We start from the raw sequence: 56,038 nt of genomic DNA on the forward strand, positions 1-56,038 counted from the left end.
AACAGCAGGCACAGGTTCGCTCCGACTGCTCGAGAATGACGGCCAGTAACGGCACTGGCTCTGGCACAATGACCGGCACGTCAGGTAGCTCGGCTTCGACCGGCAGTGATACAACGGCGAGTGTCGGCACCGGCTCTGGCACAGCCACCGGCACTTCAGGCAGCTCTGGTTCGACCGGCAGTAACACCACGGCCAGCAACAGCACTGGTTCGGGTACAACCACCGGCACGTCGGGATCCTCGAATACAGCTGGCGATACGACCGCCAGCACCAGCACGGGTTCGGGCGCGAACTCGGCTGCTCAAATGGCTTCGATGCAGCAGCTCTGCACTCAGGTGCAAGGGATGTGAGTGAATGCGGCGCTCCGGGCCGGCTTGGCCGGATTAAGAAGAGGCCTTGAAGGCCCGGGCATCGCTTTGGTTTGGTAGCCATTTCGGCGCTGAAGTCGGCCGGAGACCGGGGTCACAACTCGGCGCTTGTCGCGCTGTTTCTCGATCGCCGGCGATCGTCCCTCGACAATAGCGCGCTTCGCGTCGAGACACTTCTCTCGGGCAAGGGTAAGTGAGATTCCGCCCCGCCCATACCTGCCTAGATAGACCGTCTCCTGGCGTCCGTTGAGCCTGTAGTCCAGCCGAACCAGATCGCACCACTGGGCATCGCGCGGACATACATGCCGTCACGGTCTGCAATCTTATAGATTTTCTATTTTGGTTTCAGTGCCTTAAGGGCGGCATCCGTCTGAAAAGTACCGTCAGTACAATTTCGAGGCTCTTCGGCAGAAATTTTGTTTTATCTTCAATTCCTTAAGGCATAAAAAAGTACCGTCAGAGCCTCATTGGATCTGACGGCACTTCGAAAAATCTGAGCTAGCAATATGCGGAAGGTCCGTCAGCCGGTCCGTCAATCCAATCTCTGCGCACCGATTGTCGCCGAATGGGTTTATATGTGTTGTCAAATAGTTATGGCGTACAATGGCGTGTTTTCGGCGGCGTTTGAGTGGGCCTGAATCACTCCCACTCGATGGTGCCTGGCGGCTTTGACGTCACGTCGTAGACGACGCGGTTGATGCCGCGGACTTCGTTGATGATGCGGGTGGCCGCCGCGCCGAGGAAAGCCATGTCGTAGTGGTAGAAGTCGGCGGTCATGCCGTCGACGGACGTCACGGCGCGCAGGGCGCAGACGAATTCGTAGGTGCGGCCGTCGCCCATCACACCGACGGTCTGCACCGGAAGCAGCACGGCGAAAGCCTGCCAGATGGCGTCGTAGAGGCCGGCCTTTCGGATCTCGTCGAGATAGATGGCGTCGGCCTCGCGCAGGATTTCGAGCTTTTCGCGGGTGATACCGCCGGGGCAGCGGATGGCAAGGCCTGGTCCGGGGAACGGATGGCGGCCAATAAAACTTTCGGGCAGGCCGAGTTCCTTGCCCAGTGCCCTCACCTCGTCCTTGAACAGTTCGCGCAGCGGCTCGACCAGCTGCATGTTCATGCGCGCCGGCAGGCCGCCGACATTGTGGTGCGACTTGATGGTCACCGACGGGCCGCCGGTGAAGGAGACGCTCTCGATGACGTCGGGATAGAGCGTGCCTTGCGCCAGGAAATCGGCGCCGCCGAGTTTCTTGGCCTCTTCCTCGAACACCTCGATGAACAGCCGGCCGATGGTCTTGCGCTTCGTCTCGGGGTCGGACTCGCCTTCCAGCGCGGAGATGAATTTTTCCGACGCGTCGACAAGGATCAGCGGCAGATTATAGTGCTGGCGGAACATCGCCACCACGCCGGCGGCCTCGTCCTTGCGCATAAGGCCATGGTCGACAAGAATGCAGGTCAGCTGGTCGCCTACCGCTTCGTGGATCAGCAAGGCAGCGACCGATGAATCCACGCCGCCCGACAGCGCGCAGATCACCTTGCCCTTGCCGACCTGTTTGCGAATTGTCTCGACCGCATGCTCGCGATAGGCGCGCATCGTCCAGTCGCCTTCGATGCCGGCGATGTTGTGCACGAAGTTTCTCAGCAGCCTGGCGCCATCCGGCGTATGCACAACTTCCGGGTGGAACATGATGCCGTACATCTTGCGCGCGACATTGCCGAAGATGGCGAAGGGCGAGCCTTCCGACTTGCCGAAGACTTCGAACCCCTTGGGCAGCGAGATGACGCGGTCGCCATGGCTCATCCACACCTGGTGGCGCTGGCCTGGCGCCCACAGGCCCTCGAACAGCGGGCTGTCCTTTTCGATCTCGACGAAGGCGCGGCCGAATTCGCGATGGTTCGAGCTTTCGGCGACGCCGCCCATCTGCACGCACATGGCCATCTGGCCATAGCAGATACCGAGCACAGGTACGCCGGCATCGAAGACGATCTGCGGCGCGCGCGGGCTGCCGATGTCCGATGTCGAGGCGGGACCGCCCGACAGGATCACGGCTTTCGGATTGATGCGCTTGAAGGCAGCTTCGGCCGATTGGAACGGCACGATCTCGGAAAACACGCCAGCCTCGCGGATGCGGCGGGCGATGAGTTGCGTAAACTGGCTGCCGAAATCGACAATCAGGACTGTATCGGGATGATTGGCTGTCGTCATGGCGAGCCTTTAGAGAAAGAAACGAGTCGGCGCAATGGGGTGCGCAACCCGACTTTCAGAGCGGCGCCGACTCTTGCCCAGGCTGCTCCTTGTGTAGCGTGCCGGAGCCGATGGCCTGTTCGAGCCGAGCGACCGCATCCGCCAGCTTCTCGTCGATGACATGCAGATATTCGGTCCAGTCGCCAACGTGGCGCAGATCGGCTGCACCGTCTGAAATGCCGCGCAGGCCGATAAGCGGGACATCGAACAACTGGCAGGCGCGCAGGCAGGCGAAGGTTTCCATGTCGACCATATCGGCGGCGATGGCGTCGTAGGCGGCGCCGGTGATGATGGCGCCGCCGGTCGACAGGCTGGCTTCTTTAATGCCCGGTATCCTGAATGATAGCGGGACGGTCACCGGCAGGTCGAGGAACGGCGTCGCGCCTTTTTCGAAGCCTAGCGGCGAAGCGTCGATGTCGCGATAGCTGACCGAGACCGCCTGGTAGATTTCCGTCTGCTCCAGTGTGCGGCTGCCGGCGGAGCCGAGCGAGACGACGAGATCGGGCAACGCCTTCTCGGATTTCAGCCATGACAGTTCGGCGCCGAGCCGCACACCTGCCTCTACCGGGCCGACGCCCGTCATCAGCGGCGTGAACAGTTTTTGCAGATGCGGACCGTACTCGGCCTGCGCCGCCATGACGAAGAGGACGTCCTTGCCACCAATTCGCGTAATTTTGGCCATCAGCCTGCTATCCCGTCACGGCCAACCACCGTCATCATCGTGCCGGTCATGGTCGCGATCAGCTTGGCCTCGCCATCGGCGGCAAAGGCGTACGCTTGGCCATCGGCGACAATGATGGTGCGGCCGGGTTTGGTCACCGAGCCGCGGAACAGGAAGCGTTCGCCCCGGCCGGGCGCCAGGAGGTTGACCTTGAACTCAATGGTCAGCACACCGGAATTTTCCGGCATCAGCGAAAATGCGGCATAGCCGCAGGCCGAATCCAGCGCCGTCGAAATCACCCCGGCATGCAGGAAACCGTGCTGCTGGGTCAGTGCCTGGGAATAGGGCATTTCGATCTCGATGATGCCCGGCGTCACAAGCGTCAGCTCGGCGCCGATGGTCGCCATCGCCTGCTGGCGGGCGAACGACGCCCTGACGCGGTCCTCATAATCGGGTGCGGGTACGATCTTTGCTGCCATGGCCATCGCCCTGATTTACCTGCAAAGCTTATCGCAGACGCCTGAACGCCACGCAAATGCTTTTGCTGCACTGCAGCAAAGCACTCAGTTCAACAGGAGCAGCGACGCGTTGAGCAAGGTGGCGAAGGCTACCCACGCGGCATAGGGCGCAAACAGCCAGCCGGAAACCCGATGGCGGTTCCACACCGTGGCTATGAACAGCGCAATGCTGGCGAGAAGAGCCAGGATCACGACCAGTGCCGGCCCCATCTGTTTGGCGCCGAAGAAAGTCGGCGACCACGCGAAGTTCAGAACAAGCTGGAGGGCCCAGATCTTCATCGCGGCGCCTGCTCGTTCCCGCTCCCATGTCCGCCAGCCGGCTACGGCGATCAGCACATAGAGGAGCGTCCAGGCCGGCGCGAAGACCCAGTTGGGCGGGTTGAAGGGCGGCTTGGCGAGCGAGGCATACCATTCACCCGGCAACGTCGCATAGCCGATCAGCAGGCCTCCGCCGAGCACCAGAATGAGGAAAAGCAGAAGCGACACATATCTTTGCAAGAATTCTACCCCGTCTGGCGGCCGACGCCGCGCATCTGCAACTGGCGCTATGTCAGCTGTCAATCGCAGCGTCAATTCGCCCCACGCAGCGCACAGAAATAGAACCCGTCGGTGCCGCTCAGCGCCGGCGACAGCGAGATGTCGCTTGTCTTGCCGATCCGGGCGGCCGCTGCGTGACCGGGGAAGCTGATATCCCAGAGCGCGCGATGATCGACCGGGACAAAGCCCTTGTGGCGCTCGCGAAAGGCGGCGATCTGCTCGCCATTCTCCTCGTCGAACACCGAACAGGTGATGTAGACCAGCAGGCCGCCGGGTTTGACATAGGCCTTGGCCGCGTCGAGGATCGCCGACTGCTCGCCCTTGCGGGCATCGAGCTGTCTCTGCGTCAGCCGCCATTTGGCGTCGGGACGGCGCCGCCAGGTGCCGCTGCCGGTGCAGGGCGCATCCACCAGCACGATGTCCATGTGGCCTGCGAGGGGGCTGAGCTCGGCCGGCTTGGTGACGACCTGGACGTTGCGGTTTTCCGAACGGCGGATGCGGTCGAAGATCGGCGCCAGCCGCGCCTTTTCGGCATCATGGGCGAAGACCTGGCCTTTGTTGGCCATCGCCGCCGACAGCGCCAGCGTCTTGCCGCCGGCGCCGGCGCAGAAATCGAGCACCTGCATCCCGGCTTGCGCGCCGGCAAGGGCGGCAACGATCTGCGAGCCTTCGTCCTGGACCTCGAACCAGCCTTTCTGGAAGGCCGGCTCGGCCTGTACGTTCGGGTGCCTGCCGTCGCCGTCGATGGGCGGGATGCGAATGCCTTGTGGCGCGATAGCGGCTGCCTTGGCGCCGGTTTCGGCGAGTTCCGCCAGCACTTTGGCGCGGTCGGACTGCAGCGTATTGACCCTGATGTCGAGCGGCGGGCGGGTCGCCAGGGCAGCACCTTCCGCAACCCAGTCTGTGCCAAAGGCTCGTTCGAACAACGGCGCGCACCAGTCAGGTATGTCCGCCCGCACCGCCTCCGGCGCGTCTTCAGGCCGGCGCTCGGCCAGCGCCTGCAACTCGGCGGCGCTGAGCAGCGGCGGCGCGAACTTGTCACCCTGGAGCGCATCGTTAAGCGATTGCGGCGTCTGGCCCCATTCGATGAGCAGCGCGCCGAAGCCGATGGCGCGGGGCGTGTCTTCACCCAAAAGCCAGCCGGCGGAACGTTTGTGGCGCAGCGCGTCGTAGACGATGTTGCCGATCGCCGCGCGGTCGCCGCCGCCCGCAAAGCGATGCGACAGGCCCCAATCTCTCAGCGCATCGGCCACCGGCCGGTGGCGCCGGCCAATGTCGTCCAGCACTTCAATGGCTGCCGCCAGCCGTCCGCCCAGTCGCATTCGTCATTCCATCTATCGAGCACAGTATCTTTCGGCCTGCTCTTAGAGCGTTTCGCGTCGAGATTGAACCCCGCTTGAATTTCGCGGCGACGAGGCCTTCCGCTCGCGGCCGACAATTTCCCCGCCGGCAAATGTCCGCCCGCCGGCGATAACAAATCTCAAATATATGCAAGGTCTCTAATGTTGGTAACTGGCCGCCGTAAGCACGATCTGTGGCGCAATTGCTCTGCTTTCCAAGCTTTTGCGTTGGGAATACTCTTTGCGCCATGATTCGCGGCGCGGAAAAGCGGACCGACGGATCGATACGAGGAGAGGGCAATGAAAACGTATCTTGCGGAAGTTCTAGGGACATTTCTATTGGTGTTTATCGGCACGGCGTCGGTGGCGACGGGTGGCTTTCTCGCCGACTTGCCGCTGGGCCAGGAAGCCATCGGCCTGGCGTTCGGCATCGGCCTGATTGCGGCGGCTTACGCGGTGGGTCCCATCTCAGGCGCACATCTCAACCCGGCCGTCACGCTCGGCGTCTTCCTTGCCGGCCGGCTGCCGGCCAAGGATGTCATTCCTTACTGGATCGCGCAGATCATCGGCGCCATTCTGGCCTCGCTGGCGCTGTGGATCATCGTCTCCGGCCAGACCGGCGGGCACACCACCGGTTTCGGCGCCAATGGCTGGGACGTGGCGAAATGGGGGACGAGTTCGGCCTTCCTGTGGGAGCTGATCGGCACCTTCACCTTCGTCACCGTCATCCTCGGCGTCACAGCCGAGAAGCACTCGACGGCGTTCGCCGGCCTGGTCATCGGCCTGACGCTGGCCGGACTGCACTTCGCAATGATCCCAGTGACCGGCACCTCGCTCAATCCGGCGCGTTCGATCGGCCCGGCGCTGTTTACCGGCGGCGCAGCCCTCAGCCAGCTCTGGCTGTTCATCGTTGCGCCGCTGATCGGCGGCGCAATCGCTGGCGTCGTCGCCAAGGCACGCATCTTCGAAAAGGACTGATTTCGAAGCCTGCGAAAACGAAGGGCGCGGGCCTCGGCCCGCGCCCTTCGTTTGGGAGGTTGTATCAGGCAGCGATGTCGAAACGGTCGGCGTTCATCACCTTGGTCCACGCCTTGACGAAATCGCCAACGAATTTCTGCCCGGCATCCGCCGACCCGTAGACCTCGGCCAGCGCGCGCAGCTGCGCATGCGAGCCGAAGATCAGGTCGGCGCGTGTGGCGGTCCACCTGACTGCCCTGGTCTTGCGGTCGCGTGCTTCGTAGACCTCATGCGAGCCGGGCTCGGAGGCCGGATCCCAGATGGTGCTCATCGAGAGCAGGTTGACGAAGAAGTCGTTCGTCAGCGTGCCCGGCCTGTCGGTCAACACACCATGCTTCGAGCCGCCGGTGTTGGCGCCGAGCACGCGCAGGCCACCAACCAGCACCGTCATCTCCGGCGCCGTCAGGTTGAGCAGTTGCGCCCGGTCGACCAGCATGGCTTCGACCGACATCGGCGGTTTGCCCCTGACATAGTTGCGGAAGCCGTCAATTTTCGGCTCGAGCGCCGCAAAGGAATGGACGTCGGTCTGCGCCTGCGAGGCGTCGGTGCGGCCGGGCGTGAAGGGGACCTTCACCGCATTGCCGCCATCCGTTGCGGCTTTCTCGACCGCGGCGACGCCGCCGAGCACGATGAGGTCGGCCAGCGAGACCTTCTTGCCGCTTGCGTTGAACTCGTTCTGGATGGCTTCGAGCTCCGCCAGCACGGTAGCCAGTTCGACAGGCTGGTTGACCTCCCAGTCCTTCTGCGGCGCCAGGCGAATGCGCGCGCCATTGGCGCCGCCGCGCTTGTCGGAGTTGCGGAAGGTCGAGGCCGAGGCCCAGGCGGTCGAGACCAATTGCGAAACGCTGAGGCCCGAAGCCAGGATCTTGGCCTTCAGCAATGCAATGTCCTGGTCGCTGACCAGCTCATGGTCGACGGCCGGAACCGGATCCTGCCAGATCAGCTCTTCCTTCGGCACCAACGGGCCGAGATACCGCACGACCGGCCCCATGTCGCGATGGGTGAGCTTGTACCAGGCACGGGCGAAGGCATCGGCGAACTGCTCCGGATGCTCATGGAAGCGGCGCGAGATCTTCTCATAGGCCGGGTCGGCCCGCAGCGCGAGGTCGGTGGTCAGCATTGCCGGCGCATGACGCTTCGAGGGATTGTGCGCGTCCGGCACCGTAACCGCGCCAGAGCCGCCCTTCGGCGTCCACTGATGGGCCCCGGCCGGGCTCTTGGTCAGCTCCCATTCGAAGTTGAAGAGATTGTCGAAGAAGTTACTGCTCCACTGGGTCGGCGTCGTCGTCCAGGTAACTTCGAGGCCGGACGTGATCGCATCGCCGGCAATGCCGGTGGCATGCTTGCTCGACCAGCCGAGGCCCTGCGCCTCGATGCCCGCGCCTTCCGGCTCGGCGCCGACAAGTGCTGCATCACCGGCCCCATGGGTCTTGCCGAATGTGTGGCCGCCGGCGATCAGCGCCACGGTTTCCTCATCGTTCATTGCCATGCGCGCGAAGGTCTCGCGGATGTCGCGGGCCGAGGCCAGCGGATCCGGCTTGCCGTTCGGCCCTTCCGGGTTGACGTAGATCAGGCCCATCTGCACCGCGCCGAGATGGCCGTGCAGCTCACGGTCGCCGGAATAGCGCTTGTCGTCGAGCCACTTGGTTTCCGAACCCCAGTCGACATCCTGCTCGGGCTCCCAGACATCGGCGCGGCCACCGGCAAAGCCAAAGGTCTTGAAGCCCATCGATTCCAGCGCGACGTTGCCGGTGAGAATCAACAGGTCGGCCCAAGAGATCTTGCGGCCGTATTTCTGCTTGACCGGCCACAAAAGCCGGCGCGCCTTGTCGAGATTGGCGTTGTCCGGCCAGCTGTTCAGCGGCGCGAAACGCTGCTGGCCCGCACCGGCGCCACCCCGGCCGTCGCCGATGCGATAGGTGCCGGCGCTGTGCCAGGCCATGCGGATGAACAGCGGCCCGTAATGGCCGAAATCGGCCGGCCACCAATCCTGCGAATCCGTCATCACCTTGTGCAAATCCTCGATCACCGCATCGAGGTCGAGCGTCTTGAACTCCGCGGCGTAGTCGAAAGCTTCGCCCATCGGGTCCGAAAGGCTCGACTGCTGGTGGAGAACGCCGATGTCGAGCTGGTTCGGCCACCAGTCGCGGTTGGTCCTGGCGGAGGTTCCATGCGCGACCGGGCATTTGCCGGCGCTGTTGTCGTCGGTCATCGCGTCCATCTTGGCCTCCGAATTGCTGATTTATGTGTTGGTTTTTCCGGGCCGGCCGGGAGCCGCGCCACTCTGGAATGGTTCCAGACTAAGCCGTCTCTTCGATAAAAACAAATTGCCTTTCCTGTTTGTTGCGATAGGTTTTCCTTATGATTGGCCTGACGGTGCGGCAGATGCAGTATTTCGAGGCTTTGGCGCAAACGCTGCATTTCGGCCGCGCCGCAAAACTCGCCGGTGTCAGCCAGCCGGCGCTGTCCGCGCAGATCGCCGAGATGGAGCAAAGGCTGAACTGCCGGCTGTTCGAGCGCGGCGGCAAGGCGGTGCGGATGACGGAAGAGGCGCAAGCGCTGCTGCCACGCATCGAGCGCATCCTGCGCGACATCAGCGACGTCGAGACGACGGCCCGGCGCGGCCGCCCGGCCATGGAAGGCCGCTTCCGGCTGGGCATCATCCCGACCGTGGCGCCGTATCTTTTGCCGCATGTGCTCCCGGAGCTGAAGCGGCATTTTCCGTCCCTGCAGCTCGAACTGCGCGAAGCAGTGACGGCATCACTGGTCGAGGACACGGCAACCGGACGGCTCGACGCCTTCATCGCCGCGCTGCCGCTCGAGCAGCCGGGCCTGGTCACCGAGGAACTGTTCGCCGACCGCTTCTTCCTCGCCGTGCCAGCCGGAGATCCAGCCTTCGCCTCGCCACCGGTGCCGCCGGAAAGCCCGGCGCTGGAGCGGTTGATGCTTTTGGAGGAAGGCCACTGCCTGCGCGAACAGGCGCTGGCCCTGTGCGGCAGCGTGCGCCCGGTGGCAATGGCAAGCTATGGCGCCACCAGCCTGACGACGCTCTTGCAGATGGTGGCGCATGGTCTCGGCGTCACGCTCATCCCCGAAATGGCGGCAAGGCCGGCCAGCGCCATGCCGGACCTCAAGATCGTGCCGTTCCAGGAGCCAATGCCGCAACGCACGATCTGCCTGGCCTGGCGCCGCAACAAGGTGCGGCATGATGAGTGCGTCGAGTTGGCGAAGATCATTCGCGGGCTGGGTGGGATGGTGATGGGGGGGTGAGTCGTTTGGGTCTTGGATGTCGCCTTGGGAACCCCGAAAAAAAGCTCAAATCAGGCGCGTTCGAGAATACCCGCCTTGGTGGCTGGTCGCCAGATCGCACCAAAGCCTCAAGGGATAAATACCAGAAATACATACGTAAAAAACACAACGGCATGGACGATTCCGGTCAGGAAGGTCGTCCTTTCGTTGCTAAAGCTTACGCCGCATATGAAAAGCGCTAAAACCAAAAGTACTGCGTCAGCTTCCGGGAGCCCCAGGGTTAAGCCTCGTCCCGTAAGCAGGCTGGCTGCTGCGACCGCAGGTATCGTCAAGCCAATCGTGGCGCAAGCCGAACCCATTGCGACATTCAGGCCGCGCTGCAGCTCATTGTTGAGTGAAGCACGAACCGCCGAAATGGCTTCCGGCATCAAAACCAGACCCGCGATCATTGCCCCCACAATGCTGTCAGCCTGGGTCATCTGGTAAGCAACGAGCGCATTTTCAACACTTGCGGCGACCTGCTCGGCGAGCATGACAATTCCGATCAGTCCGATTATCAGGAGCAGAGCGCTGGAAGAGATGCTTTTGTGAGGGGCGGTTCGCGCCGAAAGGTCGTGTGCCAGTCCTTCGATGAAGTCGTCCCGGTGCCGGACGGTTTGCGCGAACACAAAACTTGCATAGAGCAGCACGGAAAGTACGCTCACAAGGCCAAGCTGAGCTGCCGAAAATGTGCCGGCATCGGTGGTCCGTGTATAGGTCGGCAGGATAAGCGTCATGACGGTCAGTGCGGCCAGAACCGCCAGATATGCGCTTGTCCCTTGCCGGACAATTGCCTGCTTGCGATGACGCCAGCCGCCAAACGTGAGACACGTCCCCACAACGCCGGTGGAGGCAATCATCACCGTCGAGAAGACGGACTCACGTGCAAGCGTGGGGTTGTTCTCTCCATGCAGCATCATGGAAACGATGATCGACACCTCGATTGCCGTCACGGCAAAAGTCAGCACCAATGTGCCGTAGGGTTCCCCCACACGGTGGGCCACCGCCTCGGCGTGATCGAGCACCACGAAAATAGTGATGAACATGATCGCACTCGAGAGCGCTCCGACGAGAATCCTGACGCTCGGCGAACCTTCGTCCATCGATAGCCCGCTGACTCTGACCGCAACGGCCAGTGCCAGCGCGGCCAAAGGCATCGCATAGGAAGTCGCTGATCGTGCGAAACCAGTCATTCAAGCCCCAATGCGTTCGGCGAACCTTGCGGAAGCCTGTCGAGCACCCCAATGTCGTTTCGAAGCGGGCAATCCCGTCCCCCGGCGTTCAACCCTCAAGCCGTCTTCTGCACCACCAGCCCCAGTTCCTCCACCATCGCCTCGCGCATCAGAAACTTCTGCGGTTTTCCCGTCACCGTCATGGGCAGTTCGGTGCGGAAGCGGATGTAGCGGGGGATTTTGTAGTGGGCGATCTGGCCGGCGCAGAAATTCTTGATCTCCTGCTCGGTGGCGATCTGGTTGGGCTTCAGCACGATCCAGGCGCACAGCTCCTCGCCATATTTGGCGTCGGGAATGCCGAACACCTGCACCTCCTTGACCTTGGGATGGCGGTAGAGGAATTCCTCGACCTCTCTGGGATAGACGTTTTCGCCGCCGCGGATGACCATGTCCTTGACCCGGCCGACAATGTTGCAATAGCCCTTGGCGTCGATGGTGGCGAGATCACCGGTGTGCATCCAGCCGTCGGCGTCGATCGCCTCGCGGGTTTTTTCCGCGTCGTCCCAGTAGCCTTTCATGACGGAATAGCCGCGGGTGCACAGCTCGCCCGGCGCGCTGATGGCGACGGTGGCGCCCTCGGCGTCGATGGCCTTGACCTCGACATGCGGATGGATGCGCCCGACAGTGGAGACGCGTTTTTCCAGCGGGTCGTCGACGCTGCTCTGGAAGGAGACGGGACTCGTCTCCGTCATGCCATAGGCTATGGTCACCTCTTCCATATGCATCAGCGACACCACCTTCTTCATCACCTCGATCGGGCATGGTGAGCCCGCCATGATGCCGGTGCGCAGGCTGGAGAGATCGAAGCTGGCGAAATCCGCATGGTCGAGCATGGCGACGAACATGGTCGGTACGCCGTAAAGGCCGGTGCAGCGTTCCTGCGCCAACGCCTTCAGCGTGGCGCCGGCGTCAAAACCCTCGCCCGGGAAAACCATGGTTGCGCCTTTGGAGACACAGCCCATCGTGCCCATCGACATGCCGAAGCAGTGGTAGAGCGGCACCGGGATGCAGAGCCGGTCGTCGACGGTGAGCTTGATCGCAGCGGTGACGAAATTGCCATTGTTGACGATGTTGGTGTGGGTCAGCGTCGCGCCCTTGGGCGCGCCCGTCGTGCCTGATGTGAACTGGATGTTGATGGCCTCGCCCGGCTTCAGCCCTTCGGAGATGCGGTCGAGGCTGTCATGCTCGTCGCGGCCGGCCATCGACAGCACATCGGCGAAATTGAACATGCCGGGCGAGTTGTCGTCGCCCATGCGAATGACGATCTTCAGCGTCGGCAATTTCTGCGCCTTGAGCTTGCCGGGGGTGGCCTTGGCGAGCTCCGGCGCCAGCGTCTCGATCATGCCGAGATAGTCGGAGGTCTTGAAACTGGCGGCGGTGACCAGCGCCTTGCAGCCGACCTTGTTGAGGGCATATTCCAGCTCCGTCAGCCGGTAGGCCGGGTTGATGTTGACCAGGATCAGGCCGATGCGAGCTGTGGCGAATTGGGTGACCAGCCATTCCCAGCGGTTGGGCGACCAGATGCCGACACGGTCGCCTTTTTCGAGGCCGAGCGCCAGGAAGCCGGCGGCGAGCGTATCGACCGTGTCCGACAATTCGCTCCAGGTGAAGCGCTTGTCCTGTCCGACGAAGACGGCAGCATCCTGCGTGGCGTATCTGCCGACCGTGTCGGAGAAAAGCTGAGGGATCGTCTTGTCGAGCAGCGGCACCGAACGGTCGCCCGACACATGTGCCCGGCCGTCGAGCGGAGCGATGAACGCCCTGCCGCGCCCGCGCAGATTGGTGGCGTTCTTAAGCTCGTCGAGATTAATCGCCATCGCCGTTTCCTCCCGATGAGTGAGCCTAGCAGCCTGATGGGGTGGTGGAAAGTACAGGCGGTTCCCCTCCCCCTCGAGGGGAGGGTGCCTCGCGAAGCGAGGCGGGTGGGGTCCTCGGCGAAGTGCTCGACTTCCTTGGTCACGGTCGACCCGGCTTGGGTGGTCTCGCGTCGAGCACTGCCGGAGCGACCCCACCCGTCCATCCGCCTTTGGCGGCTGTCCACCCTCCCCTCAAGGGGGAGGGAGCGCGCTCATCTTCGCGGCTATTTCCCGCACTAGCGCCTCATCCGCAGCAGCACGATCTTTCCTGGCAGCCACGAGGCAGGCCTGCGACTTCAGCACAACCCCATCGGCCAGCACCTTGAGATGGTTGGCGCGCAGGGTCGAGCCGGTGGTGGTGATGTCGACGATGACATCGGCAAGGCCTGCCGCCGGCGCGCCTTCGGTGGCGCCGAGGCTTTCGACGATGCGGTAGACCTGGATGCCGTGCTTTTGCGAGAAGAACTGCTGCGTGAGCCGCCAGTATTTGGTTGCGATCCTCAGCCGCCTGCCGTGGCGCTGGCGGAAATCGGCGGCGACATCGTCGAGATCGGCCATAGTATCGACGTCGAGCCAGATGCCGGGCACCGCGACCACGACATCGGCATGGCCGAAGCCGAGGCGAGCGACGATTTCGGCGCGCGCCTCCCAGTCGGCGAGGTTTTCGCGCAGCAGATCCTCGCCGGTAATGCCGAGGTCGACCGAACCTTGCCCAATCTCGCCGGCGATTTCGGACGCCGACAGGAACGCCACCTCGATGCCCTCCGTGCCGTCGATGCGGGCGCGGTACTGGCGCTCATCGCCGGGCAGACTGACGGCAAGCCCGGCCCTGGCCAGCACCTCCAAGGCCTGCTCCTTCAGCCGGCCTTTCGACGGGATCGCCAGCGTGATCATTGCGGCTCTCCCCGCAGCGCTTCGATGCGGTCGAGCCAGACGGAGAAGCCGACGCCGGGGATCGGCGTCTTGGCGCCGAGCAGGGTCAGCAGCCGGTCGTAGCGACCGCCGCCGGCCAGCGGCCGCTCGCCACCAAGTGCTGCGATCTCGAAGACGATGCCGGTGTAGTAATCCAGCGGACGGCCGAAGGCGGCGTCGTAGCGGATCGTCTTTGCAGGCAGGCCATGTGCCTCGATGGCTTTGGCGCGGGCGGCGAATTTTTCCAGCGCCGCGCCCAGCGAAAGCCCGGCAGAGGCCGCAAAACTTTCGAGCGCAGCACTCGAGCCGTCGAGCGGCACGTCGATGGCGAGAAAATCCCTGAGCGCTGCAAAGGCCTCGTTCGACAGCCGCACGCTGCGCAGTTCGGCCTTTTCGATCAGCCGCCGGGCAATGTCGACTGGCGCGCGCCCGCCGGAGCCGGACAGGCCGGCCTCTTCCATGCCGCCGGCAATGTGGGCGGACAGCGCTTCGAGATCGCCATCGAGCACAAGGGCCGCGGCTTCGCCGTCAAGCTGACCGTTGCGTGGCGGATTGGCGAGATCGGACAACGCTGCCTGCAGCATCGGCGCCGAACCGAAGGCGCGCGCAAGTCGCATGCGCCAGCCGCGCGGCAGGCCGAGGGCCGCCAGCACCGCCTCGAAGATGGTCTGGTCGCCGAGCGTGATCGCAAGAGGTTGCGCCGGCAGCACCAGCTGCAGCAGCGCATGCGCATCGGCCAGCGAACGCGCATCGGCCTTGGCCGTATCGCGGTCGCCGAGATCCTCGATACCGGCTTGGAAAAACTCGTTGCCGCCCTCGCGGCGCTGGCGGAACACTTCGCCGAGATAGCAATAGCGGCGCGGCGTGCCGGCCTGCGAGGCGATGTGGTCGAGGCAGACGGGGATGGTGAATTCGGGACGAAGGCACAGCGTCTTGCCGGTCTCGCTTTCGGTGAGAAAGATGCGGCGGCGCAGATCCTCGCCGGCCATATCGAGGAATGGGTCGGCCGGCTGCAGCACCGCGACCTCGACCGCATGGGTGTTGCGGGTGGCGAAGAGCTTGGTGATTTCGGATGCGATGGCGGGATAGCGAGTCATCGGCTGGTTGGGTGCGAGGCACCCCCCTCTGGCCTGCCGGCCATCTCCCCCTCAAGGGAGGAGATTGGCAGCTTGGAGCGCAGCGCCTCTTCTTCAACGCCGGAGATTGGCGAAACCATGCGCGACATCCAATCTCCCCTCTTGAGGGGGAGATGGCCGGCAGGCCAGAGGGGGGCGTTCATGCGCCACCCTTCGCACGGTCAGCGGCCTGCGCAGCCAAAATCTTCTTCACCTCGGCGACCAGCTCAGCCTCCGGCACCGTGACCTGTGCCGGTCTTGCGGCGCGCCATTCGGCGTTGTCGGTGATCTCAGCCGACATCCGCGCGCCTTCGATCAGATCCTTGATCTGCAGCTCGCCCTTGGCGCGCTCGTCGCCGCCCTGGATAACGGCGACCGGGCTGCCGCGGCGGTCGGCGTATTTCAGCTGCGCCTTCATGCCGGCGCCGCCGAGATACATTTCGGAGCGGATGCCGGCGGCGCGCAGCTCTGCGACCATCTTCTGGTAGCGGCCAAGGCTATCGGTATCCTTGTCCATGACCAGCACGACGACCGGCGCGATGACATCGGTGGTGTCCAGCTTGCCGAGGTTCTTCAGCGCCGTCATCAGGCGGGAGACGCCGATCGAAAAGCCGGTCGCCGGCACCGGCTCGCCACGGAAGCGCGAGACCAGCCCGTCATAGCGGCCGCCACCACCGACCGAACCGAAGCGCACGATCTGGCCGTCTTCGTTGGGGATTTCGGCCAGAAGCTCGGCCTCGAAAACCGGGCCGGTGTAGTATTCGAGGCCACGCACGACGGAGGGATCGATTGCGACTCGGTCATCGTAGCCTGCCGCAACTAACATCTTTCCGATATCGAACAACTCGTTGTAGCCATCGAAGCCACTTTGAGTTGCGTTGGCATCGCCACCAAATTTGAAGAAAGCGGAACGCAGCACACCTAACGGCAGCGAATAGCAGCCAGCTTCTTGAGCTTGGGCAGCTAGGAGGTCTAACTCGTTAGGTTTCCTATAAACTGGCTCGTCGGGTGATAAACCGACATCTGCTACTGTACGCCCTTCAAAGCAGGCAAACAGAAATTCAAACTTATCAATCTGCCCCTCATTCAGTCCGGCGCCCTTGGCGAAATCGCCATCCCCTTCCTTGCCGCCGTCCCACCGTCCTGGGCCAAGCAGGAGCCTCACGCCTTCCGGTCGGAGCTTGTCCAGCTTGTCGATGGCGCGCAGCACCGTCAGCCGGCGGCCGGCATTCTCATCGCCGCCAAGGCCAATCGCCTCCAGCACGCCATCCAGGACTTTGCGGTTGTTAACGCGGATGACGTAGTCGCCGCGTTTGATGCCGAGCGCTTCCATCACGTCGGCCATCATCATGGCCATCTCGGCATCGGCCGCGACCCCCGGCGTGCCGATGGTGTCGGCGTCGAACTGCATGAACTGGCGGAAGCGGCCCGGGCCGGGCTTTTCATTGCGGAACACCCAGCCGGACCGGTAGCTGCGATAGGGTTTTGGCAGCCGCTCAAAATTCTCGGCGACATAGCGCGCCGTCGGCGCGGTCAAATCGTAGCGCAGCGACAGCCACTGCTCGTCATCGTCCTGGAAAGAAAATACGCCCTCATTAGGCCGGTCCTGGTCGGGCAGGAACTTGCCCAGCGCATCGGTGTATTCGATCAGGGGCTGGTCGGCCGGCTCGAAACCGTAGAGCTCATAGACCGAACGGATCGTCGCCATCATCTTCTCGACGGCGCGGATATCGTCGGCGCTGCGGTCGGCAAAGCCGCGCGGCAGCCGCGCTTTCGTCTTTTCCGATTTGTCGGCCATGGGATGGGTCTTTTCGCTAAGTAATCGATGACTTGTTTGGAGTCGGCGTGTCCTAACCGAAGCGGCTTGGTGCGGCAAGGGTTTGCGCTCTTTCCTTCTCCTTCGAAACAAAACGCACCAAAAGGAAACAATTCCGCCATCGGCGCGGCATCGTGCCGACACAATCAGAGCCGATAAGCGCGCCGAAACAAAGGGTTGGGGCCATGACTGCGGCACGCAAATTCGATATCAGAGACGGCGGCTTGCATGAAGTCCGGCTGCGGCCGGCCGAGAGCCGTGCGCATGTGACGGCGAGCCCCGGTCCGTTTGAGGTCACTGCCGACGAGCGCAAGGGTTCCACCGTGCGCGAGGCGCTGATGACTGGATTGCTGGTGATTTATCCGGCCTTTGCGGCACTGGCGGCGATTGTCGCCGGGCTTTTTCTGACGGGCGCCAGCGGGACGTGAGTTCCTTACCCTCCCCCTTGTGGGGAGGGTCGACGCGTAGCGTCGGGGTGGGGGTGCGGCGCCAAGATACCCCCACCCGCGCCTTCGGCGCGACCTCCCCACAAGGGCCCACAAGGGGGAGGTCGGGGGACAGCGCCCTACTTCGGCCTCTTAAAGGCCTTGCGTTCCTTCTCCACCTGCTCCCGGCACACGCACCCTTCGAGATGGTCATTGACCAGGCCCATCGCTTGCATGAAGGCATAGACCGTCGTCGGTCCGACAAAGCTCCAGCCGCGCTTTTTCAACTCCTTCGAAATCCTGATCGAAACCGCTGTCGTTGGGTTGGCGCGCAGGTGGGCGAGGTCGACGATCTCCGGCCGCTCGTCCGGCCCCGGCTCGAACTTCCAGAACCAGGCGGCCAGCGAACCGAACTCGTCGACCATTTCGCACGCCCGTTTGGCGTTGTTGATGGTCGAGACGATCTTGCCGCGGTGACGGATGATGCCGGCATTGGCGACCAGGCGCTCGACATCCTCGTCGGTGAAGGCGGCGACCTTGTCGAAGTCGAAACCGGCGAAGGCCTCGCGGAAATTCTCGCGCTTGCGCAGAATGGTCAGCCAGGACAGGCCGGACTGAAAGCCTTCCAGGCAGATTTTTTCGAACAGCCTGCGGTCGTCGGCGACCGGCCGGCCCCATTCATGGTCGTGGTAGTGCAGATAGTCCGGCAGATTGCCGTGCCAGAAGCAGCGCGTGATCCCGTCGGAGCCGGTAAGCAGTCCGGTGTTGTCTTGCGCCATGGCCAATCCATCCGTTAACGCGCTTTCGCGCTGCATTTACCGCGGCTTTACCAGATTCCTGAACCCGGCGGTAACCACACCAAAAGGTTTACTGACAAAGCGGCATTTTACGCATTCCGATTCATGTTTCGGTTGCCGCTTCGCGCCAAGGATCGCGCAACCGGGGGCAAGTTCCGCCTCCGTCCGTTCGACGATCAAGGTGCGTTCCGATGAAGATCTTTTTGCGTTCCGTGCTCGGCGCCGTGGCCATTCTGGCCGCCGGCGTCACCTCGTGTGCCGCCAACGACCGCTATGCCGACAGGCCGCCGGTTATGGTGAGCCCCGACCTTTCAGCGCCCTGGGTGCTGCAGCTTGGCCGCGCGCCCGGCATCGTGCGGCAGAGCCGCCAGTTCGTGCAGCAGCAGCCACGCCTTCGCTATGCGCAGCCGGCGCGACCCGATCGGGTGCGCACTGCTTCCGTGCAGGCGCCGGCCAAGCGCGTGGTGATGCGGCCGCAGATCAATCCGCTCTACCTGCCGCAGGAAGTCGCCTATGACGGCCCGCAGAAGCCGGGCACGATCGTCATCGATACGACGCAGAACTTCCTGTTCCTGGTCGAGAAGAACGGCAAGGCGCGGCGCTATGGCGTCGGCACCGGCAAGCCTGGCTTCGAATGGTCTGGCACGCACAAGATCACCAACAAGCGCGTCTGGCCGGACTGGCGCCCGCCAGCGGAGATGATCAAGCGAGAGGCCGCCAAGGGCCGCTACCTCCCGACCTATCTGGCCGGCGGCGAGGAAAACCCGCTTGGCGCCCGCGCGCTCTATCTCGGCACGACGGAATACCGCATCCACGGCACCAACCAGCCATGGACCATCGGCGGCTCGGTGTCTTCCGGCTGTATCCGCATGCGCAACGAGGACGTGGTTGACCTTTACGAGAGGGTCAATGTTGGAACGACCGTGGTCGTGATATAGTCGGCTACCGAATCATCTGGTTCAGAAGGCTAGACCTTCAGGGATCGGGAAGAGTTTACGGGGGACGGGCCGTGTGGGGATGCGGCCAGTCAGAAAAGGGCAGCCTGGGAAACCGCGCTGCCCTTTCTCTTTGCATCGGTAGCTGAGCCAGGCTGCGCCAGAACGTCGCGCCAGGGGGATGACGGTTCGCTTTCACGCTGCCTTGCCGCATTTCCCCTGCTATAGGGACGGCCAAACTCCCCTGCGCCAAACTCGCTGCAAAGGTTCAGCCATGTCTCCGCCAGACGATAGCCGCTATCTCCGGGGCGGTCCGGTCGCCCAGCGCATCATGGCATCCGTACGCGAGGATGCCGCCATCGCCACCGCCGAAGGTTTTCCGCCCAAGCTGGTGTCGATCACCGTCGGCGATACCGCTGCCGTCGATGTCTATGTGCGCAACCAGCGCGCCAAGGCCGCCCTTGCCGGGATCGGTTTCGAGGAGCGGCGGTTCCCCGCCGACATCAGCGCCGGCGAACTCGAGGCGGCGATCCATGGCCTGAACGCCGACCCGCGCGTCACCGGCATCATCATCCAGCGGCCGGTGCCGGCCCACATCCCGATCAAGACGCTGCAGGCTGCGGTGCATCCGCTGAAGGACGTCGAGGGCATGCATCCCGCCTCGATCGGCAACATCGTCTACAACCAGCTCGATCTCGCGCCCTGCACGGCGGCGGCCTCGGTCGAGCTGTTGAAGGAAACCGGCCTCGACCTCAAGGGGCTCGAAGTCGTCGTCGTCGGCCATTCCGAGATCGTCGGCAAGCCGATTGCCTTCCTGCTGATGAGCGAAGGCGCAACGGTGACGGTGTGCCATCACATGACGCGCTCGGTGGCCGCCCATGCGCGCCGCGCCGACGCACTGTTCGTCGCCGTCGGCAAGCCCAGGCTGATCAAGGCCGACATGGTGAAGCCCGGTGCGGCCGTCATCGACATCGGCATCAATTCCGAGATCGGCCCGGACGGCACGAGCCGCATCGTCGGCGACGTCGACACCGAGAGCGTGAAGGAAGTCGCGTCCTGGATCACGCCGGTGCCCGGCGGCGTCGGTCCGATCACCGTGGCGATCCTGCTGCGCAACACAATGGTAGCGCTCAGCCGCCAGCGCGCGCGCTACCAGGCGACGTATGGCGTGGTGGACCGGCTGGCAGCGGAATAGCTGCTTACTCGGCGGCGACCAGGTTTCCTTCGGAGACGCCCTCCGGCTTCGGACCACCATAGGCCCAGTCGAGCAGCTTGATCGTGTGCACCACCGGCAGCTTCGCGGCGGAAGCGATCTGGGTGATGCAGCCGATGTTGCCGGTGGCGACGATTTCGGCGTCGGTCGCCTCGATGTTCTTCACCTTGCGGTCACGCAACCTTGCGGAAATCTCCGGCTGCAGGATGTTGTAGGTACCGGCGGAGCCGCAGCACAGATGCCCCTCGCGCGGTTCGCGCACGACGAAGCCCGCCTTGGACAGCAATTCCTTCGGCTGGCGGATGATCTTCTGACCGTGCTGCATCGAACAAGCGGAGTGGTAGGCGACAACGGTGCCCGGCTTGCGCACCGGCTCCGGCAGATCGAGGCCTGAGAGATATTCGGTGATGTCCCTGGCCAGCGCCGAGACCCGCGCGGCCTTGTCGGCGTAGGCCGGATCGAGGCGCAGCATGAAGCCGTAATCCTTGATGGTGGTGCCGCAGCCCGACGCGGTGATGACGATGGCGTCGAGCCCGCCCTGGTCGATGGCACGCGTCCACGCATCGACATTCTGCCGTGCCGAGGCAAGGGCTGCTGCCTCGCGGCCCATATGATGGACCAGCGCGCCACAGCAGGCTTCGCCCTGCGGCACCACGACCTCGACGCCAAGCCTGGTCAGCAATGCAATCGTCGTCTCGTTGATGGCGGGGTCGAGCACCGATTGGGCGCAGCCCGTGAGAATGGCGACGCGGCCTCTCTTCGTCCCCTGCCCGGCATGAATGCCGGAAGAGGCCATTGGCGAGACCGTCGGGATCGAGGCCGGTGCCAGCTTCAGCATCGCGCTGAGCGGCTTCAGGGCCGACACCTTTTCGAACAGACCAATGAATGGCTTGCCGAGTCTCGCCAATTTCAGCGCGGCGCGAAAGCGCGCGGGATAGGGCAGCACGAAGGCCAGCATGGCGCGGGTGAGCCGGTCGAGCAGCGGCCGCTTGTAAGTTTCCTCGATATGGGCGCGGGCATGGTCGACCAGATGCATGTAATTGACGCCCGACGGGCAGGTGGTCATGCAGGCCAGGCAGGACAGGCAGCGGTCGATATGGGTGACGATCTGCTTGTCGGCCGGGCGGCCGTTCTCCAGCATGTCCTTGATGAGATAGATGCGGCCGCGCGGCGAATCCAGTTCGTTGCCAAGCGTCACATAGGTCGGGCAGGTGGCGGTGCAGAAGCCGCAATGCACGCATTTGCGCAGGATCTTCTCCGATTCCGCGACATGCGGATCAGCAAGCTGGGCAAGGGAGAAGTTGGTTTGCATTATCTTAGCCTTGGGCCATGCGGCCGGGATTGAGGATGGACTTGGGATCGAACTCGGCCTTGAGCCGCGCCGACAGTGCGGCCTTATGCGGTGCCTGCGGCTCGAACACCGGGACGGCGGCGCGATGCGAAGGGGTGGCGCGCACCAGCGTGGCGTGGCCGCCGCCAAGCTTTCTGATTAGCCCGCGCAGCAGGGCGGCCTCGGGATCGCCCTCCTCCATGCGCAGCCAGACCAGCCCGCCCTGCCAGTCGTAGAAGGCGCTGGCACCGATCTGCATGCGCAGCGTCAGCACCATCTGATGGGCCTGAGACGGCGCCATGGAGACGCGCCAGACCGGCTTTTCGCTACTGTCGGCGAATGGCGTGCAGTCCCTTATGTCACGCCAGAGGGTATGCGATGTCTCACCTGCGATCTCCTGCAGCGGGCCGGCATTTTTCAGCAGGGTCTTCAGCGCCTCAATGCGATAGGCGACCGATGGGCCAAACCCTTCGACGCGCAGCAGCGTTGCAGCGTCGGTGCCTAGACTGCCCCCGGCAACGCGCGCGGCGATGCGTTCGGGCAGATGGGCCGCGCTCGACACTTCGGCGCTGGAGCCGAGCGCCAGCGCCATGGCGGCAGAGGCGGCATCGTCGAGTAGGCCGCGCATGGCAAGCGTCACCTCGGTCTCGGCCGCCGGCAGCACCTTGAAGGTGACATCGGTGAACACGGCCAGCGTGCCCCAGCTGTTGGCCATCAGCTTCGACAGATCGTAGCCGGTGACATTCTTGACGACGCGGCCGCCGGACTTGAAAGCCTCGCCGCGTCCGGCAACCGCATTGATGCCCAGAATATGGTCGCGCGCGGCGCCCGCCTTCAGCCGGCGCGGGCCGGACAGGTTGGCGGCAAGCACGCCGCCGATGGTGCCCTTGCCGGGCTCGCCGCCGAGTAAAGGACCGTAATCCATCGGTTCGAAGGCGAGCTGCTGGCCGTTTTCGGCGAGCAGGTTTTCGATCTCGGAAAGCGGCGTGCCGGCCTTGGCCGACAGCACCAACTCGGCCGGCTCGTAGAGGGTGACGCCGGTGAGCTTCGAAAGATCGAGCGTGTGTTCGCTCTGCTGTGGCCGGCCGATGCCGCGCTTGGAGCCGTGGCCGATGATTTCCAAAGGTGACTCTTCCGCCGCCGCCCATTGGACGGTGGAGAGGATCTCGGCCGATGTGGTGGGGGTGAAGGTCGTCATGGCGAAGATGGGTCGAGTTCCTTCGCGCCCCCCTCTGTCATGCCGGACATCTCCCCCTCAAGGGGGGAGATCGGAAGTCGCGTCCGATTTCGCCAATCTCCGACCTTGAAGGAAGGGTAAGGCGCGCAAGCTGCCAATCTCTCCCCTTGAGGGGGAGATGTCCGGCAGGACAGAGGGGGGTGTTCACGCGCCAACTTAGCCACTCAAAACCTCGGAATGTCCGGAAACGCCACCTGGCCGCGATGCACATGCATGCGTCCAAGCTCCGCGCAGCGGCGCAGTTGCGGGAACACTTTTCCCGGGTTGAGCAGATGGTTGGGATCGAAGGCGCATTTGACGCGCATTTGTTGGTCGAGGTCGATCTGGTTGAACATCTCCGGCATCAAATCGCGCTTCTCGACGCCGACGCCGTGCTCGCCGGTCAAGACGCCGCCGACCTTGACGCAGAGCCGCAAGATGTCGGCGCCAAAACTTTCCGCCTTGTCGAGTTCGCCCGGCACGTTGGCGTCATAGAGGATCAGCGGATGCAGATTGCCGTCGCCGGCGTGGAAGACGTTGGCGACGCCGAGGCCGTATTTCTCCGACAGTTCGCGCATGCCGGCGAGCACACCCGGCAATTCCTTGCGCGGGATGGTGCCATCCATGCAGTAATAGTCGGGCGAGATGCGGCCGACCGCCGGGAAGGCCGCCTTGCGACCGGCCCAGAAGCTCAGCCGCTCCTGTTCGGATTGCGAGACGCGGCATGTGGTGGAGCCGTTCCTGTAGGCGATCGCTTCGACGAGACCGATCAGGTGATCGACCTCGACGCCCGGCCCGTCGAGTTCGACGATCAGCAGCGCCTCGACATCAAGGGGGTAGCCGGCATGGACGAAATCCTCCGCGGCATGGATCGCCGGCCGGTCCATCATCTCCATGCCGCCAGGGATGATGCCGGCGCCGATGATGTCGGCGACGCATTGGCCGCCCTGCTCGCTGGTCGGAAAGCCGATCAGCAGAGCGCGGGCCGTCTCCGGCTTTTTCAGGATGCGCACGGTGACCTCGGTGACGACGCCGAGCAGGCCTTCGGACCCCGTCATGACGCCGAGGAGATCATAGCCTTCCGAGTCCAGATGATTGCCGCCAAGCCGCACCACCTCGCCGTTCATCAGCACCATCTCGATGCCCAGCACATTGTTAGCGGTCAGGCCGTATTTCAGGCAGTGCACGCCGCCGGAATTTTCAGCGACATTGCCGCCGATCGAGCAGGCGATCTGGGAGGATGGATCGGGCGCATAGTAGAAGCCCTCCTGCTCGACGGCGGTGGTGATGCCGAGATTGGTGACGCCGGGCTGAGCGACGACGACGCGATCGGGATAGTCGATCGCAAGGATGCGGTTGAAGCGGCTCATGACCAGCAGCACGGCATCCTCGAGCGGCAACGCGCCGCCGGAGAGTGAGGTTCCGGAGCCGCGCGGCACGACACGGATGTTGCGGTCGTTGCAGTATTTCAGCACCCGCGACACCTGCGCCACCGTTTCCGGCAGCACCACGACCAGCGGCAATTGCCGGTAGGCGGTGAGACCGTCGCTTTCGAAGGCGCGCATTTCGTTGGTGGCGTCGACGACGCCCTCGCCCGGCACGATGATGCGCATATCGGCGACGATCTCCGCCCGCCTTCGCATCGTGGCGTCGTCTGGCTTGGGCATGACAAGGCCGGACATCGGCGGCGTCCTCCGCTTAGCTGGTAAAAATCTTTTACCAGTTACATCCGGATGTTGCAAACACCGCGTCGGGCAAAGAGCGTACTGCCCGCCTTCCGCAGCGGCAATCTGCCGCTATGGATCTTAACCCTCCCCCTTGTGGGGAGGGTCGCGAACGCAGTGAGCGGGGTGGGGGTCCGCGCGACGAAAGCTCTTTACGAGCACCCTCACCCCGATCCGCTATGCGGATCGACCCTCCCCACAAGGGGGAGGGTAAAGTGCGCTCCTACTCCCCCGGATGTTTCGCCGGCTCGGAGTGCATCCGCCTGACTCGCCGCACGCCCCACCAGACCAGCAGGATGGCGACCGGCACCGCCGCGGCAGTGACGATTTCGGGTGCAAAGGCATGGCCGAAGATCGATGCGCCCTTGGCGAGATAGGAGATCAGGCCGACGACATAGTAGGACACTGCTGCCACCGACAGGCCCTCGACCGTCTGCTGCAACCGCAGTTGCAGCCGGGCGCGGTTGTTCATCGACGCCAGCAGATCGCGGTTCTGCTTCTCGACCTCGACATCGACCCACGTGCGCAGCAGCGTCGTGGCGCGGGTCAGTTTTCGCGACAGGTTGGCCTGGCGCTCCTCGACCGACCGGCAGGTGCGCATGGCGGGTGCCACCCGCCGCTGCAGGAAGCCGCCCCAGGTGTCGTAGCCGGGCACGGCTTCTTCCTCCAGCGCTTCCAGCCGCTCGACAACGATGCCGTCATAGGCGCGACTGGCGCCGAAGCGATAGAGGCTGGAGGCGGCATCAGCCTCGAGTTCAGCGGCAAGCTCGGTCAGGTCGGCGAGCAGCGTCTGGCTGTCGCGGGTTTCAGCGGCCTTCATTTCCAGCGTGGTCTGCGCCAGCCGGTCCTCGATGCGGCGGGCGCGGCCCGACAGCGTCAGCGCCAGCGGCAGGCCGAGCATGGCAAGCGTGCGATACGTCTCGACGTCGATCAGCCGCTGCGACAGCGCGCCGGTCCGCGCCGGCGTCAGGCCGCGATCAAGCACCAGGATGCGGGTCAGGCCGTCGCCGTCCTGGCGGAAATCGGTGACGATGGCCGCATTGCCGCGCTCGACCAGCGAATAGCAGAGGCTCGTCGGGTCGAAGGCCGCAATCAGCTTCTCGCTTGCCGGCGTCCATTTGCGGATCTCCAGCCTTATGCCTGAGATCACCGTTCCCGGCGGCGAGAACCCGTTGCCGAAAGGAGAATCCTCCTGCGCCCTGCCGCTTTCGGCAAGCGGCCCTTCCCAAAGATAGGTCGAGAATTCCGTATGCCGCTCCCAGCGCAGCGTACCCTTGCCCCACTTCATGGCGTGGTGGCGGGCATGACGGTCGGGCGCCGCGATGCCGAGGCGCCGCGACAGTTCGGAGAGCACGGCCATGTCGACGCCGGAGCCGCCCTCGGTCATGAAGGCGAGTTGCACAAGCACGCGCGGCTTCTCGATCAGCGGATGCGGCCGGGCATGTACCTCGCCGATCGCGCCGGGCCGTCCCTCATGCGCGGGAAAGCCCATCACGCTGCCCTGGGCGCGCGGCTGGAATTCGAGGTTGGACGTCTCGTCCGACACGGTGGTCCCCCTGTTCTCGACCCTTCGTGTGATGGCGTCCTCTAAAGGCAATCCATGAGGCGCGTAAACACCAAAGTCTAGCATCGTAGGTCCTGCCGGCGCGACGCGCAGACCGACCCGATTGGGCAAATTGGATAAATAATTTGACCAGTTGGCGACGCTGGCTTTATCTTGCGCGACGCCGGTTCAATTTCCCAGGCCCCCGTTGAGCGATATTTTCTCCAGGATCGAGCATTCGCGCACCGCCGACGAGGTGGTGCAGCAGATCGAAAGCCTGATCCTTGAAGGCGTGCTGCGCACCGGCGACCGGCTGCCGGGCGAGCGCGAGCTGGCGCGCCAGTTCGACGTGTCGCGGCCGATCCTGCGCGATGCGCTGAAGGCGCTGGAAGGGCGCGGGCTGCTGATCACCAAGGCCGGCGGCGGCACCCATGTCGCCGACGTCATCGGCCAGTTGTTCACCAAGCCGGTGACCGACCTCATCTCGATGCACCGCAAGGCGGTGACCGACTATCTGGAATACCGCCGCGAGATCGAAGGTGTTGCGGCCGAATATGCGGCGCGGCGCGCGACAGCGGACGACATTGCGCTGCTCGACCGCATCATGGCGCGCATGGACGAGGCGCACCGCACCGGCGATTTCGACGACGAGGCGGAAATCGACGTCGAGTTCCACCATGCTGTGTGCGAATGCGCGCACAACATCATCCTCTTGCACACACTGCGCTCCTGCTACCGGCTGCTGTCTGAAGGCGTGTTCCAGAACCGGCTTCTGGTGTTCAGCGTGCCCGGAGCGCGCGAGGCGCTGCTGGCCCAGCACGGCGCGATCTACAAAGCCGTGAAGGCCGGCGATCCCTCAGCTGCCCGCCAAGCGGCGATGGACCATATCTCCTATGTCGAACGCTCGATGCTCGAGGCCGAACGCAGCGGCGACTGGCAGCGCGTGTCGCGGCTCAGGCTCAAGCAGCGCTCCGACGCCGACGACGGCTTCAAGACGACTGGCTAACGAGGAACCACCATGAGCGACATCCTCACCATTGCCGATCTCAAGGACCTGGCGCGCCGGCGGGTGCCGAAGATGTTCTACGACTATGCCGATTCCGGCTCCTGGACCGAAAGCACCTACCGCGCCAACGAGGAGGACTTCCAGAAGATAAAATTCCGTCAGCGCGTGCTGGTCGACATGAGCAACCGCTCGCTGGAATCGACCATGATCGGCGAGAAAGTGGCGATGCCGGTGGCGCTTGCCCCAACTGGAATGACCGGCATGCAGCATGCCGATGGCGAGATGCTGGCCGCGCAGGCGGCAGAGGAATTCGGCGTGCCGTTCACGCTGTCGACGATGAGCATCTGCTCGATCGAGGATGTCGCGTCGGTGACCAAGAAGCCGTTCTGGTTCCAGCTCTACGTGCTTCGCGACAAGGATTTCGTGCTCGACCTGATCGACAGGGCGAAGGCTGCAAAATGCTCGGCGCTGGTGTTGACGCTCGACCTGCAGATCTTGGGGCAGCGCCACAAGGATGTCCGCAACGGGCTGTCGGCGCCGCCCAAGATGACGCTGGCCAACATTGCCAACATCGCCATGCGGCCACGCTGGCTGATGGGCATTGCCGGCACCAAGCGCCGCACCTTCCGCAACATTGTCGGCCATGCCAAGGGCGTCGGCGACGTCGCTTCGCTGGCATCGTGGACGACGGAGCAGTTCGACCCGCATCTGTCGTGGAAGGATGTCGCCTGGATCAAGGAACGTTGGGGCGGCAAGCTGATCCTGAAAGGCATTCTCGACAAGGAGGACGCGCTGATGGCGGTCGAGACCGGCGCCGACGCCATCATCGTTTCCAACCATGGCGGGCGCCAGCTCGACGGCGCATCGTCGTCAATCATGGCGCTGGAAGAGATCGCCGATGCCGTCGGCGACAGGATCGAGGTGCATATGGACGGCGGCATCCGCTCGGGCCAGGACGTGCTGAAGGCGCTTTGCCTCGGCGCCAAGGGCACCTATATCGGCCGCCCGTTCCTGTACGGATTGGGCGCCATGGGCAAGCAAGGCGTGACCCTGGCGCTGGACATCATCCGCAAGGAGATGGACATCACGCTGGCACTGTGCGGCAAACGGCTGGTGACCGAGATGGGCAAGGACCAGTTGCGGCGATAGGGTCTTGTTCACCGATTAGACCCTAGCCTCGCTGGATCACGGAGACGAAGCCGCCTTGACCGAGACCGGCATCCACTACCTCGACGCGCGCGCACCCGATGGCATGCGCCTCTATGCGATCGGCGACGTGCATGGCCGGCTCGACCTGCTCGCGGCCATGCATCGCCGCATCGAGAGCGAACTCGAATACAAGCCGACCAGCGATTGGCGCGTCATCCACCTCGGCGACTATGTCGACCGCGGACCAGAGTCCAAGGGCGTCATAGACTTCCTGATCGAGGTACAGAAACGCGATCCACGGCATCTGATGCTCGCCGGCAACCACGATATCGGCTTCCTCGATTTTCTCGACGAGCCTGACCCGGAAGGGCTGTTCATCCGCTATGGCGGCGTGCAGACGGCACAATCCTATGGCGTCGACCTAGCGGGACACGCAAGCTGGTTCGGCAAGGGCGAGGCGTTACGGCGGGGACACCAGGCACTGGTCAATGCTGTACCGCAAGCCCATGTCGACTTCCTGCGGTCGCTGCAATTGTCACTGATATCAGGTGATTTCTTCTTCTGCCATGCCGGCGTCAGGCCTGACGTGCCGCTGGAGAGCCAGAGCCCGCAGGATCTGGTCTGGATCCGCGACGTCTTCCACAACCATCCAGGGCTTTACCCGAAGGTGATCGTGCACGGCCACACACCGGTGCCGCAGGCGGAGGTGATGCCGAACCGCGTCAATGTCGACACGCTCGCCTGGCAGTCAGGCATGCTCAGCGCGCTCGCCGTGGACGGCGCGGACAAGCGTATCCTGACTGTGCAGGGAAAAGCGTTTTAGCGAAGCGCGGCGGTGACGCCGTAGCCGTCGACGGCCTGATGGTTGTTGGCTGCATCGGCGGAATAAATGCCGAGACCGCACAAAACGATGGCAGACAGCATGACAAAGGACAGAAGCGCTGCTTTCACGGACGTCATCTCTAGTTGAGCTTCCTGCATCTGGGCACGAGGCGGTTACCAATGGGTTGAAACCGAGAATTCGTCTCAAAGTTTCGACGATTTCGCGCTTGTAGGTCGATTCTGTATCGGCGGTGTGTCGCGCGGATCACACAGAAGGTTCATCGCGGTTGCATTGCCGATGCATAGCGCGCGCCTTGTAGGATGGCGTTCGGCCACAAACCAAGGACGAAAGAAGTTGTCCCCGGCAGATTCCCCGCCGCGTGCCAATTATGCAACGGCCGCGCGTTGGCTGGGTTCAGATCGTCGCCACCCAGGCGCGGGCAATGGCCAAGCCCGCGGCATCAGCCTCGGGGCCGTTGAGAGCCATTTCGCTGTCGAGGCGGTCGTGCCAGTCGGGATGGCGATCGGCAATCAGCGGCGCGAAGGACGTGCTCCAGTCCCTCACCATCGGCCGGTCGGCCTCGAAATGGAACTGGAAGCCGTAGACGGCGCGGCCGATACGGAACGCCTGGTTCTCGGCAATTTCGCTGCCGGCAAGCCGCACCGCATTTGACGGCAGCGCGAAAGTGTCGTCGTGCCATTCGAAGATGGGGAAATCCTGGGGAAGTGCGCCAAGCACCGGATCGGTTCTGGCATCCGGCGTCAGCGATACCTTGTGCCAGCCGAATTCCGAGGCGCCGCCGATCTGGTTCTCACCGCCGAAAGTGCGGGCAACCAACTGGCTGCCCAGGCAGATACCGAGAACCGAGCGATCCTTGGCGGCGAAATCGCGGGTCAGTTCGAGCAGCGCCGGGAAATACGGGTAGTCATCGTCGGCCAGCGCATTCTGACCGCCGCCCAGCATCACCATGGCATCGTGTCCGGTCGCGTCGTCTGGCAGCGCATCGCCCTTGTAGGGCCGGCGCAGGTCGAGATCGGCGCCGGCTTCGGCGAGCGCGGCACCAACCTGGCCAAGGCCGGTGTTGTCGTAGTTCTGGACCACCAGCACCCGCATCGCAAAACCCTGCTGACATGAAATGACGCGACGAGCGATATCATGTCGCCAGCATTGCAGCCAAGATGCGTATTCGGGAGAGAGCTATGCCACTGCAGAACCGGGTCGATCCGTTCGGCGCCATCCATGCCAAATCCGAGCGCGGCCTGTTCACCGGCAATCGCGGCATCATCCACGATCCTGAGACCAAGACGCTGCTGAAAAAGCGTTGGGCCTTGCCGGCCTGGATCATCTGCGTTTGCGAATTCCGCAATGTGCGGCGCGAGCCGATGGGCAGGAACCGGCCGGGCGGCAGGGCCGGCTGGACCGAGTTGTTCTTCCTCGACGAGGTGACGGCGCTGGCCGCCGGGCACCGTCCCTGTTTCTATTGCCGGCGTGAGCGAGCCACGGATTTTGTCGGGCGTTTCGGCAAAGTCTTCGGTGTAAACGAACCGCGCGCGCCAATGGTGGACAAGCGGCTGCACAAGGAGCGGCTGGCTTCGGGCGGCAAGCCACCCGATGTCACCATGGGAGAGCTTGCCGAATTGCCGGACGGAGCGATGATCGCGGATGGCGGCTCGGCCTATGCGCTGCGCGGCGGCAACGCGCTGCCCTGGTCGTTCGCAGGCTATGGCGATGCGGCGGCCTTCGACAGCCTTGCCGGCCGTTCGCTGCGCCTGCTCACACCGGCCACGACCGTTTCGGTGCTGCGGCACGGTTTTGAACCGGTGTGGCATCGTTCCGCCGAGACTTGACGCCAGGCACCGCCTCGCCCATTCCTCGGCGATGCGCGCCAATTACAAGATGCAGCGGCTGTTCTTGGCCGACGATCTCGCAGCCGACATCGAATTCGATGCCGGCCAGCAGCAAAGCCATTACCTCATGCATGTGCTGCGGCTCGGCGAAGGCGCCGAGATTCTGGTCTTCAACGGCCGCGACGGCGAGTGGTCGGCGGCGATCGCTTCGACGTCGAAGAAGGCGGTGCGGCTGAGAGTGCTCAGCCAACAGCGGCCGCAACCGCCTTTGCCCGATCTAGTTTATTGCTTCGCGCCGCTGAAGCAGGGGCGGCTCGACTATCTCGTGCAGAAGGCGGTGGAGATGGGCGCCGGCATCCTGCAGCCGGTGATCACCCAGCACACGCAATTGGCAAAACCCTCCATCGACCGGCTGCGCGCCAATGTCGTCGAGGCGGCCGAGCAATGCGGCATACTGGCGGTGCCGGAAGTGCGCGAGGCCGAGAAATTCGAGCGCCTGCTCTCCGGCTGGGACAAGGAACGCCGGCTTATCTTCTGCGACGAGGATGCCTCGACCAACAACCCGCTGCCGGCATTGCAGGCAATACCTGAGAGGAAGCTGGCGCTGCTGGTCGGGCCGGAAGGCGGCTTTTCCGACGACGAACGCAAGATGCTGCGGGCGCTCCCCTTCGTCACTGCCATCCCGCTCGGACCGCGCATCCTGCGCGCTGACACAGCAGCTGTAGCGGCGCTTGCGGTGATGCAGGCGACGGTCGGAGACTGGTAAGAAGCGTAAAGATCAATTCCTGTTGACCTGTGGCTCAGGATTTTTCGCTTGATCGGCTGCTGACATTTCGTCCATTTAGCGCCGGCGGGCTCCGAGAGCCGCAGAGGGGGCCCCATGGCGCGCGACACAACAGATTTCCGGCCAATCGAAGGCATCGACGAACTGGTCGAGCATCTGGCCGAAGGCAACAAGCCGCGCGACAAGTGGCGCATCGGGACCGAGCACGAGAAGTTCCCCTTCTATGTCGACGGGAACGCGCCGGTGCCCTATGGCGGCGAGCGCGGCATCCGCGCCATCCTCGAAGGCATGCAGCAAAAGCTCGGCTGGGACCCGATCATCGATGACGGCCGCATCATCGGCCTGGTCGAGCCGACCGGACAGGGCGCGATCTCGCTGGAGCCTGGCGGCCAGTTCGAGCTGTCCGGCGCGCCGCTGGAAACGATCCACCAGACCTGCCGGGAGGGCAATGCGCATCTGGCGCAGGTACGCGAGATCGCCGAGCCGATGGGCATCCGCTTTCTCGGCCTCGGCGGCAGTCCGAAATGGTCGCTCGCCGAGACGCCGAAAATGCCGAAATCGCGGTACGAAATCATGACCCGCTACATGCCCAAGGTCGGCACCAAGGGGCTCGACATGATGTATCGCACCTGCACCATCCAGGTGAACCTCGACTTCGAAAGCGAAGCCGACATGCGCCGCAAGATGCAGGTGTCGCTGAAGCTGCAGCCACTGTCGACGGCGCTGTTTGCCAACTCGCCCTTCACCGACAGCCGGCCGAACGGGCTGCAGAGCTGGCGCGGCGACATCTGGCGCGACACCGACAACCAACGCTCGGGCCTGCTCGAATTCTGCTTCTCGCCCGAGTTCGGCTTTGCCGACTATGTCGAATGGGCGCTCGACGTGCCGATGTATTTCGTCATCCGCGACGGCCACTATCACGACATGACGCACATCACCTTCCGCCAGTTCATGGCCGGCGTTGCCCGCAATGAAGTACCGGACGGACTGCCCACCATGGGCGACTGGGCGAACCATCTGTCGACCCTGTTCCCTGACGTCAGGCTGAAGCGCTTCCTCGAAATGCGCGGCGCCGATGGCGGGCCGTGGCGCCGCATCTGCGCGCTGCCGGCCTTCTGGGTCGGGCTGCTCTATGACGAGGCCGCGCTCGACGCCGCCGAGGCGCTGACTTCGAGCTGGACCTATGAAGAAACGCTGGCGATGCGCAATGCGGTGCCGGAACAAGGCATTTCCGCGCCGTTCCGCAACACGACGCTGCGTGAGATCGGCCGCGATGTAATGACCATTTCGCGCCTTGGGCTGAAAAATCGCGGCAGGAAGAACCGCGACGGCTATGACGAGACCTCGTTCCTCAACACGCTGGACGAAGTCGTGGCGCGCGGTACCACCAGTGCCGAGGAAATGCTGTCGGCCTACCACACGCGCTGGGGCGGCTCGATCGAGCCGGTGTTCATGGAATATGCGTATTAGCGTCGCGCCTTGAGCAGCGGCAAAAGCCGCTTCAATCGAACATCGAAACGAACTAGGTTCTCCCTCGAGGATTTCCGGGAGGAGAAACCGATGCCTACCTTGTTCGACATATTGGCGCAGGCGCAGAACGGCAACGGCATGCAGGCGCTTGCCCAGCAGTACGGGCTTTCCATGCAGCAGACGCAGGCGGCTGTCGCCGCTCTGCTGCCGGCCTTCTCGCAAGGGCTGCAACGCAACACCGCCGATCCCTATGGGCTCGGCGCCTTCATGACGGCGATGGCGAGCGGCCAGCACGCCAAATACTTCGAGGACGCGACCAGGGCGTTCTCACCGCAAGGCGTCAATGAGGGCAATGGCATTCTGGGTCATCTGTTCGGCTCGAAGGAGCTGTCGCGCGCGGTGGCCAGCCAGGCCGCGCAGGCGACCGGCGTCAGCCAGCAGATCCTGCAGCAGATGCTGCCGGCCATCGCTTCGATGGTGATGGGCGGATTGTTCAAGCAGACGACAAACCAGTTGACCGGGGGTCAGATGCAGGCCGCCGGTGGCTTCGGCGGCGGCAGCAATCCGCTCGGCGAGATCATCGAACAGATGATGCGGCAGGCGGGCGGCGGGGCACAGCCTGCGCCGCAGCCAGCACCCAATCCTTACGGTGAGAACCCGCTGGGCAAAGTGCTGCAGGACATGTTCGGCGGCGGCGCCCAACAGCCGCAAAGCCAGCCGCAACAGGCGCCCAACCCCTATGGCGACAATCCGCTGGGCAAGGTGCTGCAGGATATGTTCGGCGGTGGCGCGGCACAGCAACCGCAGGGCCGGCCGCAGCAGCCAACACAGCCGCAACAGACGCAGAGCCCTTACGGCGACAACCCGCTGGGCAAGATTTTTGAAGAGATGATGCGGCAAGGCGGTGGTGGCGGCTTCGGCCTGCCCGGTGGGCAGCCGGCGCCGCAGCAGCCGCAAGCACCCCAGCCGCGACAGGCACCGCAGGAGCGCCAGGCGCCGCAACCGCAGGCCAATCCGAGCGGCAGGCCACGCAATCCGTTCGACGATATTTTCGGCAAGATGTTCGAGACGGGCGCCCAGCAGCGCGACGACTATCAGAAGGGCGTGGAAACGATCTTCGACCAGTTCAAGCGGGACATGGACCGGCGGTAGTTGGCGGTAGTTGGGCGCTGACCTTCGCGGCTTCGGAGCAAGGAACGAAGCGACGCGGCGCAGACCGCACGATGACGACGGAGCTTTAAAAGAAAAGCCCGGTCCTGGAGGAGGACCGGGCCAGTGTGCAGGCTGGCCGGCGGGGAACCGGCAGGGAGTGGGGAGCCTGCTATACTCGTTGGTCGCAGCGAGCCTGAGAAAGGTTCACGGCAACCGAAACAATGCGCCCGATATCACGCTATCTGGCGGGCGAGATCTTCGATCGTATCGGCACGATCGCTCGCAATCGCACGCAGCTTCACGGTCGGATCGGCGCCGAACGGCACATCGATGGCGACATGGAGATCCGCGCGCGTCAGGCCGATATCGGCGAGTTCGGCGTCCGACATCTCGCCGAGGCGATAGAAGGCCCGGCGATTTTTCCAGGCCTGGTAGGCATTGAGAAGGGTGTTGGCCACGCGCGTCGCAACGGCCGGACGCGAGGTTATGCGCGAGGTCTCGGTGGCGAAATCAAACGTGGTCATGTCGGTCTCCTTCAGACTCGAACTGGACAAGACCAGGCGATCGGCGCTGGGGACAGCGGCCGTTCCGGTCTCGATTCACATGCCTTCATGTGGACAATGTGAATTTGCCACGCACCGATTGATTAATCCAACGAATGTTTCTAATCTTTAGCATCAACGCTAGTGATGGATTGGACCGATGAAAGCGCCACTCGATCTCGACCAGTTGCAGACCTTCATCTCGATTGCCGATACCGGCAGCTTTACCCGCGCGGCCGAGGAAGTGCTGCGCACGCAATCGGCGGTGTCGATGCAGATGCGCCGGCTGGAAGAGCGGATCGGCAAGCCGCTGTTCGAAAAGGACGGCCGCACCAACAGGCTGACCGAGGAAGGCGACAAGCTGCTCTCCTACGCGCGCCGCCTGCTCTATCTCAACCGCGAAACGCTGGCCGCCTTCGATGACCAGCGGCTCGAAGGCACCATCCGCATCGGCACCCCCGACGACTATGCCGACCGGTTCCTGCCCGAGATCATGGCGCGCTTCACACGGTCAAACCCGCGCGTCGAACTGACCGTCATCTGCGAGCCTACGCCAGGCTTGGTCGAGCATATCAAGCGCGGCAATCTCGATCTTGCGCTGGTGACGCACAACGATACGCGCGGCCAGTCGGAAGTGGTGCGGCGCGAGCCGCTGCTATGGGTGACCTCGGCCAACCATGCCACGCACGAACAGGAAGTGCTGCCGATGGCCTTCGGCCGGCCGAACTGCATCTGGCGGCGCGCCGCCGTCGATGTGCTCGACCGGCAAAGCCGCGACTATCGAATCCTGTTCACCAGCTTCTCGGCGACCGTCATTACCGCTGCGGTGCTGTCGGGGCTGGCGATCTCGGTGCTGCCGGAATGCGCGCTGCGGCCCGGCATGCGAGTGCTGGGCGAGGCCGACGGTTTTGGCGCCCTACCCGACTGCCGCATCGGCATCATGCGCGGCCAGACCTCGCGTCCCGAAATCGTCGACGCGCTGGCCCGGCACATCTCGGAAAGCCTCGACAATATTTCCGTGCCGCTCGGCGAAGAAACGGGAAGCTTCGATTTCGCCTCGCTCGCCTTCGCCAAGATGAAGCGGAGCAAGCCGAACCAGATCCTGCCTGGCTGGTAGGAACGATCAGGCCGACGCTGCCGCCTCCGTCGTTGCGTTGGCCGACGACAGGCCGGGCAGCGCCACCAATTGCGCCGGCTCCAGCGGCGGCGACAAGAGGTAGCCCTGCAGCTGCTGGCAGCCCATGGCGACCAGCAGCGCCTTTTGCACCTCGGTCTCTACGCCCTCGGCGGTGACCTCGACCTTGAGCGCGCCGGCGAGATCGATCAGCGCCTTGACGATGGCGCCCGAATTGCCGTCGCCGTCGAGAAGCCGCACGAAGGAGCGGTCGATCTTGAGCTTGTCGATGGCATGGCGGCGCAGATAGCTCAGCGACGAATAGCCGGTGCCGAAATCGTCGAGCACAATGCCGACGCCCGACTGGCGCAAGGCTGCCAGAGCCGCTCTGGTGGTGTCGTTGTTTTCCAGGAGAACGTTTTCGGTGATCTCGAGCTGCAGGCGCTTCGGCGCCAGTCCCGTTTCGGCGAGGATCGAGGCAACCTCTTCGGCAAAGCCGGCGTCGCGCAATTGCAGCGGCGAGACATTGACGGCGAGCCACGGCAGTTTGGTCTTCACGGCGAAGCGGCAGGCTTCCAGCAGGGCCCATGCGCCGAGCTGCCCGATCATGCCGCGTTCCTCGGCGATGGCGATGAACTGCGCCGCCGGCAATGCGCCATGGACCTCATGCGCCCAGCGGATCAGCGCCTCGGCGCCGACAATGGTCTTGCCGTCGCTGGCAAAGACCGGCTGGTAGGCGAGCTTGATACCGGTGCCGCCGTTCAGCGCGCTGCGCAGCTCGCTCTCGACCTTGCGCTTGCGCAGCAAAAGGTCGTCCATGTCGCCGGCGAAGACCTGGTAGCGGCCACGGCCGTTCTTCTTGGCTTCGTAGAGCGCGATGTCGGCCTTGCGCAGCAGATCGTCTGCGTCGGCATCAGGGCCTGTCGACAAGGCTATGCCGATGCTGGCGCTGATAAAGACCTGATCGTCCATCAGCTTGAACGGCTCCTGCAGTTTCTGCAGCACCCTCTCGGAAATATCCTCGGCGTTCCTGACGTCGCGGACATCGATCAGGATCACCGCGAATTCGTCGCCACCCAGTCTTGCCACCGTGTCGACGTCGCGAACCGTATGCTGAAGCCTGGCCGCCGTCTGGCGCACGAGTTCGTCGCCTGCCGGGTGACCAAGCGTGTCGTTGACATGCTTGAAGCGATCTAGATCGAGATAAAGCAGCGCGACCTTGCTTTCATTGCCGGAGGTAAGCAAGGCACGCCGCAGCCTGTCCTCGAACAGTGCCCGGTTGGGCAGGCCGGTGAGCGTGTCGTGAAAGGCGAGATATTGCGCCTGGGCCTGGCTGGTCTGCAGCGCCGATGACGCACGGCGCAGACGCCGGAGCAGAAAGGCGAGCACGCTCGCCGCAACCAGCGCGGCCAGAGCCAGGGCCGGGCTGGCCTTGCCCACCAGCGTCAGGCCGGGCCGTTCCTGGTCCCAGGCAATATAGCCGAGGATGACACCCTGTTTGTCGATAAGCGGAATGGCAGCCGAGCCAAGCGGCTGAGCCATCGGCAGGAGATGCGCCCCCGCCAGCAGATATTTCTGCGCGATCTTGCCGATCACCGCGTCGTTGATGAACTCTATGGAGACATGCAGATATTCGCTGCCGGATGCCTGGGTGACGCGATCCGAACTCGGCACCAGAGGCATGACGCTGAGTATGGCAGGCTGACCGCCAAGCGAGACCAGATCGTCGGCAACGAATTTTGCGCCGGCCTGGCTTGCGTCCTTGCTCATCATCTGGCGCAACCTGGCGATGGTCGGCCGCAAAGCGGGTTCGTCCTCGCCAAAGACGGCAGGCGACACGACCTTGCCTTCGCGCATGGCGTGGACCGGCCGGTTGGCGTTGTCCAGCACATAGACCCGGTTGTGGCCGTAATACGAGTACATCCAGACGCTGAAATTCTCGGCCATCCAGGTCTGGTTGCCGGCCTTGGCGTTTATAACGGAATCATCCCAGACGGCGACGCTTTCCTGCTCGCGCTTTACCGCGGCGATCTGGTCCTGCAGGCCGTTGGCAAGGAAAACCTTCTCCCGCTCGAGCGAGACCCGGTCGGCCTGCATGGTGGCGTAAAGGCCGAAGCCGACAACGATGGCCAGTGCAAAAACGGCAAGCGTCAGCACCGTCAGGGTGACCTGGAACGTCAACGGGCTGCGTTGTTTGCGGGCGCTCATGCGTCCTCCTTGGCCCAGAGTCAATCAGGCCAGGCTTAAGATCAAGTTATGGAATCTTGACGCGGAGCGACAACAGCCGCTCAATCGGCCGATGAGCGACGCAGAATCCGAATCACGAACCAATGCCACCGAATACACGGTGAGCGAGATTTCCGGCGCGCTGAAGCGCACGGTCGAGGATGTCTTCGGCCATGTGCGGGTGCGCGGCGAAATTTCCGGCTATCGCGGGCCGCACTCTTCCGGCCATGCCTATTTCACCCTGAAGGACGACCGCGCGCGGCTCGATGCCGTGGTCTGGAAAGGCACGATGAGCCGGCTGAAATTCCGTCCCGAAGAGGGGATGGAGGTGATCGCCACCGGCAAACTCACCACCTATCCCGGCAAATCCAACTACCAGATCGTCATCGACAATCTAGAACCCGCCGGCGCCGGGGCGCTGATGGCGCTTTTGGAAGAGCGCAAGCGGCGACTGCAGGCCGAAGGACTTTTCGATGCCGGCCGCAAGCGGCGGCTGCCGTTCATGCCGCGCACCATCGGCGTCGTCACCTCGCCGACCGGATCGGTGATCCGTGACATCATCCATCGCATCAAGGACCGCTTTCCTCTGCATGTGCTGGTCTGGCCGGTAAGAGTCCAGGGCGAGACGGCGGGGGCGGAAGTGACGGCCGCCGTCAACGGCTTCAACGCGCTGGCCTGGGATGGCGCGATTGCCCAGCCCGACCTTCTGATCGTGGCGCGCGGCGGCGGCAGCCTCGAGGACCTCTGGGGGTTCAACGATGAAGGGCTGGCGCGCGCCGTCGCCGCCTCGCGCATTCCGGTGATTTCGGCCGTCGGGCACGAGACCGACTGGACCTTGATCGACCTCGTCGCCGACATGCGCGCACCGACGCCGACAGGTGCGGCGGAGATCGCGGTGCCGGTGAAAGCGGACCTCGAAGCGACACTAGCCAGTCTTGGCGCACGTCTCAAAGCAGCCACCTTGCGCAATTTCGAACGCAAGCGGCAGGCCTCGCGTGCGGCGGCCCGGGCACTGCCCTCACCCGACCAGTTGCTGGCGCTGCCGCGACGGCGGCTGGACGAGGCGGCCAGCCGGCTTAGCCGGGGGCTGATGGTCTCCACCGAAAGAAAGCGAGCTCGGTTCTTCGCCGTGAAGCTCACTCCGGCAACGCTGTCGCGGCGGATTGCCGAGGCGCGACGAACCAACGACCGCAACCTTTTGCGCGCCCAGGGGGCGCTGCGCGCATTGGCGAGAGCCCGGCGCGCGGAACTCAATCGCGCAGCGGATCAACTGCCAAAATGCGCAAAAGCATCCCTGCAACGGCACAGGCAGCAACTGGCTTTGCTGCAAGGCCGCATTACGATCGAGCCAACGGCACGGCGGCAAACCGTGCAGAGGGATCTGCTGACAGCTTTGACGAAACGCGGCACGCAAGCGGTACTGCTCAGGCTGGAGCGACTGCGCGGCCGCATCGTCCAATCCGAGAGGCTGATGGCAACGCTGTCGCACAAGGCTGTGCTGGCCCGCGGCTTCGCGCTGGTCAAGGATGCCGACGGCGCGGTGATCAAACTGGCAGTTGATGTGGCGCCGGGCGCTGGCCTGCAGCTGGAGTTCGCCGACGGCATCGTAAATGCAGTCGCGACCGGCGACGCCGAGCGGGTGCAGGCCGTTGCCAAACCAGCGGCCACGCCGCCCGCCAGCAAACCCGCCGCAAAGCCGACGGCCAGCAAACCGAAAGAACCGGGCAATCAGGGCTCGCTTTTTTAGAGGACCGCATGACCGGACATGACCCGCATCTTCAAACGCCGGCGGGCAAGCCGCGCGCCCGTGCTTTCGGCATTGCCTTCGAGGGCACGCCGGGCGGCTTCAACGCCATCACCGATGTGCCCGGCGTATCGGTCGGCTATGCGACGCTGATTTCCGGCGAGGGTCTGCTCGAGGTTGGCACGGGGCCGGTGCGCACCGGCGTCACCGCCATCCTGCCGCGGCCGTTGGCTGAGCTCGCCACGCCGGTGTTTGCCGGTGTCTTCAGCCAGAACGGCAATGGCGAGTTGACGGGGTCGCACATTATCGAGGAAGTCGGCGCCTTCAACCTGCCGGTCACGATCACCAACACGCATTCCTGCGGCGTCACCCGCGACGGCACGCTGCGTTGGATGCAACGCGTGCTGCCGGCGGCGCTCGACAGCGGCTGGGGCCTGCCGGTTGCGGCGGAGACCTATGATGGTTTCCTCAACGACATCAACGGTCATCACGTCGGCTTCGAAGATGTCGAAGCCGCGCTCGACGGTGCCGCCGGTGGAGCGATCGAGGAAGGCAGTGTCGGCGGTGGCACCGGCATGATTGCCTTTGGCTTCAAGGCCGGCTCGGGCACGGCATCGCGCATCATCGAGTGGCAGGGCATCAGGCATACGGTCGGCGTATTCGTGCAGGCGAATTTCGGCAAGCGGCGCAATTTCACACTGCGCGGCGCCCGCGTCGGGCCCGATCTGGTAGAGCCGGCGATGCGCGAAGGCACGCCGCGTGCCGAAAAGGGCTCGATCATCGCCATCGTCGCCACCGATGCGCCATTTCTGCCGCACCAGATGAAGCGGCTGGCAAAGCGCGTGCCGCTCGGCATCGCCATGACAGGCGGCTTCGGCTACCACAGTTCGGGCGACATTTTTCTGGCCTTCACCACCGCCAATCCGCAAGCAGCACTTGCACCGTCGGGACGAACCGCAAACGCCGCTTACATCCCGGACGTCGATATCGATCCGTTCTTCGATGCGGTGGTGCAAAGCGTAGAGGAGGCGATCCTCAATGCAATGGTCGCCAATGAGGATATGAGCGGACGCGACGGCAATTTCGTGCCGGCGCTGCCGAAGGCCTGGCTGAAAGATCGATTTGGATAGAGGACAAGGCCTGGCGGCGCCAGGCCTGTTGCGTCACGGCTTGGCCGCGTTGCTCTGGTCGGCCTCGGCCGCCTCTTCGAGCCGCGATGCGATCAGTTCCTGGATGTCGCCGACTTCTTCCTGGATATCTTCCAGCGGAATGCCGACCTCAGCGGCCTTGGCCGCGCACTCCTTGGCGAGGGTCTCGGCCTGCTTCTCGATCTTTACCGGCGAGTGCTGGCAGTGGACCTTTTCACCGATCCATCCGCGCAAGAACTCGATCGCATGTTCACTCATACTGCTTTTCCCTGGCGGCTATGCCGGTTGGTAACCGTAAACGTCCGCACCCGGTAAAGGATGCATGCTGCCATTCGAACCGAGTCGGCTTCGCCCGGCAAGTTGATCTTGTCGGAGGTCCGAAGAGCCGAATGAAGGGAAGGGTTCAATGAGCACGTTCTGATTGTTTGATAGAGTGGTACGTTGGCCGGGATCGGCTTCGGCTCTATGCTGTTGTTCTTACGATCTTTTCCTGCTGTCGACGGCCGATTTGTATCACAATAGGGATCACAACGCGTAACACATTTTCTGCTGCTTCGTGGTACACCGCCACAGCTACGCGGTCGAAGCCGCCGCTATATAGTGACATCATTATGCGATGTCGACTCTATCAGCTATCCTGCTTCTTTCCGCCGCGCTGTGTCAAACGTCATCCCCGTCCAGTATGGAGATTGGATGGCCCCGGAGGGCGTATGAAAATGTTGATTTTATTGCGTTTCGTGGCCAAAATCAGAAAGCTCTCGTCAGCGTCACCCCGCTCGACTGCCTCCGCCACACTCAGCGCCTCCGACGTCGATTCCTTGCACGTAAGGCGCGGGCCGGGTGAACGACTACATTGGCGCGCTTTGGCAGCGCGCTCCTGCTAAGGACGATGTCTCGATGCGACAAGCTCTGCCTTGCGCTGCGCCGTCTCCAGCCCGATTGAGATGAAGGCGCGCGCATGCCGGGCCAGTTCCATATTGTCGGCCCACAGATTGCGCCAGATCGCGGTCTTCCGTGACAGGTTCTCGTCGACGATCTTCGACGAGAAGGATTCAAAGCTGAGGTCGTCCCTATAGCCGATTGCGGTCAGCGCATCGAAGATGGCGGCAAAGTCGATATTGCCGGTGCCGAGGAAACCGCGATGGCTCTCGCCGATATGGACATAACCGATCTTGTCAGAGGCATGGCGGATAGCCAGTCCGACATCGGCCTCCTCGATGTTCATGTGGAAGGTATCGAGATGCAGGAAGATGTTGTCGGAGCCGGTGTCCGCGATGAAGGCCAGGCCTTGTGAAGCGGTGTTGAGAAGATTGCTTTCGAAGCGGTTGACGATCTCCAGATTGAGCGTGACGCCGGCGGCCTTGGCCGTCTCCGCAACCTTCGCAAGTGTCCCCGCGCTGCGGTTCCACTGATCGCGCGTCGGCGCCTGCGTCTGCAAGCCGTGGCTGGTACTGAGGATGCCGCCAATTTTCTGGCCGCCGAGATCGCGGGTGAGCGCGATCGTCTCGTTGAGGATCTCGACGCCGCGCGCGGCAACCGCCTTGTCCGCACTCGAAATGTCGCCGTCGGCCGGCAGGCCGATGCTGATCGCGACGCCGAGCTTGAGGTCGGCGATTCGCCTGGCCAACCCGCCAACGTCGACATTGGCCGGGTCAAGATAGGAGAACTCGATCAGGTCGAAACCGGCCTCCTTGGTGTTGGCCAGCGTGCGTTCGAGGTCGCCTTGCGCCGAGCTCGCCGACCAGACGAAGGAATGAATACCGATGCGCGACATGATCGTCTCCCGTTTCTGAATTGAGATGCGGCCGGGTTGCCCCGGCCGCATCGGCCTTGGGAGGCTTAGCGGGCTGCGGTCCAGCCCTTGTAGTCTTTCAGGTTCTCGGCCGTGATCAGCTTCGGGTCGAGCAGCACGGTCGGCTCCGCCGGCTTCTTGCCGGCAAGCAGCTCAGCCGCCATCGTCAGCGACTGGCCAGCCATCACGTAGGGATCCTGCGAAGCCGAGGCCTTGATCATCGAGGTGCCGGAAGCGAGTTCCTTCTCGATATCGGGAGCGCCATCCACTGCGGTGAAGATGAACTCCGAGCGATTGAGCTGCTTGGCCGCAAGCTGGGCGCCGATCGCCGTCGGATCGTTGATGGCAAACACCGCATCGATCTTGTCGAAGCGGGTGAGCAGCGACTGGAAGACCTTCAGACCGCCGTCGCGCGAGCCTTCGGCATTCTGGTCGTCGGAGAGGATCTTGATGTCGGGGTGTTTTGCAAGGACGTCTTTGCAGCCCTTCACCCGCTCCAGGATCGACGACGACGCCGGGCCGTTGAGGATAACGTAGTCGCCCTTGCCGCCGGTGTGGTCGACCAGATACTGGCAGGCCTCTTCGCCGGCCTTGACGTTGTTGGTCATCACGGTGACGTCGGCGCCTGGCGCCGAGACGTCGAAGGCGGCAACGACGATGCCCGCTGCTTGCGCCTTCTTCACCGCCGGGCCGATCGCCTTGGCATCGACCGCATTGAGCATGATCACGTCGACCCCGGCGGCGATGAAGGAATTGACCTGAGAGACCTGCTTGTTGAGGTCGTAGTCGGCCGACACTGATGTTACCTCGACCTTTGGGTTGATCTTCTTGGCTGCGTCCTCGATGCCCTTGATGGTGGCGACGAAGAAGGGGTTGCCGAGCAGGCCGACCGAGATGCCGACCTTGTTGAGGTCCTTGGCCGATGCGGGCGCGATGGCGGCGGCCGCGAGTGCGACGCCGCAGAGCAGTTTAGCGATGGTCTTCATTGCTTTCCTCCAATTGCCCCGCGCCTCTCACGGTGCGTTACACAAACCGGTCGTTTACGCCGGCGACCAAGGTCAATCACGTTCTCGCTCCTGCCTGGAGCCTGTAGCGGTCGAGGGCGACTGCCACGATGATGACCAATCCCTTGATGATGTACTGCCAGATGTCCGAGACACCGGCCAAGATGAGCCCGTTGGAGAGCACCGCTATGATCAGGCCGCCGATCAGCGTGCCCCAGATCGAGCCGACGCCGCCGACGAAGCTGGTGCCGCCGAGAATGACCGCGGCGATGGCATCCAACTCGTAGGACTGGCCGAGCTGCAGCCCGTTGGCCGCATAGAGCCGGGCCGCTGACATGGCGCCGCCAAGGCCGGCCAGCAGGCCGGAAACGCCATAGACAAAGAGCAGCACCAGCGGCACCTTGATGCCGGTCAGCCGCGCCGCTTCGGCATTGCCGCCAACGGCATAGATCCAGGTGCCGAGCACGGTGCGCTTGAGCACCAGCCAGGACAGCACCACGACCGACAAGGCGATGATGACCAGCCAGGGAACGCCGAACAGCGTACCGTTGCCGATGAAGTCGAACGGCAGGTCCGAGTTGAACACCGTGGTGTCCTGGCCGAGCAGGCGGGCGACGCCGCGCACAGCGGTCAGCGACCCCAGCGTGACGATGAAGGGCGGCAGTCTGATATAGGCGATCAGCAGCCCGTTGATGACGCCGAAGCCGAGGCCGACGAGAATGGCCGCCGGCACGCCCAGCAGTCCCCAATCAGGCACCAGCGACACCATCACCGCCACCATCGCCGAGGCGGCAAGTATCGAGCCGACGGACAGGTCGATCCCGCCGGTCAGGATGACGAAGGTCATGCCCGCTGCCAGCACAATGTTGATCGACGATTGCTGCATGACGATCAGCAAATTGGTCTGGGTGAAGAAGCGCGCGTTCATCAACTGAAAGCCGACCGCCAGCAGGATCAGGATCGGCAGCATGCCAAGGGCGGCGAAGGCGGTGCGCAACCGCCGGCTCCTGCCGACAACCTGGCCACTGATCTCGGTCGCCTTGTCGGTCATCCCTTGGCCGCTCCCGTTGCAAGTTCCATGATTGCTTCCTGGCGCAGCGGCTGGTCTTTGGACGCCGTAACCTCGCCGGCAATCGTGCCGTCGCGCATTACCAGCACGCGGTCGGCAACGCCGATCACCTCCGGCAGTTCGCTGGAGATCATCAGGATGGCGATGCCCTTTTTGGCGAGATTGTCGATCAGCCGGTAGATTTCCGACTTCGCTCCGACATCGACGCCGCGCGTCGGTTCATCCAGGATGACCACTTGCGGCTCGGTCTCGAGCAGGCGGGCAAGCAACACTTTCTGCTGGTTGCCGCCCGACAGCGAACCGGCATTGGCCTGTACCGACCTGGTGCGGATGGAGAGATCCGAAACGGCAGTGGCAGCACGTCTCTCGGCGGCTTTGAAATCGCGCAAGCCGCCGGGCCGCGCATCCCTGGCCAGCACGCCCATGCTGATGTTGTCGGAGATCGACATGTCGAGAAAGAGGCCGAGCTCCTTGCGGTCTTCGGTGAGATAGGCGATGCCGGCATTCAGTGCCTCGCTTGGCGAGCCGATGGTTACGGGCTTGCCGTCGAGTTCCAGCGTGCCGGCGATGCGTCTGTCGGCACCGAAGATCAGTCGCGCGAGTTCGGTGCGGCCCGAGCCGACAAGGCCAGCCAGAGCCAGCACCTCGCCCTTGTACAGTTCGAAGGAGCAGTTCTTCAGGAGATTGCCGTCCGCCATGCCGCGCACCGACAAGGCGACCGCGCGCTTGTTGTCCGGCGGGCGATGATCCTTCCTGTAAAAAGCGGACAGGTCGCGGCCAACCATCATCGAGACGAGGCGCGAGGCGTTCAGCTCGGCACGCTCGAGTGTGCCGACATAGCCGCTGTCGCGCAGCACGCTGACACGGTCGGCCAACTGGTAGACCTCTTCCATGCGGTGGCTGATGTAGATGATGGCGATGCCTTGCGACTTCAGCGTCGCGATGACCTCGAAGAGACGGTCGGTCTCGCGCGAGGTCAGCGAGGTGGTTGGCTCGTCCATGACGATGATGCGCGCGCTGGTCGAAAGCGCGCGGGCGATTTCGACCAGCTGACGCTCGCCGAGCGACAGGCTGGAAACCTGAGCCCGTGCGGAGAAGGACACGCCGAGACGCTTGATGATCTCATTGCTGCGCCGGTAGCATTGGTCGCGGTCGACGATGCCGAAACGCCTCGGCTCATTGCCGAGGAAGATGTTCTGCGCGACCGTCAGGTTGGGCGCCAGCGACAGTTCCTGATAGATAACCGCAATGCCGTGAGCCCGCGCCTTGATCGGGTCGCCGGTGGCGACCGGCACGCCGTCGATCAGTATCTCGCCGCCGGCATCAGGCCGATAGGCGCCGGACAGCACCTTCATCAAAGTCGACTTGCCAGCACCGTTTTCACCCATCAGCGCATGGACTTCGCCGGCATGGACGGTCAGCGACACGTCCTGCAAGGCGCGGACTGGCCCGAACGTCTTCGAGATGTGCCGCATTTCCAGCACTGGCTGGCGCGTGACTTCGGCCTGAGCAGCGACAATCACCGTGCGCCTCCCGCTGCCGCGCGGGGGATGCCCTGCTCGCCGATGAGGCCACGCCATGTGTCGCGATATCGGGCAAGTCCGGTGAAGCTTGCGGCACGCACGGGCTCCGGCACTTCCGCGGCAAATTCGCGGCCGACGGTCTCGAAGGCCAGCGCCGCCGCCCCGGTGGCGCTGCCCTCCAGTGTGGCCCCTTGCAGGAAGGCCTGGCTGGGACGCAGTTGCGCCACTAGCCCGGCGAGCAGGCCGCCAGCGTTCAGTCCGCCATCGACGATCACGGTGTTGTCCGAATGGATCTGGTCGAGGCAGAGGTCGACCATCAGCGCGACGTAGAGCAGCGCCACGGCTGCGCGTTCCTCGGCGCTTGGCATGCGGCCGACCAATTTGCCGGCGCGGCCGGGCATTGGTCCGCCCGGCGCGAAGCTCGGCAGCGCCATGCTGCCGGCGTTGATCACCCGCTGCACTGCCGCCGGCGCTATCGCGCCTTGCCAGCCGTCGCTGATCGTGGCGAATTCGCGCCCGCCCATGAAGCGGATGGTCGGCACAGGGCCGCCGTCGATATCGACATTGACCAGCATGTCGCGCTGGCCATCGAGCGCGTCGAGCAGGCAATCCGGATTAAGCACGACGACCCAGGTGCCGGTCGAGACGACGGTGACCGGGCCAAGCTCCTGCCGGCGATAGGCATGGAGCGCGGCATTGCTGTCATGGACACCATTGTGGATGGCGATCCGCCGCTTCGTGTCGCCGAGGCGTTGCTCGCCGACAACCGAGCCCGCCCGCTCGAAAGCGGGCATCCGGTCGCGCCAGCCCTCAATATCGACCAGCGAACTGAAGTCGCGCTTGCGCGGCGCCCATAAATGCGAGTGGCAGCCGAGATAGGACACTTCCGAGACCGCCCGGCCGCCAAACCGCCAGCTCCAGTATTGTGGATAGCCGAGGATCGATTTCGCGGCCGTGAATGCACCGGGTTGCACCGCCTGTAGCCACAGCATGTGGCGACCGTAGTTGAAGCCGAGCGGCAATCGCGGCGAGAAGGTCTCGGTGAAATCCGGAACGAGGCGATCTATTTGCGCGGCAATATCAGCCGGCGGCTCTTGCTCGTAGTCGAGTATCGGATGCGTCAGCGCCGCCTCGTCGACCAGGGCAAAGGTGCAGCCATGGCCCGACACCATCACGCCCTCTACGCCATGGACGTCGGTGGCCTCGCTTACGGCGCGAACCGCCCAATTGTGAAGTGCTGCCTCATCAAGCACGCTGAAGCCATCTTTGCGCATCCAGTTCGGCCGGGTCCGGCGCTCGTCGACGATGCGCCCGTCCTGAGCGAAGACGAACAGCTTCGAATTGGTCTTGCCGAAATCGAGGACGGCCATCTTCACTGGATGGTTCCCGAAGCCGAAGCGATGCGCACCATGACGCCCGCGTCTTCCAGCATGCGCGCGTCAACGTCGGACAGGCCGTCATCGGTCACCAGCGTGCCGATGCGCGACAAGGGCAGCGCGATGTTACGGGCGTGGATCGACAGTTTGCGGCTGTCGGCCAGCACCACGATCTGGTCGGCACACAGGCTGAGATCGGCGATGGAGCGGACCAGCAGCGGGTGCGATTCCAGCACGCCCTCCTGGCCAAGGCCTTGCGCGCCGAGAAAGAACTTCGATGCGTAGAACGGCTCCGCCTGGGTCGGTGAATGGATGATGCCCGGCTCACGATGCAGATCGCCGCCGGCAACGGTCAGGCTGCAATGGCCGTGGTCGCTCAGATAGGCAGCGAGCGGCATCGAATTGGTATAGAGACGGATGCTGCGCTCAGCCAGCTTGACCCCAAGGTGGAAGCAGGTCGAACCGCCATGCACGATGACCGCATCGCCGTCGCGCACCATCGTGGCCGCGAGAGCGGCGATCTGCCGCTTGGCCTCGACCGCGAGGTCGCGGTTCTCGTCATAGGGCCTGGCATAGGCAACACCCGCCTGTGAAGCGCCGTCGAGCGCCGAGACGCCGCCATAGACCTTCCGTGCTTCACCGGCCTCGTCGATCTTGTCGATGTCGCGCCGCACCGTCGCCGCCGACACGCCGAGCTGCTCCTGCAGTTCGCGCACCGACGCGAAGGGGCGATCCCGCAGCAACTCGACGATCTGACGCTGGCGGCCGGAGTCGCTCAATCGTTTTCCTCCCGGAAGCCGTTTTTGCCACGGCATTTGACGTAACTTACTCAACATCTTTCCGATTGCAAGAACCTTTGATGACATTAGATCACTATTGACGTAAGTCGCTCGCATCTGCGATACACATCAACATCCCACGACGGGTATCCGAAGCTGCGAGGCTGGCGGGGCTGATAGAGGAAATGCGCCATGGCGACCTATGCGGATGCGCAGGAAATGGCTGCCTTGCGGGCGCTTTCGGCCAGCATCGGGCGCAGCCCAAACCTGACCCAGGCCGCCGGCGGCAACACCTCGCTGAAAGCCGGCGACACGCTGTGGATCAAGGCTTCCGGCACATGGCTGAAGGATGCGCTCTCCGAAGACATCATGGTGCCGGTGGCGATGGCGCCGCTGCTCAGGGCTGTCGAACAGCGCGACAGCGCCGCCGACCAGCCGCAGATCTTCGCCATCGAGACGCTCAACGCCCGGCGCCTGCGCCCTTCGATTGAAACCACCGTTCACGCGCTGATGCCGCAGCGCGTCGTCCTGCATGTCCATTGCGTCGAAACCATTTCGCTGGCGGTACAGGCCAATTGCGAGGTGGAAGCCGCCAGACGCCTTGATGGTCTCAAATGGGCGTATGTTCCTTATTTCCGGCCAGGCCTGCCGCTTGCCCAGGGTATTGCCGAGCGGCTTCAGGCTGGGGTCGACGTGCTGATCCTTGCCAATCACGGGCTGGTCGTCGCGGCCGATACCGTCGCCGAGGCCGAAGTGCTGCTGCGCCGCGTCACGCTGCTTCTGGCGCGGCCGGCGCGCCAAGTGGCGGAACCGGATGTTGCGGGATTGGCGGCGCTGGCCGGGAAAACCGGTTACAGGCTGCCGGCGGAAATCGAGGCGCACGCGGTCGCCATCGATCCCGAAAGCCGCCGCATGGCGTCCGGGGGCAGCCTCTACCCCGATCACGTCATCTTTCTGGGTCGGGGGTCGGTGGTGGCAAAGCCCGGTGAGGATGTGCCGCGCGTCATCGAGCGGTGCGGTGCAAACCCCGTGGCGATCCTGTTTCCCGGGCTGGGCGTGCTGATGCGCGGCGATGCCAGTGCGGGCGCCGACGCCATGCAACGCTGCCTTGCCGACGTGACGGCACGCATCGACATTGCAGCGCGACTGAACTACCTCACCGCCGCCGAGAACGATGAACTGGTCAACTGGGACGCCGAGAAGTATCGCCAGAAACTCAATGCCGCCAGCCGCTGACACGCCGCTTGCCATAGGCATCGACATCGGCACGTCCGGCGCGCGCGCGGTCGCCATGCGTCCGGATTTTTCCATTGCCGCGCGTTCCGCCGTTTCGCTCGAGTTGTTTGGCCGGAATGCCCGCGACCCTGCAGTGTGGTGGTCAGCGGTCGGCGCAGCGCTGGCGGAACTGCTTTCGGGCATCGACCGAACAGCGGTCCGGTCGATCGCTGTTGACGGCACTTCAGGTACGTTGCTGCCGGTCGACGGCGCCGGGCGGCCGCTGGCCGAGCCGCTGATGTACAACGATACGGTCGCCGACAACGCCATTCTGGTCGCGATCGCTCGCGAAGCCCCAGCGACCAGTGCCGCACTTGGGGCGACGTCCGGTCTCGCCAAGGCGCTCTGGTTCCAGCGCACGCCCGGTGTTGCCGCGGTGCTGCATCAGGCGGACTGGATCGCGGGACAATTGTCCGGTCGCTTCGATGTCAGCGACGAGAACAATGCCTTGAAAACCGGTTACGACATCACGGCCCGCAGCTGGCCGGACTGGATTGCGGCCACCGAAATGCGCATGGAGTTGCTGCCCGGCGTCGTCAGGCCGGGCGATGTCGTCGGCAAGCTAACCGCGGATGCCGCGGATATGTTCGGCTTACCGCGCGAAATCGCCGTCGTCGCCGGAACGACCGATGGCTGCGCCTCGTTCCTGGCGACAGGTGCTGCGGCAATAGGCGACGGCGTCACCGTGCTGGGGTCGTCGTTGACCGTCAAGATCCTGTCCGACCGGCCTATCTCGGCGCCACGCTTCGGTATCTACAGCCATCGGCTTGGAGATGTCTGGCTGGCGGGCGGCGCATCGAACTCCGGCGGCAAGGTGCTGACACAACATTTCCCTCTGGCGCGCATCGTCGAGCTGAGCATGGCGATCGACCCGATGACCGAGACCGGCCTCGACTACTATCCTCTTGCCACTGCAGGCGAACGCTTTCCGATCGCCGATCCGGCACTGCCGCCGCGTCTTGTGCCGCGACCGGTGGAGGACGCCGACTATCTGAAAGCCATGTTGGAGGGTATCGCCGCGATCGAGGCACTCGGCTACGACAGGCTCGCCGAGCTCGGCGCGCCGCGGCTGACATCGGTCAGAAGCGTCGGCGGCGGTGCGGCGAATGCCGCCTGGACGGCGATCCGGCAGCGCAGACTTGGTGTTGATTTCCTGCCGGCGCTTTCGCACGAAGCCGCCGCCGGCACGGCGCGGCTGGCGCTGACGGGCGCAAGCGCGGCGGGGCTTCTATGAGCGCGAAAACAGTCGAACACCTCAACGGCGTCAACCAGCTGGCCGAGCGCTATGATTTTTTCCTGCTCGATCAGTTCGGCGTGCTCCATGACGGCGCCAGCCCCTATCCAGGGGCGGTGGAAGCACTGTCGGCGCTGAAGCGCGCCGGCAAGACCATTGTGCTGATCTCGAACTCCGGCAAGCGGGCGGGGCCCAACGAGAGCCGGCTGCTAAAGCTCGGCTTCGAACCGGGAAGCTGGGACCATTTTGTTTCTTCCGGCGAGGTCGCGTGGGAGTTCTTCCACGACATGGCGGTATCCGGAAAGCTACTGCCACACACGAAATGCCTGTTGATAAGCCGCGACGATGACCGCTCGGCGATCGAAGGTCTGCCCTTCGCATTGACCAAGGACGGTGACGATGCCGGGCTGGTGCTGATTTCGGCCAGCGAGGGCGACCGCTACGATCTTGAGCACTATCGCCGGCTTCTTGCGCCGGCTGCGGTGCGGCAGGTGCCATGCTTTTGCACCAACCCTGACAAGATCATGCTAACGGCAGTGGGGCCGCGCTTCGGCGCCGGCCGGCTGGCGGATCTCTACGAGGACCTCGGTGGTAGCGTCACGCGTATCGGCAAGCCTTACCCCACTATATTCGGCGCTGCGCTAGCGGTGGCAGGCAATCCAGACCGCAGCACTGTGGTCTGCGTCGGCGACAGCGTCGAACACGACATCGCCGGCGGACTTGCTGCCGGCGTGGCCACGGTGCTGGTTCTGTCAGGAATATTGGCGGACACACCTGACCTGTTCGACCTATTCGACACGATGGACGCCTACCCGGATTACACCATGGATGGCTTCAGGTTTCGCTGATTTGATTAACCCGGCAGCGCTCGCGCCCGAATCCGGCCTCAACGCCTCGTGGCCACGAGCATTGGCCGGCTGGCTCAAGACTGCCGAACAGCGCGGATCCAGTCGAGCCGCGCGGCTGGAATGAGGCCGTAATTGTAGAAATTGACGCCGTCCACACCGGGCGCCAGCGCCGGCTTCACCTTGGCCGCGAGGATGTCGGGGCGGGCCATTTCCGGATAGAACAGCCGGTAGCCGGCGCCGAGGAATTTGTCCGCGCCCAGTGCCGCACGGCCGGCCGCCATCAGGCTGGCGACATCGCCGGCCTGCATGTCGTAGGCGCACAGGATCGCCCCGTCGCAGACCTTGCCCAGCGCTGCCAGATCGCAACCGCCAAGCCAGCCGTCTTTCAGATCGATAATGACGACCCGCGTCGTGGGATCGGCTACCTCGCGCAGTTCGGCGACCAGGCTGGTCACTGGCTCGAATCGCCACAAGAGATAGGCATGGAGTTCCGGCCATGGGGCAAAGGCGTCGAGCCCGCAGGCGGGAAAATCGGGAAAGCGCCGCTCAGGCACCGCACGCTCGCAGGTCTCGACGATCCATTGCCTGGTGAGCTTACGCGCCGCCTCGGCATCGATGCCGGCTTTTGCCGCACGGGCGACGCAGGACGGACAGAAGCACAGAGACAAAAGAAAATCGTCTTCCGGCGTCAGCCCGACACCGTCCTTCTCGTGATGGTATTCATGGGCAAAGCCCATGAAGGACGGGCTTTCAAGTTCTATCCGGTCCGGCCGGTAGCTGTGCGAGATGTCGGCGATCAGCGCGCGGACATAGGCGCGCGCATCGGGATGGGACGGGCAGAGATTGTAGTAATTGGCATCGCCGAAGGCGTTGCGGGTGACGGCCTGCGGATGCAGCATGCCCAGGCGGGTGTTGTGCAGGCAGACCGTCCAGCACGAAACGCCTAGTCCGCCCGCGTCGCGACGGCGGATGAGCTGACCGAGCACGTCGCCGCCCTCGGTGATCACGTCAGCCACCTTGGGCTGGATGGCTAGACTTCCCCAGCGCGCTGCGGTCGGCTTGAAATAGATGGTGCCGTCCTGAGGGAAATAGGCCTTGCGGCGCGGACTGCGCGGCTGCAAGAAGCGCCCGGCATGATAGGATGTCGCCAGGCTGATCATGTTGAGCCCGGCGCGCCCGACAAGATCACGTTCGACCGTCTCCAGGCCGAGATCCTGGATGTCCCAGGGATAGGTCCACATGGACAGTTGCTGCATGGAATATCCTCTGCCTGATCCGGGTTTGGCTCAGCCGTCGACCGGCTCTGCGACCTGCATTAGGCAGTCGCCCGCCTCACACATCGTGTGCAGCCGGCGCGACAGCACCAAGCCGCTTTCGGCGAAATGCAGGGCCTCCTCGGCAACATCGAGCCGCTCGAGATCGTGGTACCAGCCGGCCAATTGTCCTGAAGTGACACTGTCGCCGAGCCTAGCGGCGGGCTCGAACCAGCCGCGGCGGGTGGCATAGAGGCCCTGGCTGTGCCTGGACAGGGACAGCAGCCTTGTCGGCGCCGAAGGCTTTTCGCCCGCGCCAAGAACCGGCGCGTCGACCACACCCATTGCTATCATCAGACGGTCGAGCGCGCGGGCCGTGATCGCCATCGAATCGACCGTTGCGGTGCCACCGCCGCCGAACTCGCCGCTGACGCCGACGGCGCCGGCGCGGCGCGCTGCGCCCATCGAGGTTGGCGAGGCCTGGCCGTTGTCAGCGATAAAGCCGTAGGGCATGCCGAGCGTGCGCATCAGCTCGACGCCACGCCGGTGGCGCTCGGGATCGGCGTTGCGTTCGACCAGCGCGGTCGGCAGATGCTCCATCGACGTGCCGCCCGAATGGATATCGAAGACGACGTCGTGACGAGGAAACAGCTCCGTCTCAAGGAAATTGGCGAGCCGGCTTGTCGACGTTCCCGAGGGATCGCCGGGAAACGCCCGGTTGAGATTGCCGCCGTCGAGCGGCGAGCAGCGCTTGGCGGCCATCACCGCAGGGGCGTTGGCCATCGGCATGATGGTGATGCGGCCCTTGATCCGCTTCGGATCGAGCCGGCGCGCCAGTTTTGCCAGCGACAGCTCGCCCTCATATTCGTCGCCGTGATTGCCGGCCATCAAAAGCAGTGACGGGCCGTCGCCATTGCGGATGAGGCAGATCGGCACCTTGACCTGAAAGTAGGGCGAGCGATCGATCGAGAACGGAATGCTTAGATGGCTGAGCGTCTTGCCGTCGCGGTCGAAATCGAGCGTGTGGGCGAGGCCGGTGTGCATGGTCAGACCGCCGCGACCGCGGTGATTTCGATGCGCAGATCAGGGTCGGCAAGCCGCGCCTCGACGCAGGCCCGCGCCGGCAGGCGGGCAGGATCGATCCAGGCATCGTAGATGCTGTTCATGGCCTCGAAATCACCGATCTGCGGCAGGAAGATGTTGACCGCCACCAACTTCGACTTGCTGCTGCCGACCTCGACCAGCAGCGCCTCGACTTTGGCAAGCACGTCGCTGGTCTGGCCTTCGATGCCGGCCTTGCGATCGTTGGCCACTTGGCCGGCTATGTGAACGAGGCCGCCATAGACGACTGCCTGCGACATGCGCGAGCCGGACTGAAAATACTTGATCATATCGGATCCTTTCGAGGTTCTCTTTTTGGGGGATCTGGTCAGCCGAACCAGGTGGGGAAAGCGTGGCGGACGTGGCCGGTCGCGTCGACGCCGAAGATCACGCGATAACGGTCGAGGCAGGTGCAGGGATGCGAGATGCCGAATTCGACGACGTCGCCGACGGCCACGTCGTCGCTCGGTGCAATCGACAGGAAGGAATGCTGGTCGTTGAGCTTGACCACCTCGGCGCGCGCCGCCGGCATCGGCAGCGGCTTGCAGGCACGAAAGACGGTGAGCGGCGTTGGAAAGCCCTGGTCGAACGACACGTCGCGCATGCCCATGCCGCAGATGACAAGGCCCGGCTCCGGACGCGACAGCACTTCGGCCCAAAGGCGTAGCGCAGGGCGAAAGGAATGCCGCGCCGAAGCGCTGATGCCGCCTATGGCAAAACCTTTGCGGGCATCGAGGGCGCCGAGCGAACGGTCATAGGTGCCGTGGTCGTGGAAGAAGATGGCGCCGCTGCGCAGCACCAGCGTTGCGTTGCCGTCGCTGGAAACGAGGGGTGCAAGCGCCGCGACCACCTGGTCGAAGAAGGCGGAGCCGCCGGCTGTGACGATCAGCGGTGCGTCGCCGCCGACGCGGGCACGCAGCCGCAGGAACATGTCGGCGGTCATTGCCAGCAGGCCGGATATCACCTCATCGGTGCGACCGGGCTCGGGTTGCGCCGCCGCCCCTTCATAGGTCGCAACGCCGGCGATCAGCAGCCGCCCGCCGGCAGCCGTGATCGCATCGGCGATGGCCTCGGCTTGCGCGGTGGTGCGGGCGCCCGCCCTGCCCGCACCAAGTTCGACCAGCACGCGCAGCGGCGGCAGCGCCGCATTGGCGCGCCAAGCCTCGGCAAGGGCGTTCACGGCGTCGACCGAGTCGGCAAAGACATAGAGCTCGGCATCCGGCCAGGCACCAGCAAGCACGGCCAGCCGGTTGGCGCCGCCGGCTCCTCCAACCTCATTGGCGATGATCAGCCGTGTCAAGCCGGCCTTCAACATCACTGTCGCTTGCCTGATGTCGGCGACCGTCGTGCCCCATGCGCCGGCCTCGACCAGCGACCGGGTAAGATCGGGCGCCATCGGCGTCTTGGCATGCGGAGCGATCGCAACATTGTGTTCGCGCGCATAGCGCAGGAACAGGTCGCGATTGGCGGAGAAGGCCGCCTCGTCGAGGGTCAGCACCGGAAGCGCCATGCGTCCATCGGCCGGATGCCAGTGCTCGGCCGCGACAAGGCTGCTGTCCAGCCCGGTTGTGCCGGGAGGCACGCCGCGGATGCGGTCGTCGAGCCGAAAATTTTCGCGCACCGAAAGGGCTGGAACCGGTGAGTTTTCAGTCATGCGATGCTAACCCTTTTACCGTCGCAGAACGAAGCCAGGAT

The 56,038-nt window shown here is 64.0% G+C and carries 50 protein-coding genes and 1 pseudogene (1 of these 51 cut by a window edge); 18 read left to right on the forward strand and 33 right to left on the reverse strand.

Features of this window, described 5'->3' with window-relative positions; all coding sequences use genetic code 11:
- The 7 genes and pseudogenes from ACYG9Y_RS20440 to ACYG9Y_RS20470 all read right to left on the reverse strand — a co-directional run.
- Positions 1-277: the 5' portion of a hypothetical protein gene (locus ACYG9Y_RS20440; protein WP_023738284.1), read on the reverse strand. It extends 272 nt beyond the left edge of the window; 277 of the gene's 549 nt are visible here — the first part of the coding sequence; its start codon is at positions 275-277; its stop codon lies off the left edge, out of view.
- A 189-nt stretch (positions 278-466) separates the two neighbouring features.
- A pseudogene (locus ACYG9Y_RS20445) lies at positions 467-699 on the reverse strand (Arm DNA-binding domain-containing protein); the annotation flags it as partial.
- A 308-nt stretch (positions 700-1,007) separates the two neighbouring features.
- Positions 1,008-2,570 carry a glutamine-hydrolyzing GMP synthase gene (gene guaA / locus ACYG9Y_RS20450; RefSeq protein WP_023738283.1) on the reverse strand — a complete coding sequence of 521 codons (1,563 nt, stop codon included), beginning with the start codon at positions 2,568-2,570 and terminating at the stop codon, positions 1,008-1,010.
- A gap of 55 nt (positions 2,571-2,625) precedes the next feature.
- Positions 2,626-3,291 carry a 5'-methylthioadenosine/S-adenosylhomocysteine nucleosidase gene (locus ACYG9Y_RS20455; RefSeq protein ID WP_023745697.1) on the reverse strand — a complete coding sequence of 222 codons (666 nt, stop codon included), beginning with the start codon at positions 3,289-3,291 and terminating at the stop codon, positions 2,626-2,628.
- Positions 3,291-3,749 (reverse strand): PaaI family thioesterase, encoded by a 459-nt coding sequence (locus tag ACYG9Y_RS20460; protein ID WP_023701303.1) that lies wholly within the window; start codon positions 3,747-3,749, stop codon positions 3,291-3,293. Before ACYG9Y_RS20460 ends, ACYG9Y_RS20455 begins: the two co-directional genes overlap by 1 nt.
- 84 nt (positions 3,750-3,833) lie before the next feature.
- Entirely contained in the window at positions 3,834-4,286 is a 453-nt protein-coding gene (locus tag ACYG9Y_RS20465; protein WP_023738282.1) for a TspO/MBR family protein, read from the reverse strand.
- A 71-nt stretch (positions 4,287-4,357) separates the two neighbouring features.
- Positions 4,358-5,647 carry an RsmB/NOP family class I SAM-dependent RNA methyltransferase gene (locus ACYG9Y_RS20470; protein WP_023738281.1) on the reverse strand — a complete coding sequence of 430 codons (1,290 nt, stop codon included), beginning with the start codon at positions 5,645-5,647 and terminating at the stop codon, positions 4,358-4,360.
- 318 nt (positions 5,648-5,965) lie between these two features.
- Here ACYG9Y_RS20470 and ACYG9Y_RS20475 point away from each other — a divergent pair, with 318 nt between their 5' ends.
- A complete protein-coding gene (locus ACYG9Y_RS20475) occupies positions 5,966-6,643 on the forward strand; it encodes an MIP family channel protein (RefSeq protein WP_023681822.1) in 678 nt (225 codons plus the stop codon).
- Between the two features lie 64 nt (positions 6,644-6,707).
- Here ACYG9Y_RS20475 and katG read toward each other — a convergent pair whose 3' ends face one another.
- Positions 6,708-8,903 (reverse strand): catalase/peroxidase HPI, encoded by a 2,196-nt coding sequence (gene katG / locus ACYG9Y_RS20480; RefSeq protein WP_023738280.1) that lies wholly within the window; start codon positions 8,901-8,903, stop codon positions 6,708-6,710.
- A 140-nt stretch (positions 8,904-9,043) separates the two neighbouring features.
- Here katG and ACYG9Y_RS20485 point away from each other — a divergent pair, with 140 nt between their 5' ends.
- Positions 9,044-9,952, forward strand: a complete 909-nt coding sequence (locus tag ACYG9Y_RS20485) for a hydrogen peroxide-inducible genes activator (protein ID WP_023749153.1) — start codon at positions 9,044-9,046, stop codon at positions 9,950-9,952.
- Positions 9,953-10,059: 107 nt separating this feature from the next.
- Here ACYG9Y_RS20485 and ACYG9Y_RS20490 read toward each other — a convergent pair whose 3' ends face one another.
- The 5 genes from ACYG9Y_RS20490 to ACYG9Y_RS20510 all read right to left on the reverse strand — a co-directional run bounded on the left by ACYG9Y_RS20490 (position 10,060) and on the right by ACYG9Y_RS20510 (position 16,883).
- Positions 10,060-11,163 (reverse strand): calcium:cation antiporter, encoded by a 1,104-nt coding sequence (locus ACYG9Y_RS20490; protein ID WP_023738279.1) that lies wholly within the window; start codon positions 11,161-11,163, stop codon positions 10,060-10,062.
- 95 nt (positions 11,164-11,258) lie between these two features.
- Positions 11,259-13,019, reverse strand: coding sequence for an AMP-binding protein (locus ACYG9Y_RS20495; protein ID WP_023738278.1), 1,761 nt, complete (start codon positions 13,017-13,019; stop codon positions 11,259-11,261).
- 231 nt (positions 13,020-13,250) lie between these two features.
- Positions 13,251-13,952 (reverse strand): ATP phosphoribosyltransferase, encoded by a 702-nt coding sequence (hisG, locus tag ACYG9Y_RS20500; protein ID WP_023701298.1) that lies wholly within the window; start codon positions 13,950-13,952, stop codon positions 13,251-13,253.
- The gene (locus ACYG9Y_RS20505) at positions 13,949-15,067 is read right to left on the reverse strand and encodes an ATP phosphoribosyltransferase regulatory subunit (protein WP_023738277.1); all 1,119 of its coding nucleotides are present in this window, start codon (positions 15,065-15,067) and stop codon (positions 13,949-13,951) included. Before ACYG9Y_RS20505 ends, hisG begins: the two co-directional genes overlap by 4 nt.
- A 178-nt stretch (positions 15,068-15,245) precedes the next feature.
- Positions 15,246-16,883: a histidine--tRNA ligase gene (locus ACYG9Y_RS20510; protein WP_023738276.1), complete on the reverse strand. Its 1,638-nt coding sequence runs from the start codon at positions 16,881-16,883 to the stop codon at positions 15,246-15,248.
- A 203-nt stretch (positions 16,884-17,086) separates the two neighbouring features.
- Here ACYG9Y_RS20510 and ACYG9Y_RS20515 point away from each other — a divergent pair, with 203 nt between their 5' ends.
- Complete coding sequence (locus tag ACYG9Y_RS20515; RefSeq protein ID WP_023738275.1) at positions 17,087-17,329, forward strand: hypothetical protein; 243 nt, start codon at positions 17,087-17,089, stop codon at positions 17,327-17,329.
- Between the two features lie 137 nt (positions 17,330-17,466).
- Here the strand turns inward: ACYG9Y_RS20515 and ACYG9Y_RS20520 are convergent, their stop codons facing one another.
- Complete coding sequence (locus ACYG9Y_RS20520; RefSeq protein ID WP_023738274.1) at positions 17,467-18,105, reverse strand: DNA-3-methyladenine glycosylase I; 639 nt, start codon at positions 18,103-18,105, stop codon at positions 17,467-17,469.
- A 209-nt stretch (positions 18,106-18,314) separates the two neighbouring features.
- Here ACYG9Y_RS20520 and ACYG9Y_RS20525 point away from each other — a divergent pair, with 209 nt between their 5' ends.
- Entirely contained in the window at positions 18,315-19,061 is a 747-nt protein-coding gene (locus ACYG9Y_RS20525) for a L,D-transpeptidase (RefSeq protein WP_023738273.1), read from the forward strand.
- A gap of 271 nt (positions 19,062-19,332) precedes the next feature.
- Positions 19,333-20,253, forward strand: coding sequence for a bifunctional 5,10-methylenetetrahydrofolate dehydrogenase/5,10-methenyltetrahydrofolate cyclohydrolase (locus tag ACYG9Y_RS20530; RefSeq protein WP_023670547.1), 921 nt, complete (start codon positions 19,333-19,335; stop codon positions 20,251-20,253).
- 4 nt (positions 20,254-20,257) lie between these two features.
- On the opposite strand, the gene glcF is transcribed toward ACYG9Y_RS20530, so the two are convergent.
- The 4 genes from glcF to ACYG9Y_RS20550 all read right to left on the reverse strand — a co-directional run bounded on the left by glcF (position 20,258) and on the right by ACYG9Y_RS20550 (position 26,087).
- Entirely contained in the window at positions 20,258-21,583 is a 1,326-nt protein-coding gene (gene glcF / locus ACYG9Y_RS20535; RefSeq protein ID WP_023738272.1) for a glycolate oxidase subunit GlcF, read from the reverse strand.
- A gap of 4 nt (positions 21,584-21,587) precedes the next feature.
- Positions 21,588-22,799 (reverse strand): FAD-binding protein, encoded by a 1,212-nt coding sequence (locus tag ACYG9Y_RS20540; RefSeq protein WP_023738271.1) that lies wholly within the window; start codon positions 22,797-22,799, stop codon positions 21,588-21,590.
- Between the two features lie 203 nt (positions 22,800-23,002).
- Positions 23,003-24,499 (reverse strand): FAD-linked oxidase C-terminal domain-containing protein, encoded by a 1,497-nt coding sequence (locus tag ACYG9Y_RS20545; RefSeq protein WP_023686828.1) that lies wholly within the window; start codon positions 24,497-24,499, stop codon positions 23,003-23,005.
- 265 nt (positions 24,500-24,764) lie between these two features.
- On the reverse strand, positions 24,765-26,087 hold the full coding sequence (locus ACYG9Y_RS20550) for a DUF3422 family protein (protein WP_023738269.1): 1,323 nt from the start codon (positions 26,085-26,087) through the stop codon (positions 24,765-24,767).
- Positions 26,088-26,292: 205 nt separating this feature from the next.
- Here ACYG9Y_RS20550 and ACYG9Y_RS20555 point away from each other — a divergent pair, with 205 nt between their 5' ends.
- From ACYG9Y_RS20555 to ACYG9Y_RS20565, 3 genes are read left to right on the forward strand one after another with little or no spacing between them, the layout of a single operon-like run.
- Positions 26,293-27,090 (forward strand): FCD domain-containing protein, encoded by a 798-nt coding sequence (locus ACYG9Y_RS20555; protein WP_023695102.1) that lies wholly within the window; start codon positions 26,293-26,295, stop codon positions 27,088-27,090.
- 12 nt (positions 27,091-27,102) lie between these two features.
- A complete protein-coding gene (locus ACYG9Y_RS20560) occupies positions 27,103-28,239 on the forward strand; it encodes an alpha-hydroxy acid oxidase (RefSeq protein ID WP_023738268.1) in 1,137 nt (378 codons plus the stop codon).
- Positions 28,240-28,294: 55 nt separating this feature from the next.
- Entirely contained in the window at positions 28,295-29,062 is a 768-nt protein-coding gene (locus ACYG9Y_RS20565; RefSeq protein WP_023738267.1) for a metallophosphoesterase family protein, read from the forward strand.
- Here ACYG9Y_RS20565 and ACYG9Y_RS20570 read toward each other — a convergent pair.
- Positions 29,059-29,199, reverse strand: a complete 141-nt coding sequence (locus ACYG9Y_RS20570; RefSeq protein ID WP_006206855.1) for a hypothetical protein — start codon at positions 29,197-29,199, stop codon at positions 29,059-29,061. The genes ACYG9Y_RS20565 and ACYG9Y_RS20570 overlap by 4 nt on opposite strands.
- 277 nt (positions 29,200-29,476) lie before the next feature.
- Positions 29,477-30,175 (reverse strand): type 1 glutamine amidotransferase, encoded by a 699-nt coding sequence (locus tag ACYG9Y_RS20575; protein WP_023692350.1) that lies wholly within the window; start codon positions 30,173-30,175, stop codon positions 29,477-29,479.
- Positions 30,176-30,261: 86 nt separating this feature from the next.
- Here ACYG9Y_RS20575 and ACYG9Y_RS20580 point away from each other — a divergent pair, with 86 nt between their 5' ends.
- The 4 genes from ACYG9Y_RS20580 to ACYG9Y_RS20595 all read left to right on the forward strand — a co-directional run bounded on the left by ACYG9Y_RS20580 (position 30,262) and on the right by ACYG9Y_RS20595 (position 34,315).
- Positions 30,262-30,909, forward strand: a complete 648-nt coding sequence (locus tag ACYG9Y_RS20580) for a hypothetical protein (protein ID WP_023738266.1) — start codon at positions 30,262-30,264, stop codon at positions 30,907-30,909.
- A gap of 31 nt (positions 30,910-30,940) precedes the next feature.
- Positions 30,941-31,675: a 16S rRNA (uracil(1498)-N(3))-methyltransferase gene (locus ACYG9Y_RS20585; protein WP_023738265.1), complete on the forward strand. Its 735-nt coding sequence runs from the start codon at positions 30,941-30,943 to the stop codon at positions 31,673-31,675.
- 114 nt (positions 31,676-31,789) lie between these two features.
- Complete coding sequence (locus tag ACYG9Y_RS20590) at positions 31,790-33,163, forward strand: glutamate--cysteine ligase (RefSeq protein WP_023670558.1); 1,374 nt, start codon at positions 31,790-31,792, stop codon at positions 33,161-33,163.
- A gap of 90 nt (positions 33,164-33,253) precedes the next feature.
- Positions 33,254-34,315, forward strand: a complete 1,062-nt coding sequence (locus ACYG9Y_RS20595; protein ID WP_023710135.1) for a DUF937 domain-containing protein — start codon at positions 33,254-33,256, stop codon at positions 34,313-34,315.
- A gap of 233 nt (positions 34,316-34,548) precedes the next feature.
- Here ACYG9Y_RS20595 and ACYG9Y_RS20600 read toward each other — a convergent pair whose 3' ends face one another.
- Positions 34,549-34,839, reverse strand: a complete 291-nt coding sequence (locus ACYG9Y_RS20600) for a DUF1127 domain-containing protein (protein WP_023670560.1) — start codon at positions 34,837-34,839, stop codon at positions 34,549-34,551.
- 178 nt (positions 34,840-35,017) lie between these two features.
- On the opposite strand from ACYG9Y_RS20600, the gene ACYG9Y_RS20605 reads away from it, so the two are divergent.
- Complete coding sequence (locus ACYG9Y_RS20605) at positions 35,018-35,974, forward strand: LysR substrate-binding domain-containing protein (protein ID WP_023670561.1); 957 nt, start codon at positions 35,018-35,020, stop codon at positions 35,972-35,974.
- A gap of 6 nt (positions 35,975-35,980) precedes the next feature.
- On the opposite strand, the gene ACYG9Y_RS20610 is transcribed toward ACYG9Y_RS20605, so the two are convergent.
- Positions 35,981-38,179, reverse strand: coding sequence for a bifunctional diguanylate cyclase/phosphodiesterase (locus tag ACYG9Y_RS20610; protein ID WP_023723354.1), 2,199 nt, complete (start codon positions 38,177-38,179; stop codon positions 35,981-35,983).
- 91 nt (positions 38,180-38,270) lie between these two features.
- On the opposite strand from ACYG9Y_RS20610, the gene xseA reads away from it, so the two are divergent.
- Together xseA and ACYG9Y_RS20620 are read left to right on the forward strand one after the other, a co-directional pair.
- Complete coding sequence (xseA, locus tag ACYG9Y_RS20615; protein WP_023738264.1) at positions 38,271-39,944, forward strand: exodeoxyribonuclease VII large subunit; 1,674 nt, start codon at positions 38,271-38,273, stop codon at positions 39,942-39,944.
- An 8-nt stretch (positions 39,945-39,952) separates the two neighbouring features.
- The gene (locus ACYG9Y_RS20620) at positions 39,953-41,071 is read left to right on the forward strand and encodes a DmpA family aminopeptidase (protein WP_023738263.1); all 1,119 of its coding nucleotides are present in this window, start codon (positions 39,953-39,955) and stop codon (positions 41,069-41,071) included.
- 33 nt (positions 41,072-41,104) lie between these two features.
- Here the strand turns inward: ACYG9Y_RS20620 and ACYG9Y_RS20625 are convergent, their stop codons facing one another.
- From ACYG9Y_RS20625 to ACYG9Y_RS20655, 7 genes are all read right to left on the reverse strand, one after another.
- Positions 41,105-41,347: a DUF768 domain-containing protein gene (locus tag ACYG9Y_RS20625; protein ID WP_023670565.1), complete on the reverse strand. Its 243-nt coding sequence runs from the start codon at positions 41,345-41,347 to the stop codon at positions 41,105-41,107.
- A 622-nt stretch (positions 41,348-41,969) separates the two neighbouring features.
- On the reverse strand, positions 41,970-42,863 hold the full coding sequence (locus tag ACYG9Y_RS20630) for a sugar phosphate isomerase/epimerase family protein (RefSeq protein WP_023738262.1): 894 nt from the start codon (positions 42,861-42,863) through the stop codon (positions 41,970-41,972).
- Positions 42,864-42,928: 65 nt separating this feature from the next.
- The gene (locus ACYG9Y_RS20635; RefSeq protein WP_460223139.1) at positions 42,929-43,867 is read right to left on the reverse strand and encodes an ABC transporter substrate-binding protein; all 939 of its coding nucleotides are present in this window, start codon (positions 43,865-43,867) and stop codon (positions 42,929-42,931) included.
- Positions 43,868-43,943: 76 nt separating this feature from the next.
- Positions 43,944-44,936, reverse strand: a complete 993-nt coding sequence (locus tag ACYG9Y_RS20640) for an ABC transporter permease subunit (RefSeq protein WP_023738261.1) — start codon at positions 44,934-44,936, stop codon at positions 43,944-43,946.
- Complete coding sequence (locus ACYG9Y_RS20645) at positions 44,933-46,429, reverse strand: sugar ABC transporter ATP-binding protein (protein ID WP_050588083.1); 1,497 nt, start codon at positions 46,427-46,429, stop codon at positions 44,933-44,935. The genes ACYG9Y_RS20640 and ACYG9Y_RS20645 overlap by 4 nt, the downstream gene beginning before the upstream one ends.
- Before the next feature lie 44 nt (positions 46,430-46,473).
- The gene (locus ACYG9Y_RS20650) at positions 46,474-47,853 is read right to left on the reverse strand and encodes an FGGY-family carbohydrate kinase (RefSeq protein WP_023704481.1); all 1,380 of its coding nucleotides are present in this window, start codon (positions 47,851-47,853) and stop codon (positions 46,474-46,476) included.
- Positions 47,850-48,632: a DeoR/GlpR family DNA-binding transcription regulator gene (locus ACYG9Y_RS20655; RefSeq protein ID WP_023738260.1), complete on the reverse strand. Its 783-nt coding sequence runs from the start codon at positions 48,630-48,632 to the stop codon at positions 47,850-47,852. Before ACYG9Y_RS20655 ends, ACYG9Y_RS20650 begins: the two co-directional genes overlap by 4 nt.
- A gap of 192 nt (positions 48,633-48,824) precedes the next feature.
- Between ACYG9Y_RS20655 and ACYG9Y_RS20660 the strand changes: the two genes are divergently transcribed.
- From ACYG9Y_RS20660 to ACYG9Y_RS20670, 3 genes are read left to right on the forward strand one after another with little or no spacing between them, the layout of a single operon-like run.
- The gene (locus ACYG9Y_RS20660; protein WP_023738259.1) at positions 48,825-49,868 is read left to right on the forward strand and encodes a class II aldolase/adducin family protein; all 1,044 of its coding nucleotides are present in this window, start codon (positions 48,825-48,827) and stop codon (positions 49,866-49,868) included.
- Positions 49,852-51,141 (forward strand): FGGY-family carbohydrate kinase, encoded by a 1,290-nt coding sequence (locus ACYG9Y_RS20665; protein ID WP_031245854.1) that lies wholly within the window; start codon positions 49,852-49,854, stop codon positions 51,139-51,141. The genes ACYG9Y_RS20660 and ACYG9Y_RS20665 overlap by 17 nt, the downstream gene beginning before the upstream one ends.
- On the forward strand, positions 51,138-51,989 hold the full coding sequence (locus tag ACYG9Y_RS20670; RefSeq protein ID WP_023738257.1) for a TIGR01459 family HAD-type hydrolase: 852 nt from the start codon (positions 51,138-51,140) through the stop codon (positions 51,987-51,989). Before ACYG9Y_RS20665 ends, ACYG9Y_RS20670 begins: the two co-directional genes overlap by 4 nt.
- A 74-nt stretch (positions 51,990-52,063) precedes the next feature.
- Here ACYG9Y_RS20670 and ACYG9Y_RS20675 read toward each other — a convergent pair whose 3' ends face one another.
- Genes ACYG9Y_RS20675 through ACYG9Y_RS20690 form a run of 4 tightly spaced genes read right to left on the reverse strand, consistent with a single transcriptional unit; the run spans position 52,064 to position 55,997 of the window.
- Positions 52,064-53,245, reverse strand: coding sequence for a hypothetical protein (locus tag ACYG9Y_RS20675; protein WP_031253328.1), 1,182 nt, complete (start codon positions 53,243-53,245; stop codon positions 52,064-52,066).
- 30 nt (positions 53,246-53,275) lie between these two features.
- Complete coding sequence (locus tag ACYG9Y_RS20680) at positions 53,276-54,286, reverse strand: succinylglutamate desuccinylase/aspartoacylase family protein (protein ID WP_023738255.1); 1,011 nt, start codon at positions 54,284-54,286, stop codon at positions 53,276-53,278.
- A gap of 2 nt (positions 54,287-54,288) precedes the next feature.
- Complete coding sequence (locus ACYG9Y_RS20685; protein WP_023686804.1) at positions 54,289-54,633, reverse strand: RidA family protein; 345 nt, start codon at positions 54,631-54,633, stop codon at positions 54,289-54,291.
- A gap of 38 nt (positions 54,634-54,671) precedes the next feature.
- Positions 54,672-55,997 carry an alanine racemase gene (locus ACYG9Y_RS20690; RefSeq protein WP_023686803.1) on the reverse strand — a complete coding sequence of 442 codons (1,326 nt, stop codon included), beginning with the start codon at positions 55,995-55,997 and terminating at the stop codon, positions 54,672-54,674.
- Positions 55,998-56,038 lie beyond the last annotated feature (41 nt).

The organism is Mesorhizobium sp. W050 (genome assembly GCF_054719535.1).

Excerpts from the sequence above, each read along its gene's own strand:
- guaA (WP_023738283.1), bottom strand. The coding sequence starts at position 2,570 with ATGACGACAGCCAATCATCCCGATACAGTCCTGATTGTCGATTTCGGC.
- ACYG9Y_RS20455 (WP_023745697.1), bottom strand. The coding sequence starts at position 3,291 with ATGGCCAAAATTACGCGAATTGGTGGCAAGGACGTCCTCTTCGTCATG.
- ACYG9Y_RS20460 (WP_023701303.1), bottom strand. The coding sequence starts at position 3,749 with ATGGCAGCAAAGATCGTACCCGCACCCGATTATGAGGACCGCGTCAGG.
- ACYG9Y_RS20470 (WP_023738281.1), bottom strand. The coding sequence starts at position 5,647 with ATGCGACTGGGCGGACGGCTGGCGGCAGCCATTGAAGTGCTGGACGAC.
- ACYG9Y_RS20475 (WP_023681822.1), top strand. The coding sequence starts at position 5,966 with ATGAAAACGTATCTTGCGGAAGTTCTAGGGACATTTCTATTGGTGTTT.
- katG (WP_023738280.1), bottom strand. The coding sequence starts at position 8,903 with ATGGACGCGATGACCGACGACAACAGCGCCGGCAAATGCCCGGTCGCG.
- ACYG9Y_RS20485 (WP_023749153.1), top strand. The coding sequence starts at position 9,044 with ATGATTGGCCTGACGGTGCGGCAGATGCAGTATTTCGAGGCTTTGGCG.
- ACYG9Y_RS20490 (WP_023738279.1), bottom strand. The coding sequence starts at position 11,163 with ATGACTGGTTTCGCACGATCAGCGACTTCCTATGCGATGCCTTTGGCC.
- ACYG9Y_RS20495 (WP_023738278.1), bottom strand. The coding sequence starts at position 13,019 with ATGGCGATTAATCTCGACGAGCTTAAGAACGCCACCAATCTGCGCGGG.
- hisG (WP_023701298.1), bottom strand. The coding sequence starts at position 13,952 with ATGATCACGCTGGCGATCCCGTCGAAAGGCCGGCTGAAGGAGCAGGCC.
- ACYG9Y_RS20505 (WP_023738277.1), bottom strand. The coding sequence starts at position 15,067 with ATGACTCGCTATCCCGCCATCGCATCCGAAATCACCAAGCTCTTCGCC.
- ACYG9Y_RS20510 (WP_023738276.1), bottom strand. The coding sequence starts at position 16,883 with ATGGCCGACAAATCGGAAAAGACGAAAGCGCGGCTGCCGCGCGGCTTT.
- ACYG9Y_RS20515 (WP_023738275.1), top strand. The coding sequence starts at position 17,087 with ATGACTGCGGCACGCAAATTCGATATCAGAGACGGCGGCTTGCATGAA.
- ACYG9Y_RS20520 (WP_023738274.1), bottom strand. The coding sequence starts at position 18,105 with ATGGCGCAAGACAACACCGGACTGCTTACCGGCTCCGACGGGATCACG.
- ACYG9Y_RS20525 (WP_023738273.1), top strand. The coding sequence starts at position 18,315 with ATGAAGATCTTTTTGCGTTCCGTGCTCGGCGCCGTGGCCATTCTGGCC.
- ACYG9Y_RS20530 (WP_023670547.1), top strand. The coding sequence starts at position 19,333 with ATGTCTCCGCCAGACGATAGCCGCTATCTCCGGGGCGGTCCGGTCGCC.
- glcF (WP_023738272.1), bottom strand. The coding sequence starts at position 21,583 with ATGCAAACCAACTTCTCCCTTGCCCAGCTTGCTGATCCGCATGTCGCG.
- ACYG9Y_RS20540 (WP_023738271.1), bottom strand. The coding sequence starts at position 22,799 with ATGACGACCTTCACCCCCACCACATCGGCCGAGATCCTCTCCACCGTC.
- ACYG9Y_RS20545 (WP_023686828.1), bottom strand. The coding sequence starts at position 24,499 with ATGTCCGGCCTTGTCATGCCCAAGCCAGACGACGCCACGATGCGAAGG.
- ACYG9Y_RS20560 (WP_023738268.1), top strand. The coding sequence starts at position 27,103 with ATGAGCGACATCCTCACCATTGCCGATCTCAAGGACCTGGCGCGCCGG.
- ACYG9Y_RS20570 (WP_006206855.1), bottom strand. The coding sequence starts at position 29,199 with ATGACGTCCGTGAAAGCAGCGCTTCTGTCCTTTGTCATGCTGTCTGCC.
- ACYG9Y_RS20575 (WP_023692350.1), bottom strand. The coding sequence starts at position 30,175 with ATGCGGGTGCTGGTGGTCCAGAACTACGACAACACCGGCCTTGGCCAG.
- ACYG9Y_RS20580 (WP_023738266.1), top strand. The coding sequence starts at position 30,262 with ATGCCACTGCAGAACCGGGTCGATCCGTTCGGCGCCATCCATGCCAAA.
- ACYG9Y_RS20585 (WP_023738265.1), top strand. The coding sequence starts at position 30,941 with ATGCGCGCCAATTACAAGATGCAGCGGCTGTTCTTGGCCGACGATCTC.
- ACYG9Y_RS20590 (WP_023670558.1), top strand. The coding sequence starts at position 31,790 with ATGGCGCGCGACACAACAGATTTCCGGCCAATCGAAGGCATCGACGAA.
- ACYG9Y_RS20595 (WP_023710135.1), top strand. The coding sequence starts at position 33,254 with ATGCCTACCTTGTTCGACATATTGGCGCAGGCGCAGAACGGCAACGGC.
- ACYG9Y_RS20600 (WP_023670560.1), bottom strand. The coding sequence starts at position 34,839 with ATGACCACGTTTGATTTCGCCACCGAGACCTCGCGCATAACCTCGCGT.
- ACYG9Y_RS20605 (WP_023670561.1), top strand. The coding sequence starts at position 35,018 with ATGAAAGCGCCACTCGATCTCGACCAGTTGCAGACCTTCATCTCGATT.
- ACYG9Y_RS20610 (WP_023723354.1), bottom strand. The coding sequence starts at position 38,179 with ATGAGCGCCCGCAAACAACGCAGCCCGTTGACGTTCCAGGTCACCCTG.
- xseA (WP_023738264.1), top strand. The coding sequence starts at position 38,271 with ATGAGCGACGCAGAATCCGAATCACGAACCAATGCCACCGAATACACG.
- ACYG9Y_RS20620 (WP_023738263.1), top strand. The coding sequence starts at position 39,953 with ATGACCGGACATGACCCGCATCTTCAAACGCCGGCGGGCAAGCCGCGC.
- ACYG9Y_RS20625 (WP_023670565.1), bottom strand. The coding sequence starts at position 41,347 with ATGAGTGAACATGCGATCGAGTTCTTGCGCGGATGGATCGGTGAAAAG.
- ACYG9Y_RS20630 (WP_023738262.1), bottom strand. The coding sequence starts at position 42,863 with ATGTCGCGCATCGGTATTCATTCCTTCGTCTGGTCGGCGAGCTCGGCG.
- ACYG9Y_RS20635 (WP_460223139.1), bottom strand. The coding sequence starts at position 43,867 with ATGAAGACCATCGCTAAACTGCTCTGCGGCGTCGCACTCGCGGCCGCC.
- ACYG9Y_RS20640 (WP_023738261.1), bottom strand. The coding sequence starts at position 44,936 with ATGACCGACAAGGCGACCGAGATCAGTGGCCAGGTTGTCGGCAGGAGC.
- ACYG9Y_RS20645 (WP_050588083.1), bottom strand. The coding sequence starts at position 46,429 with ATGCGGCACATCTCGAAGACGTTCGGGCCAGTCCGCGCCTTGCAGGAC.
- ACYG9Y_RS20660 (WP_023738259.1), top strand. The coding sequence starts at position 48,825 with ATGGCGACCTATGCGGATGCGCAGGAAATGGCTGCCTTGCGGGCGCTT.
- ACYG9Y_RS20665 (WP_031245854.1), top strand. The coding sequence starts at position 49,852 with ATGCCGCCAGCCGCTGACACGCCGCTTGCCATAGGCATCGACATCGGC.
- ACYG9Y_RS20670 (WP_023738257.1), top strand. The coding sequence starts at position 51,138 with ATGAGCGCGAAAACAGTCGAACACCTCAACGGCGTCAACCAGCTGGCC.
- ACYG9Y_RS20675 (WP_031253328.1), bottom strand. The coding sequence starts at position 53,245 with ATGCAGCAACTGTCCATGTGGACCTATCCCTGGGACATCCAGGATCTC.
- ACYG9Y_RS20680 (WP_023738255.1), bottom strand. The coding sequence starts at position 54,286 with ATGCACACCGGCCTCGCCCACACGCTCGATTTCGACCGCGACGGCAAG.
- ACYG9Y_RS20685 (WP_023686804.1), bottom strand. The coding sequence starts at position 54,633 with ATGATCAAGTATTTTCAGTCCGGCTCGCGCATGTCGCAGGCAGTCGTC.
- ACYG9Y_RS20690 (WP_023686803.1), bottom strand. The coding sequence starts at position 55,997 with ATGACTGAAAACTCACCGGTTCCAGCCCTTTCGGTGCGCGAAAATTTT.